The 53,924-nt window shown below is 65.1% G+C and carries 56 protein-coding genes and 3 pseudogenes (2 of these 59 cut by a window edge); 25 read left to right on the forward strand and 34 right to left on the reverse strand.

Going from position 1 to position 53,924, the window contains the following annotated elements; all coding sequences use genetic code 11:
- Positions 1–742: pseudogene (locus ACRAQ3_RS16180) on the forward strand (recombinase family protein); its annotated part reaches 404 nt to the left of the window's first position; the annotation flags it as partial.
- Positions 743–1,264: 522 nt separating this feature from the next.
- On the opposite strand, the pseudogene ACRAQ3_RS16185 reads toward ACRAQ3_RS16180, so the two are convergent.
- Positions 1,265–2,407, reverse strand: a pseudogene (locus ACRAQ3_RS16185) (IS256 family transposase); the annotation flags it as partial.
- A 1,548-nt stretch (positions 2,408–3,955) separates the two neighbouring features.
- Here ACRAQ3_RS16185 and ACRAQ3_RS16190 point away from each other — a divergent pair.
- On the forward strand, positions 3,956–4,213 hold the full coding sequence (locus ACRAQ3_RS16190) for a hypothetical protein (RefSeq protein ID WP_432256526.1): 258 nt from the start codon (positions 3,956–3,958) through the stop codon (positions 4,211–4,213).
- Between the two features lie 150 nt (positions 4,214–4,363).
- Here ACRAQ3_RS16190 and ACRAQ3_RS16195 read toward each other — a convergent pair whose 3' ends face one another.
- The 3 genes from ACRAQ3_RS16195 to ACRAQ3_RS16205 all read right to left on the reverse strand — a co-directional run bounded on the left by ACRAQ3_RS16195 (position 4,364) and on the right by ACRAQ3_RS16205 (position 7,938).
- Positions 4,364–6,754: a bifunctional diguanylate cyclase/phosphodiesterase gene (locus ACRAQ3_RS16195; RefSeq protein WP_432256527.1), complete on the reverse strand. Its 2,391-nt coding sequence runs from the start codon at positions 6,752–6,754 to the stop codon at positions 4,364–4,366.
- A gap of 168 nt (positions 6,755–6,922) precedes the next feature.
- Positions 6,923–7,267: a cupin domain-containing protein gene (locus tag ACRAQ3_RS16200; RefSeq protein ID WP_432256528.1), complete on the reverse strand. Its 345-nt coding sequence runs from the start codon at positions 7,265–7,267 to the stop codon at positions 6,923–6,925.
- Positions 7,268–7,416: 149 nt separating this feature from the next.
- On the reverse strand, positions 7,417–7,938 hold the full coding sequence (locus ACRAQ3_RS16205; RefSeq protein ID WP_432256529.1) for a DUF6647 family protein: 522 nt from the start codon (positions 7,936–7,938) through the stop codon (positions 7,417–7,419).
- A gap of 128 nt (positions 7,939–8,066) precedes the next feature.
- Between ACRAQ3_RS16205 and ACRAQ3_RS16210 the strand changes: the two genes are divergently transcribed.
- Entirely contained in the window at positions 8,067–9,278 is a 1,212-nt protein-coding gene (locus ACRAQ3_RS16210) for a winged helix-turn-helix domain-containing protein (protein ID WP_432256530.1), read from the forward strand.
- A gap of 6 nt (positions 9,279–9,284) precedes the next feature.
- On the opposite strand, the gene ACRAQ3_RS16215 is transcribed toward ACRAQ3_RS16210, so the two are convergent.
- Positions 9,285–10,271, reverse strand: a complete 987-nt coding sequence (locus ACRAQ3_RS16215) for a TRAP transporter substrate-binding protein (RefSeq protein ID WP_432256531.1) — start codon at positions 10,269–10,271, stop codon at positions 9,285–9,287.
- Between the two features lie 132 nt (positions 10,272–10,403).
- Between ACRAQ3_RS16215 and ACRAQ3_RS16220 the strand changes: the two genes are divergently transcribed.
- From ACRAQ3_RS16220 to fnrL, 3 genes are all read left to right on the forward strand, one after another.
- Positions 10,404–10,721 carry a hypothetical protein gene (locus ACRAQ3_RS16220; RefSeq protein ID WP_432256532.1) on the forward strand — a complete coding sequence of 106 codons (318 nt, stop codon included), beginning with the start codon at positions 10,404–10,406 and terminating at the stop codon, positions 10,719–10,721.
- Positions 10,722–10,762: 41 nt separating this feature from the next.
- Positions 10,763–11,197, forward strand: a complete 435-nt coding sequence (locus ACRAQ3_RS16225) for an RrF2 family transcriptional regulator (protein WP_432256533.1) — start codon at positions 10,763–10,765, stop codon at positions 11,195–11,197.
- Positions 11,198–11,292: 95 nt separating this feature from the next.
- Positions 11,293–12,018 carry a transcriptional regulator FnrL gene (gene fnrL / locus ACRAQ3_RS16230; RefSeq protein ID WP_432256568.1) on the forward strand — a complete coding sequence of 242 codons (726 nt, stop codon included), beginning with the start codon at positions 11,293–11,295 and terminating at the stop codon, positions 12,016–12,018.
- 4 nt (positions 12,019–12,022) lie between these two features.
- Here the strand turns inward: fnrL and ACRAQ3_RS16235 are convergent, their stop codons facing one another.
- On the reverse strand, positions 12,023–12,934 hold the full coding sequence (locus tag ACRAQ3_RS16235; protein WP_432256534.1) for a universal stress protein: 912 nt from the start codon (positions 12,932–12,934) through the stop codon (positions 12,023–12,025).
- Between the two features lie 211 nt (positions 12,935–13,145).
- Between ACRAQ3_RS16235 and ACRAQ3_RS16240 the strand changes: the two genes are divergently transcribed.
- From ACRAQ3_RS16240 to ACRAQ3_RS16275, 8 genes are all read left to right on the forward strand, one after another.
- Positions 13,146–15,404 (forward strand): heavy metal translocating P-type ATPase, encoded by a 2,259-nt coding sequence (locus ACRAQ3_RS16240; protein ID WP_432256535.1) that lies wholly within the window; start codon positions 13,146–13,148, stop codon positions 15,402–15,404.
- A complete protein-coding gene (gene ccoS / locus ACRAQ3_RS16245; RefSeq protein WP_432256536.1) occupies positions 15,401–15,607 on the forward strand; it encodes a cbb3-type cytochrome oxidase assembly protein CcoS in 207 nt (68 codons plus the stop codon). Before ACRAQ3_RS16240 ends, ccoS begins: the two co-directional genes overlap by 4 nt.
- Positions 15,604–17,256, forward strand: coding sequence for a cytochrome-c oxidase, cbb3-type subunit I (gene ccoN, locus ACRAQ3_RS16250; RefSeq protein WP_432256537.1), 1,653 nt, complete (start codon positions 15,604–15,606; stop codon positions 17,254–17,256). The genes ccoS and ccoN overlap by 4 nt, the downstream gene beginning before the upstream one ends.
- A gap of 4 nt (positions 17,257–17,260) precedes the next feature.
- On the forward strand, positions 17,261–18,082 hold the full coding sequence (ccoO, locus tag ACRAQ3_RS16255) for a cytochrome-c oxidase, cbb3-type subunit II (protein WP_432256538.1): 822 nt from the start codon (positions 17,261–17,263) through the stop codon (positions 18,080–18,082).
- Positions 18,083–18,084: 2 nt separating this feature from the next.
- Complete coding sequence (locus ACRAQ3_RS16260; RefSeq protein ID WP_432256539.1) at positions 18,085–18,255, forward strand: cbb3-type cytochrome c oxidase subunit 3; 171 nt, start codon at positions 18,085–18,087, stop codon at positions 18,253–18,255.
- Positions 18,246–19,118, forward strand: a complete 873-nt coding sequence (gene ccoP / locus ACRAQ3_RS16265; RefSeq protein WP_432256540.1) for a cytochrome-c oxidase, cbb3-type subunit III — start codon at positions 18,246–18,248, stop codon at positions 19,116–19,118. The genes ACRAQ3_RS16260 and ccoP overlap by 10 nt, the downstream gene beginning before the upstream one ends.
- Positions 19,119–19,296: 178 nt before the next feature.
- On the forward strand, positions 19,297–20,178 hold the full coding sequence (locus tag ACRAQ3_RS16270) for a DUF2189 domain-containing protein (RefSeq protein ID WP_432256541.1): 882 nt from the start codon (positions 19,297–19,299) through the stop codon (positions 20,176–20,178).
- A 156-nt stretch (positions 20,179–20,334) separates the two neighbouring features.
- Entirely contained in the window at positions 20,335–20,967 is a 633-nt protein-coding gene (locus ACRAQ3_RS16275; protein WP_432256542.1) for a flavodoxin domain-containing protein, read from the forward strand.
- 546 nt (positions 20,968–21,513) lie between these two features.
- On the opposite strand, the gene ACRAQ3_RS16280 is transcribed toward ACRAQ3_RS16275, so the two are convergent.
- The 5 genes from ACRAQ3_RS16280 to ACRAQ3_RS16300 form a co-directional block, all read right to left on the reverse strand.
- Entirely contained in the window at positions 21,514–21,798 is a 285-nt protein-coding gene (locus ACRAQ3_RS16280; RefSeq protein ID WP_432256543.1) for a DUF3892 domain-containing protein, read from the reverse strand.
- Between the two features lie 74 nt (positions 21,799–21,872).
- Positions 21,873–22,037, reverse strand: a complete 165-nt coding sequence (locus ACRAQ3_RS16285) for a hypothetical protein (protein WP_432256544.1) — start codon at positions 22,035–22,037, stop codon at positions 21,873–21,875.
- Between the two features lie 241 nt (positions 22,038–22,278).
- Positions 22,279–22,506 (reverse strand): hypothetical protein, encoded by a 228-nt coding sequence (locus tag ACRAQ3_RS16290; protein WP_432256545.1) that lies wholly within the window; start codon positions 22,504–22,506, stop codon positions 22,279–22,281.
- Between the two features lie 181 nt (positions 22,507–22,687).
- Positions 22,688–23,128, reverse strand: coding sequence for a type II toxin-antitoxin system VapC family toxin (locus tag ACRAQ3_RS16295; protein ID WP_432256546.1), 441 nt, complete (start codon positions 23,126–23,128; stop codon positions 22,688–22,690).
- The gene (locus tag ACRAQ3_RS16300; protein ID WP_432256547.1) at positions 23,125–23,364 is read right to left on the reverse strand and encodes a FitA-like ribbon-helix-helix domain-containing protein; all 240 of its coding nucleotides are present in this window, start codon (positions 23,362–23,364) and stop codon (positions 23,125–23,127) included. Before ACRAQ3_RS16300 ends, ACRAQ3_RS16295 begins: the two co-directional genes overlap by 4 nt.
- A gap of 408 nt (positions 23,365–23,772) precedes the next feature.
- Here ACRAQ3_RS16300 and ACRAQ3_RS16305 point away from each other — a divergent pair, with 408 nt between their 5' ends.
- The 3 genes from ACRAQ3_RS16305 to ACRAQ3_RS16315 all read left to right on the forward strand — a co-directional run bounded on the left by ACRAQ3_RS16305 (position 23,773) and on the right by ACRAQ3_RS16315 (position 26,299).
- Complete coding sequence (locus ACRAQ3_RS16305; RefSeq protein ID WP_432256548.1) at positions 23,773–24,027, forward strand: hypothetical protein; 255 nt, start codon at positions 23,773–23,775, stop codon at positions 24,025–24,027.
- Between the two features lie 140 nt (positions 24,028–24,167).
- The gene (locus ACRAQ3_RS16310; RefSeq protein ID WP_432256549.1) at positions 24,168–25,880 is read left to right on the forward strand and encodes a hypothetical protein; all 1,713 of its coding nucleotides are present in this window, start codon (positions 24,168–24,170) and stop codon (positions 25,878–25,880) included.
- The gene (locus ACRAQ3_RS16315) at positions 25,817–26,299 is read left to right on the forward strand and encodes a UPF0149 family protein (protein WP_432256550.1); all 483 of its coding nucleotides are present in this window, start codon (positions 25,817–25,819) and stop codon (positions 26,297–26,299) included. Before ACRAQ3_RS16310 ends, ACRAQ3_RS16315 begins: the two co-directional genes overlap by 64 nt.
- 65 nt (positions 26,300–26,364) lie before the next feature.
- Here ACRAQ3_RS16315 and ACRAQ3_RS16320 read toward each other — a convergent pair whose 3' ends face one another.
- Both ACRAQ3_RS16320 and ACRAQ3_RS16325 read right to left on the reverse strand, forming a co-directional pair.
- On the reverse strand, positions 26,365–26,721 hold the full coding sequence (locus tag ACRAQ3_RS16320; protein WP_432256551.1) for a hypothetical protein: 357 nt from the start codon (positions 26,719–26,721) through the stop codon (positions 26,365–26,367).
- A 410-nt stretch (positions 26,722–27,131) separates the two neighbouring features.
- The gene (locus ACRAQ3_RS16325; RefSeq protein ID WP_432256552.1) at positions 27,132–27,824 is read right to left on the reverse strand and encodes an AAA family ATPase; all 693 of its coding nucleotides are present in this window, start codon (positions 27,822–27,824) and stop codon (positions 27,132–27,134) included.
- A gap of 856 nt (positions 27,825–28,680) precedes the next feature.
- Between ACRAQ3_RS16325 and ACRAQ3_RS16330 the strand changes: the two genes are divergently transcribed.
- Genes ACRAQ3_RS16330 through ACRAQ3_RS16340 form a run of 3 tightly spaced genes read left to right on the forward strand, consistent with a single transcriptional unit; the run spans position 28,681 to position 33,167 of the window.
- Positions 28,681–29,256: a helix-turn-helix domain-containing protein gene (locus ACRAQ3_RS16330; protein WP_432256553.1), complete on the forward strand. Its 576-nt coding sequence runs from the start codon at positions 28,681–28,683 to the stop codon at positions 29,254–29,256.
- Positions 29,243–31,051 (forward strand): relaxase/mobilization nuclease domain-containing protein, encoded by a 1,809-nt coding sequence (locus ACRAQ3_RS16335; RefSeq protein ID WP_432256554.1) that lies wholly within the window; start codon positions 29,243–29,245, stop codon positions 31,049–31,051. Before ACRAQ3_RS16330 ends, ACRAQ3_RS16335 begins: the two co-directional genes overlap by 14 nt.
- Entirely contained in the window at positions 31,044–33,167 is a 2,124-nt protein-coding gene (locus ACRAQ3_RS16340; protein ID WP_432256555.1) for a type IV secretory system conjugative DNA transfer family protein, read from the forward strand. The genes ACRAQ3_RS16335 and ACRAQ3_RS16340 overlap by 8 nt, the downstream gene beginning before the upstream one ends.
- Before the next feature lie 33 nt (positions 33,168–33,200).
- Here the strand turns inward: ACRAQ3_RS16340 and ACRAQ3_RS16345 are convergent, their stop codons facing one another.
- From ACRAQ3_RS16345 to ACRAQ3_RS16425, 17 genes are all read right to left on the reverse strand, one after another.
- Positions 33,201–34,418 (reverse strand): type II toxin-antitoxin system HipA family toxin, encoded by a 1,218-nt coding sequence (locus ACRAQ3_RS16345; protein WP_432256556.1) that lies wholly within the window; start codon positions 34,416–34,418, stop codon positions 33,201–33,203.
- Positions 34,411–34,713, reverse strand: coding sequence for a helix-turn-helix domain-containing protein (locus ACRAQ3_RS16350; protein ID WP_432256557.1), 303 nt, complete (start codon positions 34,711–34,713; stop codon positions 34,411–34,413). The genes ACRAQ3_RS16345 and ACRAQ3_RS16350 overlap by 8 nt, the downstream gene beginning before the upstream one ends.
- Positions 34,714–35,074: 361 nt before the next feature.
- A complete protein-coding gene (locus tag ACRAQ3_RS16355; protein ID WP_432256558.1) occupies positions 35,075–36,082 on the reverse strand; it encodes a type IV secretion system protein in 1,008 nt (335 codons plus the stop codon).
- A 10-nt stretch (positions 36,083–36,092) separates the two neighbouring features.
- A complete protein-coding gene (locus ACRAQ3_RS16360) occupies positions 36,093–36,491 on the reverse strand; it encodes a hypothetical protein (RefSeq protein ID WP_432256559.1) in 399 nt (132 codons plus the stop codon).
- Entirely contained in the window at positions 36,488–36,667 is a 180-nt protein-coding gene (locus ACRAQ3_RS16365) for a hypothetical protein (RefSeq protein ID WP_432256560.1), read from the reverse strand. Before ACRAQ3_RS16365 ends, ACRAQ3_RS16360 begins: the two co-directional genes overlap by 4 nt.
- On the reverse strand, positions 36,654–37,652 hold the full coding sequence (locus ACRAQ3_RS16370) for an ATPase, T2SS/T4P/T4SS family (RefSeq protein WP_432256561.1): 999 nt from the start codon (positions 37,650–37,652) through the stop codon (positions 36,654–36,656). The genes ACRAQ3_RS16365 and ACRAQ3_RS16370 overlap by 14 nt, the downstream gene beginning before the upstream one ends.
- Positions 37,652–39,028 (reverse strand): TrbI/VirB10 family protein, encoded by a 1,377-nt coding sequence (locus tag ACRAQ3_RS16375; RefSeq protein WP_432256562.1) that lies wholly within the window; start codon positions 39,026–39,028, stop codon positions 37,652–37,654. Before ACRAQ3_RS16375 ends, ACRAQ3_RS16370 begins: the two co-directional genes overlap by 1 nt.
- The gene (locus tag ACRAQ3_RS16380) at positions 39,025–39,729 is read right to left on the reverse strand and encodes a TrbG/VirB9 family P-type conjugative transfer protein (RefSeq protein WP_432256563.1); all 705 of its coding nucleotides are present in this window, start codon (positions 39,727–39,729) and stop codon (positions 39,025–39,027) included. The genes ACRAQ3_RS16375 and ACRAQ3_RS16380 overlap by 4 nt, the downstream gene beginning before the upstream one ends.
- Before the next feature lie 4 nt (positions 39,730–39,733).
- Positions 39,734–40,399 carry a virB8 family protein gene (locus ACRAQ3_RS16385; protein WP_432256564.1) on the reverse strand — a complete coding sequence of 222 codons (666 nt, stop codon included), beginning with the start codon at positions 40,397–40,399 and terminating at the stop codon, positions 39,734–39,736.
- Positions 40,396–41,157: a type IV secretion system protein gene (locus ACRAQ3_RS16390; RefSeq protein WP_432256565.1), complete on the reverse strand. Its 762-nt coding sequence runs from the start codon at positions 41,155–41,157 to the stop codon at positions 40,396–40,398. The genes ACRAQ3_RS16385 and ACRAQ3_RS16390 overlap by 4 nt, the downstream gene beginning before the upstream one ends.
- A 38-nt stretch (positions 41,158–41,195) precedes the next feature.
- A complete protein-coding gene (locus ACRAQ3_RS16395) occupies positions 41,196–42,422 on the reverse strand; it encodes a lytic transglycosylase domain-containing protein (protein WP_432256566.1) in 1,227 nt (408 codons plus the stop codon).
- Positions 42,406–42,573, reverse strand: coding sequence for a hypothetical protein (locus ACRAQ3_RS16400; protein WP_432256313.1), 168 nt, complete (start codon positions 42,571–42,573; stop codon positions 42,406–42,408). The genes ACRAQ3_RS16395 and ACRAQ3_RS16400 overlap by 17 nt, the downstream gene beginning before the upstream one ends.
- Positions 42,573–44,918, reverse strand: coding sequence for a type IV secretion system protein B4 (locus ACRAQ3_RS16405; RefSeq protein ID WP_432256314.1), 2,346 nt, complete (start codon positions 44,916–44,918; stop codon positions 42,573–42,575). The genes ACRAQ3_RS16400 and ACRAQ3_RS16405 overlap by 1 nt, the downstream gene beginning before the upstream one ends.
- The gene (locus ACRAQ3_RS16410; protein WP_432256315.1) at positions 44,908–45,186 is read right to left on the reverse strand and encodes a type IV secretion system protein VirB3; all 279 of its coding nucleotides are present in this window, start codon (positions 45,184–45,186) and stop codon (positions 44,908–44,910) included. The genes ACRAQ3_RS16405 and ACRAQ3_RS16410 overlap by 11 nt, the downstream gene beginning before the upstream one ends.
- Before the next feature lie 12 nt (positions 45,187–45,198).
- Entirely contained in the window at positions 45,199–45,489 is a 291-nt protein-coding gene (locus tag ACRAQ3_RS16415; protein ID WP_432256316.1) for a TrbC/VirB2 family protein, read from the reverse strand.
- A complete protein-coding gene (locus ACRAQ3_RS16420; protein WP_432256569.1) occupies positions 45,486–46,103 on the reverse strand; it encodes a lytic transglycosylase domain-containing protein in 618 nt (205 codons plus the stop codon). The genes ACRAQ3_RS16415 and ACRAQ3_RS16420 overlap by 4 nt, the downstream gene beginning before the upstream one ends.
- A 64-nt stretch (positions 46,104–46,167) precedes the next feature.
- Positions 46,168–46,512, reverse strand: a complete 345-nt coding sequence (locus ACRAQ3_RS16425) for a hypothetical protein (RefSeq protein ID WP_432256317.1) — start codon at positions 46,510–46,512, stop codon at positions 46,168–46,170.
- A gap of 207 nt (positions 46,513–46,719) precedes the next feature.
- Between ACRAQ3_RS16425 and ACRAQ3_RS16430 the strand changes: the two genes are divergently transcribed.
- A complete protein-coding gene (locus tag ACRAQ3_RS16430; RefSeq protein WP_432256318.1) occupies positions 46,720–46,983 on the forward strand; it encodes a hypothetical protein in 264 nt (87 codons plus the stop codon).
- A gap of 1,818 nt (positions 46,984–48,801) precedes the next feature.
- Here ACRAQ3_RS16430 and ACRAQ3_RS16435 read toward each other — a convergent pair.
- The 4 genes from ACRAQ3_RS16435 to ACRAQ3_RS16450 form a co-directional block, all read right to left on the reverse strand.
- Positions 48,802–50,007: a type II toxin-antitoxin system HipA family toxin gene (locus ACRAQ3_RS16435; protein ID WP_432256319.1), complete on the reverse strand. Its 1,206-nt coding sequence runs from the start codon at positions 50,005–50,007 to the stop codon at positions 48,802–48,804.
- A gap of 276 nt (positions 50,008–50,283) precedes the next feature.
- Complete coding sequence (locus ACRAQ3_RS16440; protein WP_432256320.1) at positions 50,284–51,330, reverse strand: reverse transcriptase family protein; 1,047 nt, start codon at positions 51,328–51,330, stop codon at positions 50,284–50,286.
- Positions 51,317–51,628 carry a helix-turn-helix domain-containing protein gene (locus ACRAQ3_RS16445; protein ID WP_432256321.1) on the reverse strand — a complete coding sequence of 104 codons (312 nt, stop codon included), beginning with the start codon at positions 51,626–51,628 and terminating at the stop codon, positions 51,317–51,319. The genes ACRAQ3_RS16440 and ACRAQ3_RS16445 overlap by 14 nt, the downstream gene beginning before the upstream one ends.
- Positions 51,629–51,804: 176 nt before the next feature.
- The gene (locus ACRAQ3_RS16450) at positions 51,805–51,963 is read right to left on the reverse strand and encodes a hypothetical protein (protein WP_432256322.1); all 159 of its coding nucleotides are present in this window, start codon (positions 51,961–51,963) and stop codon (positions 51,805–51,807) included.
- Positions 51,964–52,325: 362 nt separating this feature from the next.
- On the opposite strand from ACRAQ3_RS16450, the gene ACRAQ3_RS16455 reads away from it, so the two are divergent.
- The 4 genes and pseudogenes from ACRAQ3_RS16455 to ACRAQ3_RS16470 form a co-directional block, all read left to right on the forward strand.
- A complete protein-coding gene (locus ACRAQ3_RS16455) occupies positions 52,326–52,601 on the forward strand; it encodes a type II toxin-antitoxin system RelE/ParE family toxin (RefSeq protein ID WP_432256323.1) in 276 nt (91 codons plus the stop codon).
- 9 nt (positions 52,602–52,610) lie between these two features.
- Positions 52,611–52,928, forward strand: coding sequence for a HigA family addiction module antitoxin (locus tag ACRAQ3_RS16460; protein ID WP_432256324.1), 318 nt, complete (start codon positions 52,611–52,613; stop codon positions 52,926–52,928).
- A gap of 75 nt (positions 52,929–53,003) precedes the next feature.
- On the forward strand, positions 53,004–53,393 hold the full coding sequence (locus ACRAQ3_RS16465) for a hypothetical protein (RefSeq protein ID WP_432256325.1): 390 nt from the start codon (positions 53,004–53,006) through the stop codon (positions 53,391–53,393).
- A gap of 386 nt (positions 53,394–53,779) precedes the next feature.
- Positions 53,780–53,924, forward strand: a pseudogene (locus ACRAQ3_RS16470) (helix-turn-helix domain-containing protein); its annotated part runs 401 nt beyond the window's last position; the annotation flags it as partial.

The raw sequence follows: 53,924 nt of genomic DNA on the forward strand, positions 1-53,924 counted from the left end.
CAAATTCCTGGAGCGCAGCCGGCGCGGACGTCGGCATGCCGCGCGCTCGGGCCTGATCAGCGCCCTGGGCAAGGTGCCCTTCGGCTACCGCTACATCGCCAAGGACGCCGGCGGTGGGGTGGCGCGCGTCGAGGTCTCGGCCGAGGAGGCCCGCTGGGTCCGCCTGATGTTCGCTTGGATCGGGCTGGAGCGCCTGAGCCTGCGGGAGGTGTCGCGCCGCCTTTCGGAGGCGGAAGTGCCGACGAGCACCGGCAAGGCCCGGTGGGACAGCACCACGATCGCGCTGATGCTGCGCAACACCGCCTATGTGGGACGTGCAGTCTTCGGGCGCTCGCGCCGGATCCAGGCGCCACCGCGCCTGCGACCGTTACGCGGCCACCCGCAGCCGGCCCGGAAGCCGAACTCCCGAGTCCCCGTGCCGCACGAGGAGTGGATCGAGATTCCGGTGCCGGCCCTGATTGATCCAGCGATCTTCGAGGCGGCCCAGGCGCAGCTCGACGAGAACCGCCGTCGTCGTCGGGAACTCCGGCGCCGCCCCGGCTGGCTGTTGCAGGGACTCGTGGTCTGCCAGCGGTGCGGCTACGCGTTCTACGGCAAGATGGCGCGCGGGCGCGTGGGTGGCCGGCAGCCGGCCGAGTACGGCTACTACCGCTGCACGGGCACCGATGCGCACCGCTTCGCTGGGCAGGCGGTTTGCGACAACAGGTCGGTGCGCAGCGATCGTTTGGAGCAGGCCGTGTGGGATGAGATCCGGACCCTCCTGGAGGATCCCGGGCGTGTGGCCGCGGAATACCAGCGCCGGCTCGATCAGGCGCGCGAGGACTCCGGCGAGGCGGAGGACGCCGACCTCGAGCGCCGGATCGCCGCTCTGCGCCGCGGCATCGGGCGGCTCATCGACGGCTATGCCGAGGGGCTGATCGAGCGCGACGAGTTCGAGCCCCGCATCGATGGGATGAGGCGGCGCTTGGCCCACCTGGAGGCGGACCGGCAGAGGCGACTCGCGGACGCAGAGACGGAGCAAAACCTGACACTGCTCGTCGGCCGTCTGGACGAGTTTGTCGAGAGGGTCCGTGGAGGCTTAGATAAGCTGGACTGGAGCGGCACGCGCGAGATCATCCGGGCGATGGTCCGACGCGTCGAGATCGACGGCGACCACGTCAACGTCGTCTTCCGCGTGCCACCACCCTCAACGCCAGGGAGCGACCGGCGTTCTGACGGTCCGACACCGTCGCCAGACGGCGATTGGCAAGATTGTAGAGGCCGTCATAGCCTCGTCGTTGGGAAAGATGCCGATGACGTCGGCCCTTCTTTTGATCTCGCGGTTCACTCGTTCGAGTGGGCTCGTCGACGCGATCTGGGGCCAATGCTCGCGAGGGAAATCCATGTAGGCAAGCACGTCATCGCGGGAGGCGTCCATTAGTGCGCCAAGCGTTGCCTGCTTCTCGCGCAGCGCGTCGGCGACGACGTCCCATTGGGCTTCGGCATCGGCCTTGTTCTCCTGAGCGAAGATCGTTTTCAGCATCGCCGCCACGGCCGTGCGCTGCTTGGCCGGTGCATGGGCCAGTGCGTTCCTCATCCAGTGAACGCGACAGCGCTGATGCGTGGCGTCAAACACCCGCCGCGCGCCCGGCGGGAGTCCCTTGTGATCGTCAGCGATCACCAGCTTCACACCCCGCAGGCCACGGTCGGCAAGACTGCGCAGGAAGCCGCTCCAGAAGGGTAAGCAGGATCGGAAAACAGTCCGGGGGACTGTTTGTCCTGCGCACGCCTCGGAGAGGCCCGTGGCGACGCCCAGCACCTCGCGCTTGCCGTCCCCGTTGACAGCTACGGCCACTATCACGGCACGGCTGACGATCCGCCCGCCGTCTCGGACCTTCACGTAAGTCGCGTCGAGCCAGAGGTAGGGCCAAGCCCCTTCCAGCGGGCGAGCCAGGAATGCGTTCACCCGTTCATCGATCTCGGCGCATAGGCGACTGACCTGGCTCTTCGACATTCCACCGGCGCCCATGGCCTTCACCAGGTTGTCGACCGAGCGGGTGGAAATGCCTTGGACGTAAGCCTCTTGGAGTGAGCCATGAGGTCGCCATGGTTCGAGACCCATGGCGAACGCCACGAGGGCCTTCTCGGCCGTGCGTCGAGGTTCAAGGAAGCTGGGCAGATAGCTGCCCTTGCGCAGCTTCGGGATATCCAACGCGACCCGGCCGGCACGCGTGTCCCAGTCCCGCTCGCGGTAGCCGTTCCGGTGAACCTCGCGCAGCGGCGACCGCTCGCCTTTGGCAGCGCCGGTTCTCGCCTCGACCTCTGCTTCCATGATCCGCTCGGCCGCGAAGGCCAGCATCTCGCGGACCAGATCTCCATCAGCCTGCTTTTCAACCAGCTCGAGCAGAGCCATTCTGTCGTCGGTCATCGTCGTCTCCATCTGGTTCAAGGTTGCCCAACCCGAACCTACTCCGAAGATCGACGGTGACCGCCAGCGTCACACTCGGCCACGCGCTACGCTACGCCGAGGGCTCCGCGCGGGGCCTCTTACACCAAGCGATGGGACACTATCTGTGACGCCGGTCGCTCCCCTTTTGAAGCAACTGTCCCCGTGGTCATCTCCGGTGCGAGCGCAACCTCTCGGCGCTGTCCATGACATCTGAGAGCCGGCCAGGATCAAATGGGGAAGGGCGTAAAATCTGCTGGCTCCCCTTTCGGGGCCGACGTCACTCAAAGGCGCGCGTTCCCGGAACGGATCTCCAAGGGGAGCGGGTTACCGCGGGCGCGGATGCAGGTGATGCCGTCTTGGGCCGGCAATGCCCGGGCCGGCGCGACTTGGCGGACACAGCGCGCCATTACCCTCTCGCACAAGCTTCAACCCCGCCCCGTATCGGTCAAACCTGTGGGTGTTGCCCTTGATGGGCCTCGGGCAGGAGCTTGGCTGTGAAGGGTCTGTGTATCCTTTCTTACATCTTCATCGTCACCGGCTGTGGCATAACCATCTTCGTGATGCTCAATGTCCTGGGCCTGGATATGCTGCGGGAGGGCCCCGTGACATACGGTGAACTCATGACGCCTCACCTGCCGCTTCGTCGATAAGTCGCTTGGCCCGGTGCCTCGTCGGCCTGTGCCGGCCCGGACGGTGAGTTGGCAGATTCACGAAGAAAGCCCTGAGCGAATCCAGGGCGGCGCGCCGGGGACGACCAAAGCCAACTTGCAGAGTGCGGCTGAGCGAGGCCGTCCATAACCCGCGGCCTCGCCCGGCCTCATGAGAACCGCCTGTTTGGCCGGGGGCCGTTCTGACGCAAAGCAGCCCCTTGGAAAGATCGATAGCCGAGCCAATGGTCTTTGCGCCACTGCGCTGCGGCTCCCTGGCCGCCGTGGCGCTGCACTGGGGGGCAGGGGAGTGAATGAAGAACCACCCCGGTCGTTATCGATATATCTCCAGGGCGGAGCTGCCTTTTGTTGGTGTGTAGGGCTTTATGACAGAACTTGCGAAGCATTCGTCTACGAAACGGCGGCGCGAGGTGTTCTGCGGACCTCACGCCGCGGCAAGTTTCTGGTCAAGAGTGTCTCGGTCGGGTATGTCCCTGCGGGCCGTTCGGCTTTGGCCGATACCATCGAGATTGCATAGCTCGATGCGATAGCCGAAGCACGTGCGGATGGCCCGTTTGTCCAGGTGTCGCTCGATGAGTTGTAGTCCTCTCTTTCACGAGAAGGCTCTTTCTGAATGCCGCGAACTGGATCGTACCGTGCACGAGTGCCTCCAGGCCAGGCGGGCCGAGCGTCTCGAGATCCCGCATGTTCGGCGACCGGTTGGACCCTCAGGCACCGGTTCCTGCTGCTGTCCCAGCTCGGCAGGCGAGCGTTTGCCATTCCGCGCGCTTGCACGAGAGGCATATGCCCCTATGTCACGGCGCACCGCCAGCAAGTCGGCATATAATACGCAACCTCTCCCTCTATACGCGAAACACATATGGCGAACGATGCTCCCCGATCCGACCCGATCCCTGCGCCCTTTTCTGGACGGATCGATGCGCATGAAACGCTGGTGCGAAGTGGTGGGGAGCCTTCGGTCCGTGGGCCGGACGATTTAAATGAGCAGTTGCGAGCGGCGCTCCAGGCCCGGGTCACGGAGCTTCGAAGCCGCCTCGAACCTCTTATTCGGACAATCGATGGTGAGGTGGATATCGGCATCAACTCCGACGATGGCAGCGTTTCGGTCGAGGTTTGACCCAAGTGGCACAGGCACGCGCCTGACCTCCGTTGGCGTCCCGACGCTCCAATCGGATCTTATATCGCCCCTGGGTTCACAGTGACTTCGTTCGGCACTCGCACCTCGGGACCGCACTGGCTCTGCCGGTCCAAGGCGCTCATCCCCCGCTCATTCCGCAGCGACACGGTTGCCGACGGCATCGGCGAGCAGCGCCGTGGCGCGGGTCCCATCCATCGGGCGGCCCAGAAAGAAGCCCTGCGCCACGTCGCAGCCGAGTGCCATCAGCCGGGTGATCTGCTCGGAGCTCTCGACCCCTTCGCCGACCGCGCCGACCGACAGCTCGCGCGCCATGTTGGTCACCGCCTGCGCCACCGCCCAGGCCTTGTGATCCTCTTGCGCCACGTTGACGAAGCTGCGGTCGATCTTGATCTGGTCGAGCTCGAAATCGCGCAGATGGGTAAAGGAAGAGTAGCCGGTGCCGAAATCGTCCATCGCGATCTTCACCCCCATCTCGCGCAGCGCGATCAGGTTGCGGGCGAGATGGGCGCCGTCGCGGACCAACGCCGTCTCGGTCAGCTCGAGCGTCAGGCGCTGCGGCGCGAGATCATGCGCGGCCAGCGCCCGGCGCACAACCTCGACGATCGAGGGCAGCCGCATCTGCATCGGCGACACGTTGACCGCGACATGCACATCTTCGGGCCATTCGGCGAGTTGGCGGCAGGCCTCCTCGATCACCCATTCGCCGATCTGAACGATCATGCCGTTCTCCTCGCAAAGCGGGATGAACTCGGCCGGGGAGACCAGCCCGCGCAGCGGGTGGTCCCAGCGGATCAGCGCCTCGAAGCCGAGGATCGCGCGGTCGGAGAGTCGGCAGATCGGCTGGTAGTCGAGCCGGAACTCGCCGCATTTCAGCGCCTGGGCGAGGTCGCTCTCCATCTGCCGGCGGGCCATCGCCTTCTCCATCATCCCGTCCTCGTAGAACTGGATCCGGTTGCGGCCGAGGCTCTTGGCCCGGTAGAGGCCGAGATCGGCGCGCTGCAGCGCCTCGGAGGTGTTGGTCGCGCCGTCGATCAGGCTGGCGCCGATGCTGCAGCCGATGCTGATCTTGTGGCCGTCGATCTCGAAGGGGCGGCCCAGGCTCTCGATGATCGCGCGGCCGGTCTCGGTCGCCTCGACCTCGCCGGCGCCGTCGAGCACCGCCACCATCTCGTCGCCGCCGAGCCGGAACACCGTCGCGCCCTCGCCCGCGGCGTCGAGCAGCCGCCGGGCCACCTGCACCAGCAGCCCGTCGCCGACCGGGTGGCCGAGCGTGTCGTTGACCGTCTTGAAGTGGTCGAGATCGAGCATCAGCAGCGCGCGCGGCGTGGCGTCCTCCATGATCGAGGCCATGTGGTCGCGGAAGCTGCGCCGGTTGGGCAGCCCGGTCAGTGCGTCGTGGAACGCCATGTGGGCGATCTTGGCCTGGGCGGCGCGGTGCTCGGTGAAATCGTCGAAGGTCAGCACCACCTCGCCGGTGGGCACCCGGCGGCTGGAGATGCACAGCACCCGGCCATTGGCGAACTCCTCCTCGCTGCGCAGCATCTCGGTGCCGCGCATCCGCTCGAGATGGGTGTCGATGATCGCCGCGAGGCGGTCTTGCTCCCAGCTCCGCCCGGCCTCGATCGCCGCGACCAGCCGGTCGACGGAGTCGCCGGTGGCGACCGAGTCGGCGGGGATGCCGAACAGCTCGAAGCAGCGCTGGTTGATCGCGGTGATCACCCGCGCCTCGTCGACCATCACCAGCGCGTTCGACATGTTCTGCAGCGCGGCGACGAAGGAGGCCTCCTTGCGCGCGACCTCGCGTTGGGCGCTGCTCAGCCGGCGGCGATGGACCATCGCGGTGATCGCGGCATAGCACAGCGCCAGCGTGGTCACGGCGGTGAAGCTCGACAGCAGCTGCCGGTCCATCCCCTCGCCCGCCGCGCCGCCGATGATCTGCAGCCCCATGCCGGACATGGCGGTGAAATGCAGCGCGACCACCCCGAGCAGCAGGCCCGCGCCCCGCAGCCAGCGCGCGGCGAGGCTGACACCCGAGACCCACATTGCCGGGGCGAAGAACGCCACGCCGAGGACCAGCGCCGTCACCACCATCGCCGGGGCATGGTGCATCGGGCCGTGGATCGCTGCCATGCCGGTGAAATGCATCACCCCGACCCCGGCCCCGGCGAGGCCGCCGAGCCCGGCCCGCAGCCAGCGGTTGCGCTGCAGCGCCGCCACCGCGAGCGGCAGGCCGACCGCGACGATCCCGGCCAGCGCCGACAGGGCGGTGATGCCGGGATCGTAGCTGACGGTCGCCGCGGGCCGATAGCCGACCATGGCGATGAAATGGGTGGTCCAGACACCAGTTCCGGCGACCGCAGCGATCCAGACCAGCGGCACCAGCCGCCGCCGCCCCTCGGAGACCGCCAACTGCCGCATCAGCAGCACCAGCGTCAGCGCCATCCCGGCGCAGACCACCCCGGCCATCGCCAGAAACAGCGGCTGGGTCTGCAGCAGACCCGAGAGAATCGTCGAAAACATTAAGTCGGCCCCCAAATCACTCGGGGCGACGCTGCCGGGCGACTGCGACTGAAACATGGTCAGAACGATTTAATCTTCGACATTTTCTGGGTATTGTCGCTCATCTTGGCCACCTTGCCGCGAAACGTCTCCGGAAGGCATCCAAAGGATACGTGGCTACTCCGCAACCTACTCGACCTTGGCGATGTCGCAGACCAGCGCGGTGGCCGGGGCGTCGGTGCGGTTGTAGACCCAATGCACCGTTTCCTCGGTTTCGCGGAATGTGCCGAGCGAGGCGGCATCGAAGCTGCGCTCGCCCGAGGGCTGGCCCTCGACCCAGCTACCGTCGATCACCGTGACGATGCCTGGGCGATCGGCATGGTCATGCTGGGCGATCTGGCCGCCGGGGGCGATCTCGACGGCACGCATGCGCATGCTGTAGCCCGCCAGGCCAATGGTGGCTTCCATGGTCTGGGGAGACAGCTCGGCCAGCAGGTCGACTGTCAGGCCGGCATGCTCGGTCGGGCCCGACATCTGCGCTAAACTGAAGCCGCCAGAAGCGGCTGCGAGACCAGCGCAGAGACCAAGGGCGAATGTCATCCCGGGATGGGGTTGAAGTCGTGACATGGTGGTTTCCTTTCAACGTTGCAGGTTGCGTTTCACCTCCGGCGAAGCCGGAGCCCTCAATGGGTGCAGACCGTGCCGACCAGCAGCATCGCCGGATCAAGGTCGAAGGCCGTCTCCAGATCCTCGCCGAACAGGGCGAGCCAGGCGTCCTGTGCATCGTAAGCCAGTCGCTCGCGCGCGGCCGGGCAGGCGAAGCGGTGCCCGGCCATGGCCTGCATGTGGTGGACCAATTCGTGGACGAGGATCGACAGCTCCGCCGGGCTGCGGCCGGTCCAACCCTCGGAGAGGTAGATGGTGTTCGTGGCTTCGTCATAGAGCGCAACCACCCGGTCGGGATCGACACCTGCCCCGTCACCATAGCGCATCGCGATCAGTTCCGGGCCGGGCAGTGTGGCGAGATGCGGATCACGAGCGGCGCGCGGCAGGTCGAAATTGGCTTCGAGCCACAGCGCGAGGGTGTCGAGAAGCAGCGGGGCCTCGCGCATCCCGCCCTCCTGCGCGAAGGCGGGCAACGGCGCCGTGGTCATGGTCGAGAGGCACAAGGCAAGCGTTGTGATGTAAGGGGCAGAGCGAAGCATGATGACCCTCCCGAGGCCGTGACGGTGTCCCCGAAGCTTCAGTCGGGGACGGGTCGAAGTCCTGAAAACGGCCTGAAGGAAGCCTGAAATCGTGCTAAAATCGGTATGTCCAGCACCGGGGCATCGTCGTGGAGACATGCGAGACCATCCGGATCGGTGAGATCGTGCTGAACCCCAGGCGCGGCCGGCTCGAAGATGGGACCGGCACCGAGCGGGTTCTGCGCGCCAAATCCTTTCGCGTGCTCGAGCTACTGCTCGCGCGGCGCGGGGAACTGGTGGCCAAGGACGATCTTCTGCGCGACGCATGGCCGGACGTGATCGTGTCGGACGACTCCCTGGCCCGATGCATCAGCGACATCAGGCGCGCGCTGGGGCCGCGCGGCGCCGCACTGCTGCGCACGGTGCCCCGGCGCGGCTACGTGCTCGAGGATGAGGAGTTCCCCGCCAAAGCCCCGCCACGCCGCACGGTCCGGCAAGGCACGGTGGTCGCCGCGGTGGTCGCCATGGCGGGGCTGGGGTGGCTGTGGCTGCCCGCCAAACCGGTCGCCCCGCCCGAGACACCTGGCCAGGCCATGACCGCCAGCGCGCTGCTCGACGGACGGGACTGGCAGAGGCGGGAGGCCAACGAACAGGCGCGCATGCTGCTCGAGGCCGCGGTCGAGGACGACCCCGGCGATGCTGTGGCTTGGGCCGATCTCGGCCTGACCTACTGGCTCGAGGTCCAACATCTCGCCTGGGGCGGGGGACGGCGCGAGATGGCACAGGCGATCGAGATGGTCGAGCGCGCCGTGGCCCTTGGAGGCACGGCCAGCGCGCATCGACTCCTGGCCGAGATGCGGCTGCTGTCGCCTTTTCCCGAAATGCGCTCGCCGGTCGACGCGCTGGCCAATGCGCAGGCCGCGGTCACGATCGCGCCCGACGAGGCCGACAACCTTGCCGTGCTGGCGCACGTGCTCGCACTGACCGGTCGTGGCGCCGAGGCCGTGCGCCATATCGAGCGGGCATTGCATCTCGATCCAACCCCGGCCGACTGGTATCGGCAGGTAGCCGGGCTGAGCTATCTCGTCGCGCAGGAGCCGGCCCGCGCAGCGGAAGCGTTCGGTCCGCTGCATGGCGCGGGCACCTTCACCGGCACGCGCTGGTGGCCCGGCTGGCTGCTGGCATCGAGCCTCGCGCAATCGGGCCGCGCCGACGAGGCGGCGGTGATCATCCGTGCGGCCGAGGGCCGCCGCCCGGAGCGCAGCATCTCGGCCGTGGCGCAGTCGCTCGACGGTTGGTCCGATCGCGACAGCCGGGAGCGGTTCTTCGACGGGCTGCGGCGGGCCGGGCTGCCTGACTGATCAGTTCTAATCGATATAGCCCTGCGCCGAGGCAGCGCCTCGGCTTTCGACATGCTTCAGATAGCTCTCCCAGGCTGCGGCAAGGAGCGGATCACGTGCGGTCTCCTCGGCGATCACCTCAGTCCATGCTTGCCGCAGCGCTGCGAGGATCTCCTCGGGCCAGTCATGGATCTCGATCCCCTCGGCGCGGAACCGATCCAAGGCCATCACCTGCCGCTCCCGTGCCAACTCGAGCGACCAGGACAGCGTCGCCTCGCAGGCCGCCTTGATCGCGGACCGGTGGTCATCCGACAGCGCCGCCCAGCGGCGCTCGGGCAGCAGCAACTCGAGCGAGGTCGCCGGCTGCTGCCAGCCGGGAAGGTAGAGATGTCCGGCTGCTTCGTGCAGGCCGAGGTCGGCGTCGATCGAGGGCAACGAGAACTCTGCCGCCGCGACCAGCCCGGTCTCCAGCGCCGGGCGGATGTCGGCGGCAGGCAACTCGTAGGGCACGACGCCGAGTGCCCTGAGCGTCAGCGCGCCGTATCCGAAGGCCCGCATGGCCAGCCCGTCGAGATCGGCGACGGTCTCGATGGGCGCGCGGAACCAACCGCCGCCCTCGGCCGGTAGCACGCCGCAATAGAGGCTTTTCAGGCCATGGCGCGCATAGATCGCATCGAGCGCTTCTGCTCCGCCGCCCTCGCGCATCCAGGCAGTGAAGCTCTCGGGGTCCGGCCCGAAGGGAAAGCCGCTGAAGATCGCCAGCGCCGGGTCCTCGCGGTGATGATGCCCGGCCGATCCCCAGACCGCGTCGATCAGCCCGGCCTCAAGCGCGCTGAAGCTGTCCTGGTCGAGGACCATCCGGTCCCGCACCTCGATGACGAAGCTTCCCCCCGTTCGGCGCTCCAACTCGGCCGCGAAGTAGGACCCGGCCTCGCCGAAGAGCTTCGGATAGAGCAGGCTGTTCATGCGCCAGCGCAGGGCCTCAGCGTCGGCCGAAGCGGGGGAAGACGACATGCAAAAGGCAAGAGCTGCCAAAGCCAATCGGCTTGATGCAGACAGTGGTAACATGTCTCGATCACCTTCAGGTAGGAACCGAGGGCTCGGCCATCATGCGCGCGTCGCCGAGGCAGATCAAATCCATTAGGCATGAAAGATGTCGAGCAACTGGAACAAATGCCGGCTGTTTGCCAGTCATGCAGCCTGCGCCAGCAGGCCATACCGGAGCGGCCGAACGCGCGCAGCAGCATCTCTCAAAACATGCGCGGAGCGCAGGACGAATATGATGCCGGCCAAGGCCAGACGATCATCGCATCGAAGGCGGCCGCCCTTCGGCCTTGGCCAATTCTTCGGCAGAGGGACGCAATGGTCCTCCACGGATCATCGGATACAAGGGGGCTTGCTCATGGCCCGTCAATGCATGTGCCGCGGTTTTGCCAGGTGCTCTTACGCAATACCATTATCTGAGCATCCTATACATTCAAATGAAATACCTCTAATGTGGCAGCATGAAGCTCAGCCGCCATTCAGACTATGCCCTGCGGATCATGATCCAGCTTGCCACCTCGGGTGATGCGCTGGTTTCGATCCGTCGTATCGCCGAGACCTACGGTATCTCGCACACTCACCTGATGAAGATCGTGCAGAGTCTTGGCCGTGCAGGTTTTATTGAAACGGTGCGAGGCCGGCATGGTGGATTGCGTCTGGCGCGACCGGCCCAGGATATCAGCCTCGGCGCGCTGGTGCGTCACACGGAAGGTGAAGATGGCTTGGTGGATTGCGCTGGCTGTCTCATTGCGCCTGCTTGCGGTTTACCCAGCATACTGGCTGAGGCCCTGGAGGCGTTCCTGAAGGTGCTCGACAGCTATCGGCTGAGCGATATCGCAAGCCGGGGCCGCATGCTGCGCGCCCTGTTCGACATCTCGGTTCCAACGAACCCCTGAACGACGCACCGGGCAGGGTGCGATGCCTGTGAGACCGACCTGTGATGCAGATGCTTCCGAAGGCCAACATGGCCTCGACACGAAAAGAGACGCTCATGCCCCACCGACTGAATCTGCGCTGCGTCGATTGCGGTATCCGTCACCGGGCCGTCTGCGCGCGTTGCGATGAGACCGAGCTGGAGCAGCTGGAGAAGATCAAGGTCTACCGGCGATACGAAGCTGGCCAGAAGATCGCCTGGGCCGGTGATCCGATGAGCTTCGTGGGGTCTGTCGTCTCGGGCGTCGCGACATTGTCACAGACCATGGAGGACGGCCGCATCCAGATGGTCGGTCTGCTTTTGCCATCCGATTTCATCGGCCGGCCCGGCCGTGACAGCACGCCTTACGACGTCACGGCGGCAAGCGCCGTTACCCTGTGCTGCTTTCGTCGCGCGCCATTCGAGCGACTGCTCCGCGACACGCCACATGTTGCAGAGCGGCTTTTGGAGATGACCCTCGATGAACTCGATGCTGCGCGCGACTGGATGCTGGTCCTGGGCCGCAAAACCGCCCGCGAGCGCATCGCCAGCCTGCTCGTGTCGGTCGCCCGCCGCGAGTCCGGCTTCGACATGGCCCCCAAAACCCGCGACATCCGGCTTGACCTGCCGCTGACGCGCGAGGCGATGTCGGAGTATCTGGGTCTGACGCTCGAAACGGTGAGCCGGCAGATCAACCAGCTTGGGCGCGACGGGGTGATCGCCCTGGACGGCAAAAGGCGGATCCACATTCCCGACCTCGCCCGCCTCGACGCTGAAACCGGAGATGGATCAACGCTGACCTGATCTGCTAATGGGCCAGGATCAGCGGGATCTTCGATGTATGCAACATGTCACGGGTGGTGCTGCCCCACTGGGCTTTGCTCAACCGCGAATGGCCGTATGCCCCCATGACCATTGCCTCTGCGCCGGTTTCGAAACAGTGCCGGAACAACACGTCTGAAATACGCGGCCGACTTCGCGAAAGAACATTGATTTCGACTTGTGTCCCGTTTCGCGCCAGGAAAAGCGCAAGATCTCCGCCCGGGTCAGACCGATCGCCGTGGCGGATGTCGGGGTCGACGACGATCACATCGATGATCTGCGCGCGTCGGAGCAACGGCAGCGCACTGCGCACCGCAGCGAGAGCCTCGCGGCTGCCATCCCACGCCACCGCAATGCGAGCCGGAGCAGGGGCGATCTCGGCCCCCTCCTTCGGCACCACGATCAATGGCAATCCACCCACGATGAGCCCGGCTTCCAGAACTGAAATCTGCCAAGGCCGTTCCTGAGGATCGAGGGGTGTTGCGGCGACCATCCAGTCGACAAAACGTATGGTCGAGGCGAGCTGAATGCCGGCCGACCCCTTGCGCATGGCCTGCCGATGAAACGCGATATTCCTTCGGTGTCTGGGGATAACGGGCCGCAGGGCGGCCTCCAGGGCCTCGGCTTCGGCGCGGGCTGCGCCATCGTCCGGCCACCTGACGGGCGCAATCGACTTCATCGCGAAAGCATCGGGGACACGGCTTCCGAACCCGATGCAGTGAATGTCGAGATGCGTATCCTCGCTATCGCTCATGGCGAGTGCGGTGAGGACGGCGCCGTGGTCCAAGGTTGGATCGGTCGCGAGCACAGCGATGGTCCCATGTAGCATGGCAGTCTTTCCTGGAAGTGAGAGCCGCAGTGTAGCGGCGCGATGGGTGGACACCTTGATGTCGATCAAGTCACCCGCTCTGTAGATTTGAGGTCTGCGGGTCTCCTCGTATCGAAGAGAAAACCTGCCCGTCGTTTGATCTGGATCAAATTGCCTCCCTCCGAACGGTGCCACACCGCACGAATACGAGTGCCTGATGGTGCGAGTGGTCGTCGGCCGGGGGAACGGAGCGCAACCTCCACTCCGGCCGGCGGGGGAAATCCGAGGGATCGCAATGAAGATGGACACCAGTGAAAGCCATGGGCCCGAGGTGCCGGTATCGGGCCGATGGAAAACCGACCCCCGTCTGCGCGCCGAGCGGCAGGCGATGATCCGACCAATAACAGCGGGGCAGGGGACCTGCCTGCTTTCGGTGCCGGGGTTGCGGTGCGGCGGTTGCGTGGCCGCAGTCGAACGGTCCCTGGCCGAACTGCCCCAAGTCGTGTCGGCGCGGGCCAACCTGACCCTGAAGCAGGTGCGGGTGATCCTGGCGCGGGTCGATGACGATCCCCTCCCGGTACTCGAGACGCTCGAAGCTCTCGGCCACGAGGTTCACCCTATCGAGGCCGACCAGCACGCGGAGTCGAAAGGCGAGGGGCCGGGGCTGCTGCGCGCCATGGCGGTGGCAGGCTTCGGTGCAATGAACGTCATGCTGCTTTCGGTCGCGGTGTGGTCCGGTGCGGACGGGGTCATGCGCGAGACATTCCACCTGATCTCCGGGCTGATCGCGCTGCCTGTTGTGGCCTATGCCGGACAGCCATTCTTTCGCTCCGCGCTGTCAGCGCTGAGGGTTCGGCGGCTCAACATGGACGTGCCGATTGCGCTCGCAATTCTCCTGGCGGTCGCGCTGAGCTTGTTCGAGACAGCGCGTGGCGGCGACGAGGTGTTCTTCGATGCGGCCGTGACCTTGCTCTTCTTCCTTTTGACGGGGCGCTATCTCGACCAGCTGATGCGCGACCGCGCCCGTAGCGCTGTCACGAGCCTCGCGAAGCTCGCGCCGAAGGGCGCCATGCGCCTGCTGGCGGATGGCGGTCAGGAATGGCTTTCCAAGGAGGCGATCGCGCCGGGCATGCTGTTGATCGTCGCCGCTGGCGAACGGCTTCCGGTCGATGCGCGGATCCGGCACGGCGCGACCGATCTTGATCGATCGATCGTTACCGGCGAAGCGATGCCCGTGTCCGCCCGACCGGGCATGGATATCGAAGCTGGCACGTTGAACCTCACCGGGGAGATCGAGGTCGAGGTGCTGCGCCCCGCCAGCTCCTCCTTCCTTGCCGAAATGATGCGCATGCTGGGCACTGCTGAAGGTGGGCGCGGCAACTATGTACGCATCGCCGATCGGGCGGCGCGGCTCTATGCGCCCGTCGTGCATCTTCTGGCACTCGTGACCTTTGCGGGATGGCTGTGGGCGACGCGCGACTGGCAGGCTTCTGCTTTTGTCGCGATCAGCGTGCTGATCATCACCTGCCCCTGCGCGCTCGGTCTCGCAGTGCCGGTGGCGCATGTCGTGGCAGCCGGTCGGCTGATGCGCGAGGGCGTGTTGATGAAGGATGGCGCGGCCCTGGAGCGCCTGGCCGAGATCGACCGCGCGCTGTTCGACAAGACCGGAACGCTGACCACGGGCATGCCTCGGGTTGCCGGTGGTCCGGACCGCACGGAGGAACAGGCAATCGTCAAGGCTTTGGCCCAGCGATCGCGCCACCCGGCAGCGCGCGCCATTGCCGCCCAGGTCGGCGCGCCCGCAATGACGGTTGTCGACGTGATCGAGCATCCCGGCCTCGGTATCGAGGGGATGGTGCAGGGCCAACGGGCCAGACTGGGCCGCGCATCCTGGGTCGCCGAGATCTCGACAGGGCCTCGGTCCGAGATCGGCCCGGCATTTGCCGTCGAAGGGCAACCGGCCTGCGTGTTCGATCTCGACGAGACGCTGCGACCGGCGGCACGAGACGCCGTGGCAGCTCTCAAGGCAACGGGCCTGCCCGTGGCGCTTCTGTCGGGGGATGGGGAGGACCGCGCGGCCCGGGTGGCGGCGCTTGCCGGGATCGACGAGGTGCATCATGGCGCGACACCCGCGCAGAAGGTGGCGCTGCTCGACGGGCTGCGCGACCGGGGCCATCGCGCGTTGATGGTCGGCGATGGGCTCAACGATGCGGCGGCGCTGGCGGCGGCGCATGTTTCGATGGCGCCGGCAAGCGCGTCTGAAGCGGGCCGCACCGCGGCCGATTTCGTGATCCTGCGCGAGGCGCTCGATGCCGTGCCGGCGACCTTTGCGCTTGCACGCGCCACCGCGCGGATCGTGCAACAGAACTTCGCCCTCGCCATTGCCTACAATTGTATCGCCATTCCGCTGGCCATGGCGGGTCTGGTCACGCCGCTGATCGCCGCGCTGGCGATGTCCGGCTCGTCGATCCTCGTGATCGGCAACGCGCTGAGGCTGAATGGGCGTCTTGCGCCGCCCAAGGCCCGGCCGGAGCCACAAGCCCTGATGATGCCGGCATGAGCGTTCTGGCTTTTCTGATCCCGGTGACCGTCGCCATGGGGGCACTCGGCCTCGCGGCCTTCTTCTGGAGCCTGCGCAACGGTCAGTACGAGGATCTTTCCGGTGATGCCGAGCGCATCCTGTTCGATGCCCAAGACCGGCCACTGACACCCCAACGCGCCACCCCGCGCCGCGACACGACTTCGAAGGAGACGACGACATGATATCGAGCTTGACCCAGGCGGAACGCGGGGCGGCGATGCTGATCACGCTGGCCGGCATGGTGGCGGGTCTCACCATGGCCGCGGCCGGGCAGGGCGATCCAATGGGCGCGCATGGTTGGATCGTGCTGATCTTCTTCGCCCTGTTCTTCGGCCTTCTGGCGCGTGCCGCCCATGGCACCGACGAGCCCGAGGACCGCAGCCTTGCCTATTATGACGACCCCACCAAGGTCGGTATTCTGATTGCGCTTGCCTGGGCGGTGATCGCGATGGGCATGGGGGTATGGGTCGCGGCCCAGCTCGCTTGGCCAGACCTGCGCTTCGACGCGGCGTGGTCGGGCTTTGGACGGTTGCGTCCGGTCCATACCTCCGGGGTGATTTTCGGCTTTGGCGGCAACGCGCTGATCGCCACCTCGTTTCATATCATGCAGCGCACCTCGCGCGCGCGGATGCCGGGACAGGTCGCGCCGTGGTTCGTGCTTTTCGGCTTCAACCTGTTTTGCATCATCGCCGCGAGCGGCTATTTGATGGGCGTTACCCAGTCCAAGGAATACGCCGAGCCGGAATGGTATGCCGACATCTGGCTCGTGGTGGTCTGGGTGGTCTATTTTACCCTCTACATCCGCACGCTGGCACGCCGCAACGAGCCGCATATCTACGTCGCCAACTGGTATTATCTCGCCTTCATCCTCGTCGTGGCGGTGCTGCACATCGTCAACAACCTTGCCATGCCGGCGTCGTGGACCGGGGCCAAGAGCTACTCGGCCTTCTCGGGGGTGCAGGACGCGATGACCCAGTGGTGGTATGGGCACAACGCGGTCGCCTTCTTCCTGACCTCGGGCTTTCTGGGCATGCTCTACTACTTTCTGCCCAAGCGCGCCGAGCGGCCGATCTATTCCTACCGCCTGTCGATCCTGTCTTTCTGGGGGATCACCTTCTTCTACATCTGGGCCGGCTCGCACCATCTGCATTACACCGCCCTGCCGCATTGGGTGCAGACGTTGGGCATGACCTTCTCGGTGATGCTGCTGGTGCCGTCCTGGGCCAGTGCCGGAAACGCGCTGATGACGCTCAACGGCGCGTGGCACAAGGTGCGCGACGACGCGACGCTGCGCTTCATGATGGTGGCAGCGGTGTTCTACGGCCTGTCGACCTTCGAGGGCTCGTTCATGGCCATCCGCCCGGTCAACGGGCTGTCGCACTACACCGACTGGACCGTCGGCCATGTCCATGCGGGCGCGATGGGCTGGGTGGCACTGATCACCTTCGGCTCGATCTATGCCCTCGTGCCAGGCCTGTGGCGGCGTGAGACGATGTATTCGTGGAAGGCGGTCGAGTGGCACTTCTGGCTCGCCCTTGCCGGGACCGTCGTCTACGTCTTCGCGATGTGGAACAGCGGCATCATCCAGGGGCTGATGTGGCGCACCTATGGTGAGAGCGGCACGCTGCGCTACTCCTTCACCGACAGCCTCGTGGCGATGCATCCCTATTACGTGGCGCGCGCCTTCGGCGGCCTGCTTTTCGTCACTGGCGCCGTCATCGGTGCATGGAATGTGGTGATGACGATCCGCCACGTGCCGCGTCAAGTGCCCGCGCGCGACCACCCCACCTCTTCCGAGACCATGGAGCCGGCCCTGCCGGTTGCGGAGTGATCCGATGAAGACCATCTTCAAACCCCTGCTGAAGCCCTTCGCCGCTTTCTTCGAAGGTCATGCCAAGGCGCACTACCGGCTTGAGCGTCACTCGCTCGGCCTGACCGCCGCGATCATCGTCGCGGCCGGCATCGGCGGCTTCATCGAGATCGCGCCGCTGTTCACCATCGACGAGACGGTCGAGGCCGCGCCCGACATGCGGCTTTACACACCGCTCGAACAGGCCGGGCGCGACATCTACATCCGCGAGGGCTGCTACGCCTGCCACAGCCAGATGATCCGCGCCCTGCGCGATGAGGTCGAGCGCTACGGTCCCTATTCGTTGGCCGCGGAGTCGCAATACGATCATCCTATGCTTTGGGGCTCGAAGCGTACCGGACCGGACCTCGCCCGGCTGGGCGAGAAATATTCCGACGACTGGCACGTGCGCCACCTCGTCGATCCACGCGCGCTGGTGCCGGAATCGGTGATGCCGCACTACGCCTTTTTGCTCGATGCCAGCCTGGACATAGAAAGCCTGCCCGGCAGGTTGGCGGCGCTGCGCGCGGTCGGTGTACCCTACAGCGACGAGATGATCGCCGCGGCCTCGGCTGACGCGATCGGCCAGGCACTGCCCGATACCGATCGCGCCGATGGCGTGTTCGACCGCTACGGCGAAGAGACCGCCGTGCGCCTGTTCGATGGCAGCGCCGACAGGGTGAGCGAGATGGATGCGCTGGTGGCCTATCTGCAGGTTCTCGGGCGGCTCACCGATCTGCCCGCGCAGATCCAGCCCGCCACGAATGCCGCGCCGGATGCCGCGCCAAACAGCGCGGCGGAGGGATGAGCATGGAAATCTCGCATGAGCTGTTCGTGGGCTTCTCGAAATCCTTTGGGCTTTTCTACCTGATCGCGCTGTCGGTCGGCATCACCCTCTACGCCTTCTGGCCCTCCCTCAAGGGGCGGTTTGACAAGGCGGCGAAGAGCATTCTGAACGACGAGGACGGACCATGTCGGTAAAGGACCGCGACCCGCTGACGGGTCATCAGACCACCGGGCACGAGTGGGACGGGATCACCGAGTTGAACACCCGCGTGCCTCGCGTCGTCTGGATCGCCATCATCGTCACCCATGTCTGGGCGCTTGTCATCTGGATCCTGCTGCCCACCTGGCCGCTGGTGTCGAGCTACACCAAGGGTATTCTGGGGATCGATCAACAGGAAGAGGTCGAGGAGGACATTCTGCGTGCCGGCCTTGCGAGGAGCGACTGGCTTGCCGCGATCGACGAGATGCCGATCGAGGACATCCGCGCCGACCCCGCACTGATGTCGCGGATTGCGGGCACGGCGCCGGCGCTTTTTGGCGACAACTGCGCGGCCTGCCATGGTGCGGCGGCCACCGGGGGCCCGGGCTTCCCCAGTCTTGTCGACGAGGCCTGGCTTTGGGGCGGCGACGCTGAGGCAGTGATGGAAACCCTGCGGGTCGGCATCAACGCGCAACATCCGGACACCCGATGGGCCCAGATGTTGGCTTTCGGGCGCGACGGGATCCTGTCGCGCGGCGAAATCCGCAGCGTCGCAAGCTATGTGCGGTCGCTGTCGGGCACCGAGATCGCGCCGGAAATCCGCGAGATTGGGGCCACGCTCTTCGCCGAGAACTGTTCGAGCTGTCATGGGGCCGAAGGGCAAGGCAACACCGACATCGGTGCGCCGGACCTGACGGATGACTTCTGGATCTATGGCGGCGATGAGCACGCCATCTACCGGACGATATGGGACGGCCGACAGGGTATCATGCCTGCATGGGAGGAGCGGCTGAGCCTCGCCGATCGCAAGATGCTCACCGTTTACTTGCAAGACCTGGCAGAGGGGGCGGCGCGATGACGGCTTGGTTCGAAACGCCGACCCGGGCGCGTCTCGCAGGCCTTGCCCTTTGCCTTGCGGTGATCGCCACCTTCGCCGCGGCCAATGCCCATCTCATCGCCGTCTCCTTCGCCTCGCAGCCCGACTGTGTCCTGTCATCGTCCCTGGAAGGCGCCGCGTTCCGCGCGGCGAAACCCGCATGCTGAGCAACCGCACCGATCCGCCGCCGCCCGACAACCCGCATGCCGCGGGTGCCATTCCCAAGGTCGTGCCGCCATTGCCAACCCCGAATCTCCGTGCCCGCAACCTGCCCGCGCGCACCGCGTTTGGCTGGCTGCGCGCGGGGTGGGACGACCTGCGCGCCGATCCCGCGCCGAGCCTCGCCTACGGGGTCGGGGTTTTCGCGCTCTCAGTCACTGTCGTCTGGCTGCTGCTCGGATTGGGGCTCGATTACGCGCTGTTCCCGGCGCTCGCGGGCTTCATGGTGATCGGTCCGCTGGTCGCCAATGGCCTTTACGAAAAGAGCCGGCGCCTCGAAGAGGGCAGGAGAACCAGCCTCGGACAAATGCTCTTCGTTCGACCCCGTTCGGGCCACCAGGCGCTGTTCATGGGTGTCCTGCTTCTGGGGCTGTTCCTGCTATGGATGCGCGCCGCAGTGCTGATCTATGCGCTCTTCTTCGGCATCAACCCGTTTCCCGGGATGGACGAGATCGTGTCGATGCTGCTCCTGACGCCGACAGGATGGGCGCTTTTGTTGGTGGGCGGGACGGTGGGGGCCCTGTTTGCAGCCTTTGCCTTCGCGATCAGCGTGTTCGGGGTGCCGATGCTGCTCCAGGAAAGAACGGATGCGCTCTCGGCGCTCGGGATCAGCATGGCGATGGTGTGGAACAACCTGGTTGTCATGCTGGTCTGGGGCGCGATCGTCTTCGTGTTGTTCGTGATCAGTGTGCTGACAGGCTTCGTAGGGCTGATCGTTGTGTTCCCGGTGCTCGGCCATGCCACGTGGCATGCCTACCGGGCGATCCGCGCCGATGATCGACAGAGTGGCGATGCCGAGCGAATGTTCATTCGTCCCGCCTGAGCCGAAAGAGCTTACCGCTTCCTTCTATGAGCCTCCCGTCCGCAGAATGGCGCGATCCGCGCATGGCTTGATCTCGGGCAAGGCGGGGCAAACCCCGAGAGGGCATTATGGGGATGCCGATCAGGAACGGCCCGTACCCGCGACAGGAGATCCGCAATGAAAGTCGTCATCCTCTTTGCAAGCCTTGAAGGGCAAACTCGAAAGATTTCACATTTCGCGCAGGACATGTTGCGCAACGCGGGCCACGATGTTGCCCTGTTCGATGCCGCGGGCAAGACCGCCGGTATCGATCTTGAAAACGCGGACAGGATCATTCTGGCGGGGTCGGTCCATGAAAGGCGCCATCCCATGGCGCTCGAGGTCTTTATTGCCGCACATCGGCACGCCTTGGAGGCGCGTCCGACGCTGCTGATCTCCGTCAGTCTCAGCGCGGCTTTCCCGGAGGGCCTCGAGGAGGCGGAGGATTACCTGGTAGAGATGATGATGCGCACACGCTTCACGCCAAGCCATCGCGCATTGGTCGCAGGCGCTGTCCGCACCAGGGAATACGATTACTTCGCACGGCAGGTGGTGCGGCATGTCGTGTTGCGCGGCCGCGACTATGACCCGAATGAGGAAGAGCACGAATTCACCGACTGGGTCCGTCTCGGGGCGGCCCTGCGGGATTTCATGTCGCCACGACGGGCGGCGCTCAACTCGGCACAAGCCGCCGCCAGCTCGAGCGCGAGCTCATTGAGAGCGGACCGGCGTTTCGAAGCTTCTTCCGGCAGAAGCGGCTCCGTTGCATAGATGGTTTCAGAGCCATGCCATGATCCGGAGGTGAGGCCTCAAAGCCCTGTGGAATGCTGCTTTCTCCCCCACGACCACATGACCGTACAAGGAAGAAAATCCAAACCTAGCAGTACATTATACAATGTTCTCCTGCGGCGTCATCATCGATAGTTCAGCTTCTGGTTCCGTTTTGATGGCCGGAAAGGATGTCCTGGCTTGAAGACCGCACTGGTAGGGTAAAGCCATCCCCCGGCTTTGACGAAGCAGCTTGCACCGCCGCTTCGGGCGAATTCGTCACCATATCTCCTTGCTGGTGAGCTTCGACGGATCAGCCTTTAGCAGACTTCATTCCTAAAGAAGGTATATGACGCCGCCTACATGGAAGATGCGGTCCCACGGACTGTCGCCGTCCCTTGTCCCAATGCAGTCGATCTGTCCCTTGGTGGCCATCCTTATCCCCCAGCGGCGGCTGCGCAGCCTGATGGGGCGCCGCCGCGGTCGATTGCGGCAATCTCTCTCGGCGGCGAAAAGCACCTGCGTGGGAGAAGGTCTTCCCCCTCGTAATCAAGGGCACTCGGGAAGGCTCAAAAGATGCGTCGGGAAATCACCGTCCGCGACCGTCTTGATGTACTTCTTCCCATCGCGATCGACAGCGACTTTGACCGCAACGGGATCGCTATCGACATGGACGAAAAACATGCAGTCTCCGCTCTCGATTTTCTGGATCACCTCGTCGAGGTCCAGTTTCCAGCGGTTCGCAAGCGCGCCGCCGCCCACATGGCTTATACTACCTCTCGGCTTCCAGCGATTGGCGCGGCGAATACACTTGATCTGAATCGTCTTAAGCACGTCTTTTCTCCGCAAAGGGTTGGCGCGATACTATGGTGAACGGTCGCCCGGGGTTTCGATCTTTGGCCGCTCCTCTAGCTCATACGAGGATACAGCTCGCAGCCGTCATGGCCGCTGTCACGTGGTGCTTTCATGGCCTCCGCCATCGCTCGCAGAACCCGGATGACCTCCTCCTCGATCAGGGCGCTGCTGGCCGGCTTGAAGAGAATGTCGTCGGTGGGCAGGCCAAGTTTGGTCATGGCCTCTGGTTGTCACTGCGGGAAGCCATTCGCTTCTGAAAATGTCACCTCGGCCTTCGCGTGGAGCGTCGCGGGTGTGCCAGGCAGAGACGGGTCGTCCTCCCGGGGGGCGGTGTCCCGATGGGCTTTGGCAAAAAGTAGCCGCCGCCCTTGATGGAGATGTGTCCTCCCTCGATGTCGATGTCGATGACCTGATGGTGGAGCACCGCCCGAATGGGGGCTGCCCTCCGGTTACAACGGATCAGTCGACGCGACGCAGGATCGTGCCGCCCTCGAGAACCTGAAATGTCCGTTCGTCGATGTATCCGACAGGACGCCCATCAACCAACCGCAGTTCCTGTGTGCTAGCCAACTCGGCGATCTCGCCGGCTGGGGAACGGCCGGTGTTGAAGTCCTGCCAGAGCTGAACATCGTGGCGCTTGCCGAGGTCGTCCGCGCATTCATAGGTGGCCAGGTGGCGCATTGGCATGATGATCCTCCGTCAATGGTGGCCGGGGGGTGAGAGTGGCCCATCGGGGGATGGTTGGCAAATTGCGACGGTAGCGGAACATTCCTTATGGTTCTCGAGCGATCAATCCGAGCAGTCGTTTTGAAGCGGACGGGGCTTGGTGGAGTGGGGGTTAAATGCGGCTGATGACGACAATAGCCGCCTACCGACGCCTTGGCCCGCCAAGCGCCCAAGGGTCGAGCACATCGGCACCGAGCGCCATGAACGGCCTCGGATTGCGGGTCGCGACCATCGCGCCCAGCCGGGAGAGGGCGATCGCGGCGATCTGCCCATCCGCGATCGAGATCGCGTAGCCCTTCTGGCGCGCGGCCGCGACCTGCGTGCCGTAGATCCGCGCCGCCGCGCCATCGAAGGGCAGGATCCGACCGGAAAAGTCTTCTTCGAGAATGGCCGTGACGGCCCGTATCAATCCGTCGCGCCGCTTGCCGCCCGGCATTGCCTGAACGCCGAAGATCAGTTCCGCAGCCGTGATCGCGCTCAGATAGAGGTTTGTGGGGTCCTGTGCGTTGAGCCAGTCCATGACAGCACCGTCTGGGACTTTCCTCTGGGTCTCGGCGATCACGCTCGTATCAAGGAGGATCAATCGAACAGGCTCAACTGGTTCACAGTCTGGTCCCGCTCGACGGCCAGCTCATCCCCCAGATGGCGCCCGTAGCGCTCCCGGAGCCGGTGGCCGAAGCCGCCGTCGCTGGCGGCAATGACGGCGTGCACGAGGATCGAGCGCACCTCCGCCTCGAGGCTGCGTCCGTTCGATTGGGCTTGCACGCGAAAGCGCTCGTGAACCTCGTCCGGCAGGTTTCTTAACGTCATGTTCGCCATGATCCCTCCGGCACGATGGCAGATCTTCGGGAGTGATGGCCTTGTGACGGGGCATATTCAAGCAAGGGGATGCAGCCGTGCTCGAACCGGGCAAAGAGTGCAGCCCTGATGCTGTCCGCGCACGGGGCCACGGTCCAGTCGGCGCACCGTCCGACGCAGCCGCAGATCCGATGATCCTGTGGTATCGGCCCCCATCTTCCGGGAACGCGCAGGGAGGCTGGGACAAGATAGGCCCATGCCCAGCATCGAGGTCGTCGACCTGCACCGGTGCTGGCCTGCAGCCTGCGTCCCCGTCCGGATGTGACAAGACGTCACGGGCCGGATCAGATGGGCCATCTCGTGGTAAGAGGCCTTTCCCGACAGCTCCTATGGGGCATGGGACACCACGGACAACAGCGGGAGGCTTCCATGTCGATTGATCCGACGTTCACATACTGGACTGCCGTCTTCATCCCTGCCGGCGAGGTCGACCCCACGGCGATGACAGCCGACTTCAGCGAACTCGGCGAAGGCGACCCGGTGGATGCACGGGGCGCGATGGTGCATTTCAGGTCAGCCTTGGGCGCTGACGCCAATGTGCTCGACGTCTATCCGTTTCCCGATCCGGACGAAGCGCTCGAGACCTACCGGGCGACAGAGACGCTCAAGGTCGCCGGCATGTGAGGCCAGATGGACGGTCGAGGCGCGACGACCGGGTCCTGAGACCTGTGCGATCCCGCCTCGCCAGCCGTCTCCCGCTTGCAGCGATGCATTGCCCCATGCAGGCTAACCCCCGAGTTGTTTCCATCTCTCGCGGGATCGCCATGCTGTCTCCTTCGGTCAAGACCATGCTCGCCGCGCTTGCGCAGGCTTCCGACCCCAAAACGCACGCCGCGGAGTTACAGCGGTCCGGTCGTGCGCTTCTGGAAAGGCCGTACGACGCAGCGGGGCTGTTGGCGCAGATGGCTGGCCGCGCGACCGCCGTCGGTGAGGACGAGGAACGCATGAGCCAGCTGCTCAGCACGGTGCTCGACGAGGCCCGGATGGCGCGGGAGAACGGGCAGCGGCGCGGCGCGCTCTTCATCGATGCCCTCGAGGCGCAGCTTGGCGAACTGGTCGCATCGGATGCCTTGACCCTCAAAGGAAGCCTGGCGGTCTCCGGAATCTGGGTGCGCGCCGGCCTGACCCCGCCCGCCATCCTCGCCGCGCGGCAGGATGGATTCACTGCCGCGGTAGAAGAGGATGACGATCCAGCCGCTTTGGAGACCCTGCTCGACGATCTGCTTGGCAGCCTGATGCGGGAGCACGGCGACAACGTCACCGTCCTGCAGACCTTGTTTGCAGAAATGCTGCCCACCGTGCCGCCCGAAGCGCGCCAAGCCCTGGTCCGGCTGGCCGTGGCGCGGCCGCAGGAGATCTTCGCCGAGCTCGGCTGCGCCTGCCTGCTCGATGCCGATGCGGAGGTTCGCTTTGGCGCGCTGGACGGCCTTTCGGACCGCTTAGCGGCGGGGACGGTCTCCTCGGAGACGCTGGCCCGGCTCACCATCCTGCGCAGCTGGCTGGCGGATGCAGCACTGCGCGGCCGGGTGGATGGTCTCGTGCGGGAGGCCATGCGCAAGGGCGTGGGCGGCGTGACCAAGGCGCCCGAGCGCAAGCTGCACCGGATCGTCGCCAGCCCGGTAGACGGCTCCGGCGCGCAGAGCATGGCGGCGGCGGTGCAGACCGGGGGCACCCGCAGCGTGGCGGTGGTGCTGCTGAAGCAGGGCTTCGGTGTGAAAGATGCCTATGTGCTGCCGTGCGACAGCGCCACCGAGCAGCGCCGCATCCTCACCACCCTGACCGACGAGATCGAGGCGCAGGACGTCTCGCGCGCATACCTGGAGCAGGCGCTCGGCATCGCCTTAGGCGAGGGGCTGGAGGCGGGCTTGGCGCCCGTGCCGGGGCTGGTGGACGTGGCGCAGGCTTGCGGCCTCGACGCGCTGCGCCCGCTCTCCGCCTCGGTCGCGGCGATGCTGAAGCTGGCAGACCCCGAGGGCCGGGTTGCCAATCTGACAGTCCAGACCCGAGGCCGGCTGATCATGGCCAGTCAGCACTGGCCGGACAGGTATTCGGTCCTCGAGAGTTGGTTCGAAGACAGCGACGAAACCGTGGCGGCGCTGGAGAGCGCCCGGTCCCCGACCGCGCTGACCCGCGCCATGTGGCGGGTGCTGGAAGGCCGCCGCACGCACTGGGCCGCAGTCATCGCCCGCAATGCGCTGCTCAGTGCTGCCGGATCCACCCACACGGACGAGTTCCTCGCTGTCGCCGCGGCGCTGAAGGACGGGCGCGATCTCAAGAAGACACCGGTGATGGGTTTCATCTGCGAGCAATCGATCATGGTGTGGATGAACCGGCGCGATGCCCCAACGCCCCCTTCGATGCGCCGCCGGATATGCCGTTCGCCTCGTCCCCCATGCCACCTGCGACTGGGGCCATGTCGGCCGCCACCCCCGAGACCGCGGGCGAGCTGGCGAAGCTGTTGCAGCCCGCCGGACTGACCGAGCCTTGGCTCGAGGGCTATCTGACGGGGGTCTGCACCGCGCCGATCTTCGTGACACCGTCGGATTGGCTTACGCCGCTGCTCCAGCTCGTCGGACCCAGTCTCGAAACTGAGAAGGATCTGACCAGCTTCGTCAATCTGCTCATGCCGCGCTACAACGGCACCGTTGCGAAGCTGCGGGCGACTAACGGGGAGCTCGTCCCGGCCGACATGCCGCTGATCCCGATCTGGGCGGACGGCTACCTGACGGCATGGGAAGCGACGAAACCCAACTGGCCTGCCAAGGCGCTGGGGTCGAAGGGCAAGGCGATCCGCAAGGCGCTCGAGCAGGCGACGGAGGGCCGGATCGAACCGACCGTGTTTCGGGGCACGCTGCCGACCTGGCTGCGAGAGCGCTTCGCCGCGCAGGAGATGTAACGGCGGGGCGTGGACACGGCCCCCACGCGCGGCTCTCGAAACCACCTGAGAAAGTACGATCGCTGTTACCCCTTCCGGGCCTGCAGCTCGGCAATGATCGCATCGAGCTCTGCCCAGAACAGGGGCTCGTACTGTCCGCGCAGCATCTCGGTATCCGATTTCAAACCAAGCGGATTCACGGCGCCGTGCAGCTTGGCGAGCACCTGCGCGGGCACGAGCTTCGTCGTGGTGTAGCGGTGGGCCGAGCTCATCCGGGGCACGACCGGCACCGGCTTGAACTCTGGCGTCGGCTCGAACCGCGCCAGCGCACGACGCCCCGCCAGCTTGACCATGTCCTTGATCGAGATCAGCTCCGAAGTGAGGGCATCCAGCGCCGCGCGCTGCTCTGTCTTGGGGCAAGCGGTCAGGGCTACCTTTTTCATCGGCCCGCGGTCCCCGCCCGCCGGGGCACGCGCTTTGCGCGCCTTGGGCTGATCCGGGCCGGACGCGGCCCGACCCGCAGCATCCGCCCGTCTTTTCTCTGACGGGCTTCGTTGCGCCGAGGCCTTGGCCGGCGTGGCCGTCTTCACCGATGACGGCTGCGACGCCCCGGCCCGAGACGGGTCCGGTTCCGCGGACGCAGAGGGCGACGGCGACGGCGACATCGCCGGCGTGCCGTTCGGCCCAGGCTGCCCGGTCGCCTCCGCTGCGGTCGCCTGGTCCGACGCGGTCGCCGCCCCGCCGTGGGGCGCTGCCGGCGCGGTCACCGGTTGCGGGTCGTAATGGCCTCCGAACCCCTGCGCGCGATCAACACCGGGGCGGCGAATGTTCGGCTTCTTGCGACGGTACGCGCTCATCGGGCGGCCTCGATCTGTTCGAGGATGGTGCGGGCCTCGCGCACCGCATCGCGGTAATGCCGCTCATGGGCCCGGCGCAGCGGGTTCTGGTCCTGCCGACGCGCCTCCGCGAGGTCGTGCATGAGTCCCTCGCGATCCACATCCCCGTGCTGGGCGCGCTCGAGAAACATCTCGTCGATGACCGGCAGCGTCTCGAGGGCTTCCTGCGCAGCCAGGACCATGGATTTCGTGGGCCGTGACGGCATCCGGGTCAGCACAACCGAAAAGGGGGGCATCAGGGAGGGATCGTCGGCGGCGTCACAGGCGCGCTTGTAGTAGGCGTAGGTGTCCCGGGTGATCTTGAGATCGGTCTTGCTCGGCATCATCGGGCAGATCAGCACGTCGCTTTGCTCGACCAGCAGGTCCGCCCACATGCCGCCGGCGCCAAGCGTGTCGATGAACACGTAGGCCACCTCGTCCTCCACCGCGTCGAGCATCGCCTCGAGCCCGTTCGGATCGTCGAGCTCCTCGACGCTGAGATCCGGGGTTTCGTGGGCGAGCTCCCTATGCCAGCGCGACAGCGCCTTTTGCGGGTCCGCGTCGATGACCAGGGTGCGGTGGCCGTTGGAGACGGCCGCGTCGGCCAGGGCCCGCATCAGCGTCGTCTTTCCAGAGCCGCCCTTTCGCGAGAGCGCCGTGATGACCTTCATGGGCGAGGGCCTCCATTCGTCTGTTCCCTTGCGACCTGCCAGCTGTGGCGTGCCGCTCGCGGGGCGCAGTCTGAAGATCTCGGTCCGGGGTTTCAACCTTACGGTGTGCGGCGCGACGCTCGTGGTTTGGCGAGGGAGGTTTGTGGTACGCGGTATGCGGCCCGAGGTCTGGCGGCTGCGGTCTGGAACTCATCATCCGAGGTGCGATGCTTGCGGTGCGTCGCATGCGGTATGACGCCCGAGGTGAAGCGTAGGGGGGTGAGCCATCCGGCATGTGCAACGCGGCGTGTGAGGTATGAGGCGCGTGGCCGAGGATATCGCGCCACGCGCTGCACGGCTCGCTCCGGCGTCCCCCTGATCTTGGCCAGTAGACCTGCGGTCTGCCGCGTTGCGTTTTGCGCCGAGGCTGCAAGGTGAAGCCCAAACTCCTGTCCCTGAGGTATGAAGCGTGTCGTACGTCGTGTTCGGTTTGGCGCTCCTGCCGATCGGCCTGATCCCGGCCGTCCGCCTAGACTTCGCCCGGTCCGCGGCCAGCCCGATCCCCCGTCCGGGAGGCGCCGGGCGCCGCAAGAGCGGCTGTACGGCGCGCTGAGGGGGCATCTCGCTTCTGCGCGACCCCAACGGCGCCGTCTAGCCGGATCGGCGCTCTGTGGCCGCTCTCAAAACGGCCGCCCCATCTGCGATGCGGCGGCCGGGCTTGCGTCCGGGGGCGGACGCGCGCCCCACGCGGGCTGTGGGCCCGCTGCAGCGGAATAGGCTCCCCAAGAGGTAGATGGCAGCTGGCGCTGTCATTGTTTCATAGCCTTGGGGATCCTATGGGGGAGAGGTTAGCAAGAAATAGGGCCGTTAACTTCGCATGTCTCGCTCTCGCCGACTTCTCCCCCCGGAACGCTTTTCCATCGCCCGCGACTACGCCAACGGCCTGTCGGCCAAGGCGCTGGCCGCACGCCATGGCGTGTCGACGCGCACGATCCATTACACCATCCGGGCGATGGGCGATGCGCATGTCGCGAACCCTTCGCGCACCCGGACCATCGGCGTGCGGCTGTCCGATGAAGAACTGGCGGCGTTCGACACGGTGCTGAAGGCACATGGCATCGCGCGCCGGGGCGACGGTTTGCGCGCGCTGGTCCACGCCGCCAACGGGCTTTTCGTGACGGATGCGGATCTCAAGGACGGGCTGCACGACAGCCGCGTGGCGCTCAACCGGGTCGGCAACAATGTCAGCCAGATTGCCAAGCGGCTGAACGAGGCCAAGCTGAAAGGGCTGACGCCGCCGCTCGATCCGGACGACATGGCGCAGCTTCGCGGCCTCGCGGGCCTGGTCATGCGCTTTGGCGACCAGCTCCAGCAGATCATTCAGCAGCGCCGCGAGGGACTGGCGCTGCGCGTGTCGACCGCGCTCAAGGCGTTTGCCAATGGCACGGAGTGATGCCGTCTCTGCCGTCAGCGGCGCGCTGTTTCGCGAGGGCTGGAGCAAGATCCGGGGTGGGGCAGGGGCGCAGGCCCGGCGGCACAGGCAGATCACCCGCGCCGCGCGCGGCCATTCGCCGGCCGTGTTCAAGCCGGTGAAGCGCGGCGGGTGCCGTACCCGGCCCCAGCTCGTGGGCCAGCTCAGCTATCTCACCACGAAAGCCTCGCACATCATCGACAGCCGCAGCGTCCATGACGGGGCGGGCCATCTCGATGCCGAACAGATTGGTGATATTGCCGACCGCTTTTCGGAGGCCTGGGACGAGAGGTTCAGCCCGAAGCTCGGGCACACCACCCACATGATCATGGCTTTTCCCATTGGCACCAAGGGCGAGGATGTCCGCGACATGGCCAGCGAGGTGTGCGAGCGGTTCTTCATGCAGGAGGGGCGACAATTTGACTATATTGTCGCGATCCACGAGGATCGGGCGCATCCGCACGCGCATGTGGTCCTGAACCGCCGGTCCGCGGAAGGAGAGCTGTTCTATCTGGGGCGAGACCATCACTTCAACTACGACGATATCCGCCAGGCGATGGTCGAGGCGGGCGAGCGGCATGGCGTGCGGCTCGAAGCCAGCCGGCGCCTCGATCGCGGGGTGGCCAGCTACAGCCCCAGCAAGAGCGAGGTCTACCTTGCCAAGAAGGAAGGGCGCGACCCCATTCCCCGCGAGCGCGTCGGCGCCGACCTCGAGCGCGCCCTGGCCGAGATTGCCCGCACCGCCGAGCTGTATCGCTCATTGGCCACCGAGGCCTCGCGCGAGCGCCGAGAGGATGTCGCCCAAGCGCTCCACCGGGCGAGTACCTTGCTCGGCCGGGGCGAGGCCCTGGAACCTGATGGAGTGATTTACATGACCGAGGCGCAGAGCGTCGACGAGCTACGCAGCACCTTTTCAGATCTGGCCGACCGCGCCGAGACGATGGCGCAAGGGCTGCCGCCCGAGCGGCGCGCGGCCGTCGAGCGCGAGTTGTCGGAGATCTACGCCGGCATTTCACACATGCAGCCCTTGGGCGCAGGCTCCGACAGCTTGACCGCACCGCCGACCAAGACCGGCGTCTACGCCGACAGCAACATCGACAGCGCGGGTCTGGATCGCCTCGCGGCGCCCCAGACCCGGGCGCAGATCGAGCATGCGCTCGAGGGCACCGGCATCTCCGCCGATACCGTGGTGGCGCGCATCGAGACCGGCGCCAACAGCGCCGCGCTCGAGCGCCAGTGGCTGACCGACGACCTGCAGCGCATCGCGGAGCAGGACGGTCTGGAACTGACGCGCGACGCGGACCTGCAATGGGCGGTGGATCGGCTGGATGCCGTGCATGTCCAGCTTGGCGAGACGCTGCACGAGGCGCAGGTGCTGCACGACCCGGGCATTCGCGAGGAGGTCGACGAGGTGATCGAGCCCGGCGACAGCGCCTCGGCCAGCGCCGCCGTGCTCGCCGCCATGCGCCAGGACAGCGCCCGCGATCCCTTCGCCAGCGAAGAGACGCGCGATGCCTTCCGCACCGAGATCGAGGCGCAACTCGACGAGGACCAGATCGATGCTCTCCGGGATGGCGATGCGGCGGCGCTGTCGGGGGTGTTCGACGATCGGCTCGACCGGCTCTATGCCGCGAAGGCCTACCTGCAGGCTGACACGGCGACGGCCGAGGGAGCGGTCCTGCAGGAGATCAACCACGCGATCGCCGATGAAGAGGTCGACGCGGCCCGGCTGCGCCATACCGCCCGCGACAGCGACACGGGGCCGACCCATGGGTAGAGGGGCCTTTGCCGGGGCGGTTCTGAGCCTCACGCTGGTCGGCGCGGCCATCGGCTATGTCATCGCGACAGCCTATCTGACCTTTCGCTATGCCGGCCTCTCGGGCGAGGTGGATTTTCTCATGCTCGCCCGCGACTACGGCGCCATGGCAGCCCGCCGTCCGAACGACGCCACCATCGTCAACCTCATCATCGGCGGCTTCGCGGTCGCCGGTCTGTTGCTGAGCGGCGTGCTGGCTGGCGAGGCGCTGACCCGGTTTGGCGAGACCCGCTGGCAGAGCAGGCGCGACATGAAGCGCAACGGCTTTTTCGGCCCCACCGGCACCGGCTTCATCCTGGGCAAGTTGGGCCGGCCCGGAAGCCGCGCGGCGCTCATCACCTCCAAGGTGTTTCCCCATGCCCTGATCGTGGCCCCCACCGGCCGCGGCAAGACGACCGGCTTCACCATTCCCAACATGCTGACCTTCAAGGGCAGCGCCGTGGTTCTGGACGTGAAGGGCGAGATTTTCGACGCAACCGCCCGGCACCGGGTTGCGGAGGGCGACAAGGTCTTCCGCTTCGCGCCCACCGATTGGCGAACCAACAGGACCCATCGCTACAACCCGCTCCAGCGGATCTTTGACCTCGAAAACCCCAACCAGCAGCAGATGGAGCTGCAGCTGCTGGCCTCGCTTTTCCTGCAAAGCGACAGCGACAGGGTGCAGGGCCTGCTGAAGGGCGGCATCGATCTGTTCGTGGCCGCGGGCCTTCTCGCCTTCGAGCGGGAAGTGCCGACCCTGGGCGAGATCTACCGGATCACGGCCTCGGGCGGCGACAAGCAGAAGGAATACAACGCCCGGCGCCTCGAGGTGCAAAACCCCGCCGCGCGGCTGATCTTCGAGCGCATGGCGTCGACCAACAACGACACGCTCACCTCCTATGTCTCGCTCCTGATGACCTCCGGTCTCGACCAGTGGAGCAACCCGGCGATCGATGACGCCACCGCGACGTCGGACTTCGACTTCCGCACGATCCGCAAGACCCCCTTTACGGTCTATCTCGTGGTGGAGCCGCTGATGGTGAAGCCGCTGGCCTCGCTGATCCGGCTGTTCTTTTCCGACCTCATCGCCTCCTTGCAGGACCATCAGCCCGGCAAGGACGAGCCCTGGCCGGTGATGATCCTGCTCGACGAGTTCAACCGGCTGGGAAAGATGCCGATCGTCGTCGACAGCATCGAGACCCTGCGCTCCTATCGCGGCCACCTCGCGATCGTCACGCAGACCATCCCGGCGCTCGACGAGATCTATGGCGAGAACGCCCGTCGCTCGCTGCAGGGCAACGCCGGCGTGAAGCTCTACCTGACCCCCTCCGACGAGAAGACCGTCGAGGAGTTGAGCAACGCGGTCGGCAAGACCACCAAGCGCGTCGTAACCCGTTCTCGGGCGGTGAGCCGCAACCCGTTCGAGGGCCGCAGCACCTCCGAGCGCACCGAGGAGGCGCCGCTGCTGACCGAGGACCAGGCGCGCCGCATGCCGCTCGATGACATCGTGATGGTGATCGACGCGCAGATGCCGGTGCGCGCCAAGCGGATCCAGTATTTCAAGGACCGCTATTTTCAGCGGCTCTTTGAGGCGCAGACCGGCGCGTATCCCTTGCCGCAAGAGGGGACCGTGCCCACGGCGCGGACGGCCGTCGTCGCGAACGACGAGGCTGCTGAGTGCTCCGGGGCCTCGGCCCGGACCAAAGCGGAGCCGACGACCGAGCCGGACATATCCGAGGATGGGGCCGGCGCCACGCCGCCCGGTCGAGAGACGGCGGAGGCCCCGAGTCCGGCGCCGGCGCCCGCCAATCCGCAACCCGCCTCGGCTCCGTCCGACGAGACCATGAGCATTCGCCAGGCCAGCGAGACCGCCTCTCCGGATGGACGGGCGATCCGGCCGGGACGGCGACGGCGCTCACGGGCCATCAGCGACAGCCAATTGGCCACCGCGTCCCCTGCGAAAGCCGCGCGGCCGCTGAGCGGCGGGCAGGGCGCGCGCATCGAGGACCGCGAGGCCCTGCAGCAGGGGGTGAGCAGCCTCAGCGCCTTGATCGATCGCGAGACGGAGAACGGGGTGTTGAGTGAGGGGGTCGGGTGATGACGTGAAGCTGCCTGTTGATGGCCCGCTCTGCTATCGCGCCAAATCCGCCTCCTCGTGCTCGAAGGCGGTCGCCATCTCTTTTATCTCCCGTTCCGGGGCGCCCAAGTTGCGGGCGACATCCCTCCAAGCTTTTGTGGCCTCGGCTACCTCTGCAATGATGCGATCGGCATCTTCGGCTTCGAGAAGGTAATTCTCGTGCTGAGAGCGGTGCAGTTCGATGCTGGCATCCGGATTGTCGTCATCCACGTAGCTCTTGAGCACGCGCGGTTGGTTGGGAACCGGGTTGATGTCGTAGGCGGGTGACAGGTGCCAGCCGCCCCTTCCGCGCAAAAACCCATGATTGCGCATGTGGTCATCGAGGTTCGTCACGAGGATGGAAAAAGCGACCCGCCTGTAGAGCTCCTCGCGATCCTCGTCCGGGGTCACGCTTTCCGAGGTGATCACGTCCGCCAGATCTAGGTAGCTGTAGCTTTCTCCATCCCGCCCGTTGAGCATGGCCATCGCCGAGATGAAGGGGATCCTGCCTTGATCCTCCCGATCAAATCGGTGGGACAGAAAGACCGGTTTGTCGCCGGCCATTTCAAGGGTGTGATCCGCAACCGTTATTCCCGCACGCCGGGCCAGCTCGAGCGCGATAGCTTCCCATCGTTCGACGCAGTGGGTGTCCGTCTCCTTCGGAAACTTCGCAACGGAAAGGCGCCCATGCTGATCGAGGATACTGGCCTTCGGCCGTGCGCCCCCCAGAGAGCTTCCCGGAGCAAACAGCATTCTGAGGTCTTCGGTGGTCTCATCGCCACGCAGAACACGCTGGGATGCTTGGAGCAGATCTCCGAGACTGAGCAGCGCAGGCACGCCGATCCCCTCGCGCGCCTGGAACTCGCCATCGACCTTGTACCGTAGCGCGCCCAACCGAGTTTCGTCGTTGACGCCCAAAAGGTAGTCGGCCTCTTGCAGCGTCTTCGGGCGTCGTTCCTCCGCCTTGGCCATCCGCCCTTCATAGCGTCGCATGACGGTCCGGCCCCACGTGTCCGGAGAGGAATCCCCGAGCGGGGCGAGCATGTCCTGGCCTGCCTCTGGCACGAATTGCCCCGGACCTAGAGGCATGTTCGGCGAAAGGCCGAAGGCGTTTTCGTCAGCGAGCCATTCTTCATGATACGTGAAGGATACTCGCTCCCGGCCCCGCCCCGCGGTCCGGTGCAGCGTGCCAACCCGGCGCAAGCCTTTCCAATCGATCCAGACCTCAACCATTCTTCAGCCTTGCTCGCTTGGGAAGCGCATCGAGGGACATCTGATCACCGACCGGGTCGTCGAGATGCCCCCATCCTTTCAGGAGGCCAAGGGCCTGTAGCACTGCTGCGTAGGTGCCGATTTTGACTGCTGGATCCCCGCCTTCGATCTTGGCCACGGTCTGCCGGGTTGTTCCAGCGCGCTGCGCGACGATTTCGGCCGTCAGCTTTCGACGTAGACGTGCAACGCGGATGTGTTCCCCGAGAGTCATGAGCTCCTTGCGGGCCGCCCGGGGCGTCTTGATCGCAACCGCCATAATGTAGCCTCCAGTGAACGCAAAGTACATACATGTTATTTTTAGGAAACATTATGGTCAATGGGCGGCCGGAAACGGTCTGCAGGCGTCTTATGCTCTCCTTCTTAATGTTACCTAGATGCAACATTAACGCCCCTTCTGTAGATTTGGACGCACATAGTGAGCATGATTTTAACATTACGCGTCGCCGTGATGGGGGCTAGGCGCGGCAGCTTACGTTAAGAACAGTAGACCGTGCCTGCTGGCGCACACGCATAGAAGCCCGAGAATTTCCTACCTGGCATGCATTTGTACTCTCCGCACGAACGACATGTTCGCGCTGATCCCCGCCGTAACGAAGACCTGCGCCAGCGGGGACTTTCTACATCAGTCGCTTGTTGCGCTGCATGATCCGCTGAACCTGCGCGCCGGCGCCTGTCGCTATATGGCGCGTGGCGGCGCCAGCGAGTTCGGTGTCACTTCGCGCTCCTCTTTCGGCCCGGTTCTGCGAACCTCGCGTGTTGGCGAGCCCGGCCGAAAAGCCGCGGGCTCCGTCCGGACTGACCGCCTGCATCGTCGGCATCACCACGTTGCCCGAGATCGCGCGCACGAGAAACGGCGTGGCCAAGATGAACGCTTTCGACATGAGAATGAGCATGAAGAAGGGAACTAGCGCGCCAATATTATCGGCGGCGTCAGGTGCACCCAATGTCTCCATCAGCTCTCGCCCAACACCGATGATGGTCGCGAATACGCCCGCCACGACCACGGGATAAAGGGCAAAGGAAGCGGTCGAGCTGACCCAGCGGAGGAAGTAGTCCTTCGTCGCGTCGAACAGAGTCAGGAAGATCATGATTGGCGCCAGGGCCAGCATGAGCGTCATCACCACGCGCGCGAAGACCACGATGAAGGCGGCGATGCCGCCCAGGAGGCTGAGAAGGACCAGGCCGATGCCATTGATGACGGCCCCTGTCATCCAGTTCATGCTGTCGGCAATCGCGTCGAGATACTCGGTCATGGTCCCGATCAGGACATCGAACTCTTCGGCGAACGTACCAGAGGGCCCGATTGCTCCACCGCCGACCGAGGCCACCAGCGCTCCTGCGATGGAATCGATGCCATCGAGCAGCGCCGATGAGAAGGTGCTGAACTGCGTCCAGCTTTGCGCGAAGATGGCGATCAGCACCATCTTGACCACCAGCCAAAAGGTCATCCGCCCATCCATGTCGCGAAAGCCGAAGGCCAGGTTCAGAAACACGAAGATTACGACCAGCGTGCAGGTCACGGTCCCAAGGGTGCCTACCGTGGCCGCGACCATGCCGAATTGGGTCTCCGCCGCATTGTCGAGAAACCCGTCTGTCGTTTCGACGAAGAACGTGACAACACCCATACGACCCTCCCTACCAGAGCCCGACCGCTTGACAGATCGGCCGCCCCTCACGCCGGTAGGCCTTTGTCGCCCTCCGAATATCCGGAATGATCTCCAGAAACCTGAAACGCGATATTCCGGCGAACTCCGTCTCCATCGCCGCTGTAACGGTGTCCCAGTCGGGGAAGCGCAGGTCACAGGTGCATTCCCCGGCTTCGACCACGTTGCGGTAGCCCTCTTGCTTATAGAGCTCGGTCGCCAACTCTATTGCGGTCATTCCCTTGATCCGTTCGGGCCGAACAGGCGCATTCGGACAATCCGGGTTTGTGGGTTCTTCCTTCAAATCAGGTAACGTGAAGCTGCCTTGTGCGGAGGAGGCAGAGGCGACAAGAGCTGCCATGAGTACGGCGATGATGCTGTCTCCAGTCATGCTACCTCTGCACCGGAAGTCACCGGCCGCTTGAAGAACAACCGGGTATGGGTCAGGCCGACCGGGACTGCCGAAACAAGCTCCCAACCTTGAGACCCCAGTTGTTCAAGCGCTTGATTTGTTTTCTTCTCATCGCGCGCAGGCACGATCTCCGTCGCATACTCAAACGTCGTCATGGCCGTGGCCCTCCTTGTCGTCCGCGCCTGGCAGGAAGAATTCGGTGATGCCCCGTTGGCCGTTCAGACGGCCGGTCTGGATGACCACGTCGATCGAGCTTTCGATGTAGCGCAGCATGTCGGCATGGGTCATCGGGACGTGGGTTTTCAGCGCCGCGATGGCGAGGCGCTGCATGGCGAGTTGCGGTGTCTCGGCATGAAGCGTCGTCATCGAGCCGCCATGTCCGGTGTTGATCGCCTCGAGAAAGGTCATGGCCTCAGACCCGCGCACCTCGCCCAGAACGATCCGGTCCGGCCGCATCCGCAGCGCCGAGGTCAGCAGCGCATCGGCCGCCTGGGGCTCGACGTCGCGGTTGGCGATGAGCGTGACCGCGTTGGGTTGTGCGGGCAGCAGTTCCGCCGCCTCCTCGATGGTGACGATCCGCTCGTCGGCGGGGACATGGGAGAGGATCTTGCGCGCCACGATCGTCTTGCCGGTCGAGGTGCCGCCGGCCACGACCATGTTGAGCTTGTGATCGACGCAAAACCGCAAGCAAGCGGCGATGTCACCGCGGGCGACGATGGCGCGCAGCGCGCGGCTTCGCTTCTGGCGCAACCGGTCCAGGCTGCGCTCCTCGCCGTAGAGGAAGGAAAGCTCGATCTGCTCGAGCGGCAGGTTGGTGAAAAACCGCAGCGAGATCGAGGCGCCATATGCGACGACAGGCGCCACCATGACCTGCGCCCGGATCGGGCGGCCGCGATAGTCGATGCTGACCGAGACCACGGGCTTGGCTTTGCTCATCGTCGTGTTCGTGGCCGAGGCCACCTGGTTGGCGAGATCGCGCGCCTGGGTCTGCGACAGGACCGTCTCGAGGGGGCGCATGAAATGGTCGCCGTGGAACTCGCCCCACACCCGGCCATCCGGGTTGATGCAGATCTCGATCACGTCCTGCCGCGCGGCCTCGGGAATACGGTCGAGAGAGCTTTCAAGATAGCCCGACCCCATCAGTAGATCTCCAGGTCCCGGTCGACCATGACCGTCACCCTCGCGCCTTGGGCGACATGGATCACCGGCCCGAGCGAGACGGCATCGTTGAGGGCGCCGTCTGCGGCCGTCTCGACATCGCGGCCCAGCCGGTCCGCTGCGCCAGAGGCGGCCTCGTCCTCGATCTGCCCGGCACCGTAACTTGCGCCGGCCGAGATCAGCGTGATCAGAGCCGCGGCGCCTAGCCGTTCCTTGAAGCGCGTGTCGACAACGCCGCCCACGCCGGCGCGGCCAAGCGCGTCGCCGCCGAAGGCGCTGATCTCCACGCTCTGCCCGGAGGGCAGGAGGATCCGGTCCCAGGCAATGGTGATGCGCTTTTGCGCGATCTCCGCGCCGGATTGATAGCGCCCGATCAGCCGCGCGCCGCGCGGGATCAGAACGCGGGCACCGTCATAGGCATAGACGCTCTCCGAGACGAGCGCCCGCACCTGTCCGGGCGTCGAGCTGTCGACGGCCGTCTCGAGCGACGCCTGGATCAGCGTGCCCTGGGGCACCGTGTGCGACGGGTTTGCAATCGCCTCCGCCTGCGTGACGTCCGCCGTGGCCGCGCCATTGCGCACGAACGCGGTGCCCGCATCGAGCCTGCGCTCGGCCGGGTCTTGGCTTGCGCTCTCGTCTTGCCCACCTCCGCCAAAGGCAACGATACCGCTGTCGTTGCGCGCGAGCTGGAAGTCGCGCGCTTCCTGGCGGCGCCGTTCCAGTTCCGCAAGCCGGCGCTGTTCTTCGGCGTTCGGCCCAAGACCCGCCGGCGCCGGCGCGCCGCCGGGTGCCCCCAGCCGCGCGAGATCGAGATCGGCTTGCAGCCGCCGCAGGGCACGATCGCGATCGGCGAGTTGGCGCTCGAGCGCGGCCTGCGCCTCCTCGTTGCTCTCCTGCATCGTGTCGATGCGCGCCAGCAACGCCTCCGTCCGGGCATCCTGCGCCGAGTTGTCGTCCTCCTCGGCCGGCGCGTCGCGCAGGCTTTCGATCTCGGCCTGCAGCCGATCGATGCGTTCGAGCAGGGCGGCGTTCGGCGCGGCCGCCGGCTGCGGCTTTGGGTCGATCTCGGGGGCGGGCGTGGGCTGGACCACGGGCGTCGGGGTGATCTGGCCGAAGCTGTCGCCCTCGGGCTGAAACTCCGCCGGCACGCTGGTCTGCAACTGCTCCTTGGCCTCGGGCTGCGCTGCCACATAGAGAAGGCCGCTCAAGAGGCCCAACCCCGCGAGCCCGCCCAGCACGGCCACCGGCGAGACTTTCGACCAACCACGCCGCCCTCCCGCGCTCTCGCGGCTGTCGAGGGCCTTCAGCCGCGCCTCGAGGCTGCCATCGTCGCGGCCATCGTTGGTCTGCGCGCTCATGGCCGGACACCTTGCGGCGGCAGGGCCTCGACGCAAAGCTCCTGGTCGCCTAGGCGCAGCACCCAGCGGGCGTTGACCCCGGAGACCCGGATCACGTCGCTCTCAATCGCCATGGCGTTGACCGCGCGCTCGCGGCCGTTCGACCATTTGAAGATCGACGGGACCGGCGCGTGTCGCGCAAAGCGGAAATAGGTGAAGGTCCCGTCATCCCAGATCGCGGTCGGGGTGATCTCGGGCGATCCGCTGACCCCGTAATTGGTGTTGGGCGCGCGGCCCGCAACGGCCTCCTGCGGCGCCGCGCGGCGCTCTTGCGGATAGTCGAACCGGACCACGTAATAGGTCGGGCTCTGCGTTTCCGTGACCGAGAAATAGTAGCTGCGGCGGTCGGTGTAGACGGTGATGTTGGTCGAGATCCCGGGCGCCCGGGGCTTGACCGCGAAGGCCTGCCCGCCGGGGACCCCGTCCAGCAAAAAGCCCTCCGTGTCGCCCGCGATGATCGAGCGAATGGTCTCGCCCGGGCCGAACTCGATGCTCGTCACATGGGTCATCGAGACGTTGATCCGGTAGACCTCGCCATCGCGATAGGTGGCGGTGCGGACGCGGCTGTCATGGGCCCCGGGCCGCGGCGCGTATTCCGCCGATGCGGTACTGGCCGCCAGCGCGGCCCAAAGCGTCAAGCTGCAGAGACCTCGTCGTGTCATGCCCTCACTCCTGCCTGTCGGGGACGACCGCGTATTCGGTCACCGTGAAGCCGAACGGATTGCGCCAGACCTCATCGATCTGCCGCATCCGTGCGGGCCGGAACGCATAAAGGAGCGTGGCGGTAAAACGCCCTGTCTGCGTGCCGTCCTGCGAGGTGAGCTGCTTGCGAAACCGCACCTGCGCGCGGTTGTTCGCGATGAGATTGATCGAGTCGACCTGCACCTCGAGCCGCGCCTCTTCGCCGTAATTGTTCGGCGGATAATCGGCATGCCCGCTGGTCCAGAGCTGGCGCAACGAGGCCTGCGCATGGCCGTCCGACAGGGCGAGGACGCGCTTGATGCGCAGGTCGTTGTCGAGCTGGTTGTAGGTCTCCCGCGCGGTCACGTAGCGAAAGATCTCGGCCTGGATGATCGCCGGCCGCTCGGTGAGCGACACCGCCTCCACCGCCGCGTTCGGCACCGCCATTCCGGTGTCGCTGTCGACCGGCACGACAACGGGCGGCGGGTCGACATCGAACACCGCGACGGCCGCGGCCGCCAGGCAGCCCATGACGCCGAACACCGCGCCACCAAGCGCCAGCTTCTGCCACAGCCGCTCGCGCCGCCGCGCGCCGTAGACGAGTTCTTCCTCGAGGATATCTTCGGGCTTCGTCACACCGGCCTCGCTCATTCGAAATCCGGCAGGGTGAAGTCCATGAAGCGCTGCTCCTGCGCGATCGTGGCCGCGTCCACGACGCCGCCCTGGCCAGCACCCACCGTCTGGATGGCCTCGAGCTCCCACATCCGGGTCATGGCGATCGCAAGCTCCGCCGTAACGCGGGTGTTGTGATCGACGCTCGCCTTGAGGGTCTCCATGGCGGGGATCATGCCCACCAGCGCGTCCACCCGCTCGAGGGACTGCGCGGCCTCGCGGTGGCTGTTTTGCGCGGCCGCGGACATGACCGCGCCGGTCGAGGCGCGGGTGGCCACGTTCCCGGCGCCGCGCTGGCCGCTCGCCGCCATCTCCGAGAGCGCGTCCTCGCCAAAGCCCGCCTCCGCGAGCACCCGCTCCATCTGCGTTTGCATCCGCGGCGCCGCGCCGCCGATCAGGCCCGAGAAGTCGCCCTTGGCCACACCCTGGGCCAGGTCGATCATGTTGCCGAACTCCTGGTCGAGAAGGCCGTTGAGATCGCCGTTCTCCATCAGCATCGCCGCCACCTCGGTGGGCCCGGTCAACGCGGCATGGGTGTCTTCGAGCTGCGCGATCTGGCTGTGCAGCAGGTCGACCTGCTCGAGCAGACGATCGAGCTGATCGGTCTGGATGCCGTAATCCTCGAGCATCTGCTGGATCTGGCGGATTTCCTGGGCGATGTTTTGCGTGTCGACCACCGGCATGCCCTGCGCCTGCGCGCCGCTCGCGCAGATCGCGCTCGCGCCCGCCAGGGACATGGCGCGGATCCACCGGCCGATCCTATTCGAGAAAGGCGTCACTCGAAGTCCTCCATGCGCATTGCCTCGAAGCGCCGCTCCTGCGCCTGCGCTGCGGCCATCGCGATTTGCTCGGCAGACAGCGCTCGGGTCCGCGCCGCCTTAAGCCGCGTGCGGATGGCCACCAGCCGCGCCAGCTCGGCTCGGGCGTAGCTGTTGAGGGCGTAGGCCTCCTGGACGTCTTCGGTCTCGCCGATCCGTGCGATGATCGCAGCGATGCGCGTCGCCGCCGCATGCACCGAGGTCAGGGCATAGTCGCCATACACGCCTGCACCATGCGCGGTCATGCTCATGCTCGCATTGGCAAGCATGACCGGATCGATGGTGCCGCGCGCCTCCACGCCGCCGATGCGGCGCAGGTAGTGGTTGTAGCGGGCAGGGACGGCGTGCACGTAGTGCTGCGTTTCCGCGAAAGGGGGCACGCCGCCATAGTCCTGCACGTGGCCGGGGCCCGCATTGTAGGCCGCCAGCGCGTGAATGATGTTGCCCTCGAACATCTCCAGCATCGCGGCGAGATAGCGGGCGCCGCCCTCCACCTGCAGATAGGGGCTGTCGTAATACTCCGGGTGGATGCCGAGGTCGCTGGCCGTGCCGGGCATGATTTGCGTGAGACCGAAGGCGCCGACCGGCGATCTGGCCCCAATCGTGAAACGGCTTTCCTGCCAGATCAGGGCTTGGAGAAGCGCGCGCCATTGCACGACCGAAAGCCCGGCCGCGCTGATCCCGGGGCGGCCATGCGTGGCCTTGGCCACGCGGATGATCAGCGCCTCGATCGAGCCGCTGGCATCACCGAAGCGGTCCGTGACCGCGCCGCCGCCGCTGGCCGGGTCCGGCGCGCCGGTCTTGTCCCGAGTGGGGCCGAACATCTGGGCGGCGCCGGGATTGGTGTCGACCGCGGCGTAGAGCGTTTCCGAGGCCGACGGATCCGAGCCTCCCTCTTCGAGAGCTGTCACCAGGCCGGGCACATCCGTGTCGCCGATGCTGGCCGCCGCCTGGATATCGGCCAGGGCGTCGAGCTGGTCCTGCTCGAGTGCGACCAGTCGCTCTGCCGTCTCCAGAACCTCGCGCTGCACCAGCAGATCGCGCCTGGTCTGCGCAAGAAGGAGCTCAATCTGCGCGCTCTTTTGGGCATCGAACACCGGCAGGCCCTGCGCGTGGCCCAGGCCGGGCGCGAGCACCAACGAGGCGCAGATCCCGAGCACCCCATGCCTAGCCGACCCCGTCATGGGCGACCTCCCACGGCTCGGCGGGCACCGGGGTGAAGCGGCACGGGCCCTTCTCTTGCACGAAGCCAAAGCAGGTCGCGCGCGAAGGCGTGTCGCCGCAGCCGGCAAGGCTCATCGCCATGAGAAGGGCAATCGCAGACACAGCTTTCATCAGATCCTCCAGAAATCAGGGCGGGTGCGGTAATCGGCGCCGACCAGCGCCTCGCCCTTGTCCATCCCGCCCAGCACGGTCAGAAGATCGCCCAGCGGGCTCAAATCGGCGTCGATCAGCACCGCACCCTGATCGTCGCGCACCAGCCCCAGCCGCGACGTGCTGCCCGAGTTGAGCAGCACATCGAGCTCCTTTTCCTGCAGGCCGAGCAGATCGTAATCGCCCCGGCGCGCGCGGATGTTGGGCAGCAGGATCTGGGTCGGGACCGCCTCGACGATGGTCTGGCCGACCGTCGTGCGTTTGAGCTGGCTGACATATTGGGTCATCATCACCACGACCGCGTTTTGCTTGCGGGCCGTGACCAGCCAGTTGCTCAGCCGCTCCGCGAAGTAGGGGTTGTCGAGCGCCTTCCAGGCCTCGTCGATGATGATGATCGTGCGCCGCCGGTCCTCGATCTGGCGCTCCACCCGGCGAAACAGATAGGAGAGCACCGCCATGCGCTCCTTGTCGCTCTCGCTGTCCAGAACCCCGGTCAGATCGAACCCCACCGTCTCGCCCGCGAGCGAGAAGCTGTCCTCCTGGTTGGTCCCGAAGATCCAGCCGTACCGCCCGCCTTCCGTCCACTCGACCAAGCGCTCGTGCAGATCGCCCTCGTCATCGGTCGAGCTGAACAGCGAGGCCAGGTCGGTCCAGTTGCGCAGATCCTCACGCGCCTGCGCGTTCTGGCGCACGATCTCCTGGATGCGGTTGACCTGCGTGGGCGCAAGCGGCCTGTCGGGGCGGTGGATCAGCGCCGACAGCCAGTCCGCCAGCCAGGCCTGGCCGCGCGCATCGGTCTCCGTGCGCAAGGGGTTGAGACCGGTTCGCTCGCCGGCATGGATCGAGGTGTAGCGCCCGCCATTGGCGCGCACCGCCATTTCCATCCCGCGCCGGTAGTCGAAGACGAAAAGCCGCGCCCCGGCGCGCTTGGCCTGGGTCATCAGGAAGGCCGCGAGGACCGACTTGCCGGAGCCGGGGCGCCCCAGGATCAGCGTGTGGCCGCCCGTGGGCTCCTTGTCGGGCCGGCCCTCCTCGTGGAAGTTGAAGCGAAAGCCGCCGCGATCCACGGTCGGAAACAGGGTGACGGGCACGCCCCAGGGCACCCGGTCGCCGGTCTTGCCCATCTGCGGCCGGTGGAAGGCGGCGTAATCGGCAAAATTGTGGTTCGTGACCGTGGCCTTGCGGCTTCGCTTGGCACCGTTGCCGGGGTGTTGGGCAAAGTAATGGGTCTTCGCGGCGAAGCTTTCATTGACCATCGTGATGCCTTGGCTGCTCGCGATGTTGCGCAGCTCGGCGCCAATGCTGTCGAGCTCACCTTCGGTTTCGGCAAAGACCGTCGCCGTCATGTGGTGCAGCCCGAAGCTCAGCCGCCCGGTTTCGAGATCGTCGAGCGCGGTCGGCATTTCCTCCATGAGCGACAGTGCCCCGTCATCGGCGGCGCGCCTGAGCCGCATCTGCCGCTTGATCCGCCCCGACATGAGGTTGGAGTTGATGGCGCTGAAGGACTGCGTGACGACCATATCGACGGGCAGGTTCAGCTCGTCGAACATCGTGCAGTGCGAGGTGCTGTGATAGCTCTTGAGGGCATAGGTGGTCCCCACGCGCCGCCCGAGCGGGCCCTCCGACAGATGGAAGTTTGGCCCCTTGAACGTGACCCGGGTGTTCGCCACGTCCTGGGCCACGTAGCCATAGGACGATCCGCGGTGGATCGGGCTTTCCCGGCCCGTGTTCAGCGCGCCCAGGAACCCCAGCAGCTCTCCGGTCTGCGCCGACAGCAGCCGGGCGTTGAGCGGGGCGAAGGTCGATCGCAGGAAACTCGTGACCTCGTTGAGGCGCCGCAGCGCTTTTGTCGTCTCGGCGCGCAGCGTCGCCATCGACGCCGCCCGGCGCAGCGGCACCTTGGCGCCCAGCGTAGGACGGCGCAGGACCGTGAGGGTCAGGCTCTTGTCGCGCAGCCTGCCTCCGTCGAGATGGGCCCGCCAGCGGGCATCGACCGCCTGCGCGAAGTCGCCCTCGGTCACCGCCGGAAGATCATGCGCGACGGGGCGGGACACCTTGTGGACGTAGAAGGCATAATCCGCGCCGGACTGCGCGACGATATGGGCGAATAGCGCCCGGGTCTTGTCGAGAAGCGCGTCCTCGGTGGTGTAGCTGTTGAGACCATCGAGCCGAATGCATTGCATCAGCGCGTTGCCCCGGGTGCGGATCGTCGTGTCGTCGACCAGCGACACGTAAGGCAGCAGCGCGGCCATGTGCCGCTCCCGGGCGAACCAGCGGGGCAGGAGGCCTTCATCCTCAAGGGGCATAGCTGTCACCCCCGTGCCGGCGGCGGTTTCGCGTCGGCGGCGTCTCCTGGAGGGTGGTGGCGATCACGTCGATGAAATGCGGATCCCAATCCGCCGCCTTCCACAAGACCGGGTAGGCGGCGAGGGCGATCAGCGCGACGAGCAGGCTTTGCACCCACACGAAGACCAGCACGGATCCGAACATCCAGATCATCGCGTACATGATCGGCAGGCCAAGGAGCTTGGGCGGCTGCGTCAGTCCGAGATAGACAGGGGAGCGCTCAGACATCGCGCGTCGGCCTCAGGTGTTCCAGATGGTCGAGACGATGGTTGGCGCGGCGGCGACGCCCGCGATGGCGATCACGGTCCACAGTGCCTGCCGGAAATCGAGGATGCCAAACAGCCAGGTCAGGAAGACGCCGATCAGCGCCAGCGTCCCGATCACCATGCCAAGCGGTCCGGTGATCGCGTCGACGATGCCTTGCAGCAGGTCCTGGACCGGCGACAGGTCCAGCTCCTGCGCCAGCGCCGGTTCGGCCAGGGCGCAGGTCAGCACGACCGCCAGCGCCATATGGGTGAGAGTGAGCTTCATCCTAGATCTCCTTGCAGCCGGGCAACGACCCCCATCACCTTGAGGACGTGGTTTCGGGTTTCTCGGTACGGGGGAATGCCCCCGTTCTGGACCACCGCATCGGGCCCCGCGTTGTAGGCCGCGAGCGCCAGGCGCGGGTCCTGGAACCGGGCCAGCTGCTCCAGCAGGTATCGGGCCGACCCGTCCAGGTTTTGCCGCCAATCATGCGGGTCGACCCCGAGGGTGGTCGCCGTGGCGGGCATGAGCTGTCCCAGCCCGATCGCGCCGACGGGGCTGCGGGCGCGCGGGTCGTAGGCGCTCTCGATTTCGATATTGGCGCGGAACAGGTGGCGCCATTGCGACACCGACATGCCGAGCTGTCGCAGCGCGGGATGCGCGCCATAGCGGATGGCTGTCGCATCGATGGCGTGCAGGACGGCCGGCGCGGGGACAGCCACCCGCCCGTCCGGCGCCGCAGGGTCTGGTTTGCCGGCGTCGGCCTTTACCGAGTCGTCCGCGCGCACCGGGCGCAGGCCGGCGCGGACAGGCCGGCGCGCATCGCCGTAGTGCCGCGAGAACGCGCTTTGCGGGGATTGCGCCTCGAGGCGCCCATCCGCGCGCATGACCATGACCAGGCCCTGCGCATGGGCGGTTGGCGGGACGAGCGCGGCGGCAAGGAGAGCCGCGCCGAGAGCGGCGCTATGGCGTGGCGTCCTGTTTGCATTGCCTGCGTTGCAGGGCCCGCGTGCCCGCTTCCAGCGGGATGTCCACGAACTTGCAGCCTTGATCGTAGAGGAAGCTGATGAGCCCGGGCACCGTGCGGAAGTAGCGCGGCGCCAGATCCTTCTCGCCACGCCCGCGGGCGGTGACCAGCAGGTGTTCTTCTCCGTTCTCGTCCGAAACGGCCCGCAGATACCACCGGCCGTACCAGGTGGCGTGCTGCTTGGTGGCGCTTTCCGCGCAGACGATCTCGGCGCGGTAGCCGCGCGCGAGCAGTTTTCTGAATGTCTCTTCGACGACCACATTTGGCGCTGCTTTGAACATGCGTCCGGCCGTGCCTCCCAACTTCCGCAGCAGCGGCAGCAGGCGCCCAGACAAGATGACGCCACCGCTACAATATTGTTATTTTGTCAGCAACCGTGCAGATTGCGTTTTCTGTCGCTTGCACCCGGTTTTGGAGAAACCGGCCGCCACCCAAATTACCATTTCAAAGCAAGGGCTTCAGCCGTGATAGCACATTTCCGCCGCACAATGGTCACAATAGTTATCCTGTCATGCGGCGCGGCGGCGCCCGCGGTCGCGCAGAGCTGCCTGGCGCCGCAAAAGCCCTATCTGCCCTCCGCGCCGGGCGAAGTGCGGGCCTATGCCGATCTGCTGCGCCAGGACTTCGAGACCTATCTCTCGGCGGTGTCGGACTACCTCCTATGCCTGGACCGGGAACGGGCCCGGGCTTTTCGGGAAGCCCAGGACGTCACGGCGCAGTACGAGCGCTTCGTGGAGATCGTGTCCGACTAGCCCGCCCCGGCAGCTCGGGCATGGACCGATCCTGGACCATGGGGCTGATCCTGACGGGGCCACTGGGACGACGGCGTGCCGCCCGCGGACGAACCGCTCTGCGCGCCTCTCCGGTGAGTGGGCGGACGCAGCGCCAATCGCATCTTCACATAATTTCATTTTACGAGAGCCGTTTACAGATCGAAGCTCACGTGGGCCGGTTCGCGACACTGTCGGAGCGCCTCAGCCCATGCACAGCTGGGCGCGTTCGATGAAAGCCGGACAGCCATCGATCTTCGGGCCCGATTGGCCGCCGCGCGAAGGGTGGCTGCGTCTATCCCGCACAGCCCCCGGCGGCGGCTGGCTTTCGCGCCGCAGCGCCTGTCAGACAGCGGTGGCTGTGGAGCGCGTCGTCTCATTCAGGAGAGCTGTTCTTGAGCGGTCCGTCAGGTCGGCGTCGTCTTCGCCCCCCCTTTGGCTGGCTCTCGGCCCCAGAGCGCCGGGCAGCAAATCGTATCGACCCTGCCATGGTCGCCCATTGGCCGCGCCTGGACCGACATGTGTGCGCGAGATCGCAATGCCGTGCTGTATCGGCGCTGCGCGCCCAAGGCCCACGCGGATGCGGCACGCGTCGGCTGGCGGCGGGATCTTGGTCGCAGACGCCCGAACCCGCGGGAGCAGAGCGGCCGTCAGATACGGAGCCGGGGCCATCCTCGAGTGCCCCCGAACTGCAAGATGACTATATTGCAAACGCAGGTTCCAGGCCCGGTGCCGGCAGGGTCACTTTGCCGGAGGCGCCGCTCGCTCAGAGCGCCGTTCACTGCTGCTATTTCGGCGCAGCAAAACGCCGGGCGCGCAGGTGAGAGGGTCCGCCCCCCTGGCACGAAGCCGGGCGCCACGGATTCCGGATGGACCGTGTTCCGGCCGCCGCGTCATGGGACCTATAATACCGGATGGCCAGGCATGGAGCGTCGCCGGGCCTGCAGATGTCGGGCAGGGGAAACGGCCTGGCCCCGAGGGAGTGGAGCCAGGCCAGCACTCGTTAAGAACCAGAAAGAGCATCAACGATAGACCAAAGCCGTTGACGTATGGTCAGCCTCGTCGAGGCAAGAGGGTAAGGGAAGGGCCATTCGCATTATCGAGCGACAAAATCGCGGAGAGCACACCGTGCAATGGCAGGCGATGAGGGAACGGGCGTCCCGTAAAGGGGTGCCTTTGGCGTGGGCGGGTTCGAGATCCAGCCGGTGTCTCAGCTCGGTCGGCGGCAAGGAGGGTGAGCTTCTGTTTCGCGTCGGGCCCACGACGCCAGCGGCCGCTGTGGTGCAAGCAAGCCCGGATATCGCGACACCCTTCATGACGGGTCTTTCCATCCGCGGTTCGGTGCTACCGCCCTGCTGGAACCTGGTGTGTTACAGAGCCGAGGGGAAGGAAAACAGCCCCTCGGCTCCCGGCACGCGTTCGACGGCGTGCTGCAACCGGCAAGGACGGTTCTGGCCGCCCAGGCCGGCATCGGGACAGCTATGAGGTGTCGTCTGCGCCGGCAAGGACTGATGACGGCGCCTTGTCGGCGTGTCCGCCGGCCCCATGTTGTTTATCGGCTGGACGGGTAGTTCGCTCCTCCCGCTTCCAGCCGGGAGGACCGGAGCGTGGCAGCGCTTCGGTTCTCGCAAAGGACGGGGTGTATGCCACGCATCTTGCGGCAGCCCGCTCGGAGGAGCGCCTGAACGCTATGGGCCGGGGACGTTCCAAGACATCGGCGCTGCCCTCGGGCTTTCCAGGGAGCAGGGAGAGCGCCCTTATCCGACCGAGCGAGTAAGAGAGCGGCGATGGCCATGCCCCTCAGGCAGCGGGTCGGGTCCGGCTCACTTCGGCCTCGGACGCGACCGCCGCGTGATGCTGTCGGATCCCTTCAACAAGACCGCCCAGGATGACGGCGGCCGCGGCGGGGTCCAGGCCAAAGCCCGGCGCCATGTCCAGCACCTGCGTTACGCGCGCGGCCCGGTCCGGCACGCAAAGCGCCGTTGCCCGGTGGACACCGTGAGGAATGCGTTTCGGCAGTTTCAGACCAAACGCGGGTGCGAGATCGACGGTTTGGCCCGTCCAGAATAGGGCATGACTATGAGCGGGGGCTCGGCCCAGAAGAGTGTCGAAAGCCGCTCGGCGGAACAACCCTCGGCAGAGCGCGTCCGGATCGCGCGCCCATGCGGCTGCGGCGCCGAGGACATCGCCATGGCATACTTCGCGGCTCGGAGCATCGACGTGGTCGAGGAGAGTCTGCCCGCTGACCATGGCCCGCCGGGCGCCGCTCTCCCCGCGATCGAAGCGCTCTACGAGCAACACCAGCCGGTCCCCGAGACGCCGCAGCTCAAAACGAGGAACGTCGATGTGGCACAGCTGTGCAAGCCGGAGCCCCATATATTCCGCCCGAAGGCCATCTTGCGGGTCACGGCTCTTGCCGAACTTCGCGATGCAAGACCGACCCTCGATGTTCACGAGCGCCTTGGGGGATGTCCCGCCAACTGCCACGGCATGGACGAGCGGTGCTGCCAGATCCCCCGGCAGGGAGAGCCCCTGTTCGATACGACGGGCAGCTTCGGCCAAGGCTTCCAGTTCTGTCTCGGGCGCGATCCGTGTCTCGAAGCTGGTTGCCGACGCTTGAAAGGACAAAACGCCGATCCCGTCGGTTCCTGCGAGCAACCCGTAGGCGATGTCGCCAATTTCATCCGCGCCCGCATCAGCCTCGTGCTGCCCGAGCTGCAAGGCACGCGTGACGCGCCGGCCCCAGGGGCCGGGCAGGGCGTCACGCAATGTCCCGGTGAGACCGGGGCCTGGAAGGGACCGCATTCCCTGCGCCAAAGGCAGGTCAGGGCCGAGCGCGATGGCATTGGAGCGATCGAGGTAGTCCGACATGTAGCCGAAATCATGCCGACCATCCGTACCACGGTGCAGCCGTCCAGCAGGTACGGGCCGGGCCTCGCCAGGCAGCCAAGTCCAGACAAAGGCCGAGGCGGCTTTGGATAAGACGTGCATGCGCGCGGTGGTCAAAGGCCGGGTTCCGTAAAGCGGCGCTCCGACAGCGCCAGGGGCGGTTATAGCTCAACCGCACCCTAAAGACGATGTCCGTGAACCTAAAACAGCCGGGGCCGCGTAGCCGGTAATTTCAGAGCGTTACAGGCTCGTCTTGCAGGTGCCTAAGAACGCCTTGCAGACAAAGAGCTTTTAATCGCCGATTTGCGTGAGGATTGAGACAGGTGGCGGCACCAAGCCACAGCTCTTCATGAAGACAAGTGGCGCAAAGGCTTCTTCAGGATGTTGTGGAATTTAGAACGGAATGTCCTCGCAATCATCGGAAACAGAAGCGACCTTCTGGACGGGAGAGGTGGTTGTCGATCCTACCTCCATTCTCGTCCGACGCTCGCGTCTTATACCTTCAGCAAGATTTGCAAGCTGCTGGCCTCTCGTGGAGGTGGACCCAACAATCTGCCTGATACTTCCAGCGGCCGACAACACCCGCCGGGATGCCTGCTCCCATTCGTCTTCCCTTTCAGCTTCAGATAGGCTGTCCAGAGCCTCTCGAAGCCGTTGATCATACCCATGATCTGGCTTCAAATCTCTCCCGTAAAGCCAAATGCCGGTAATGCACACGCCCTCGCGTGCACTTCGGATACGGATTTTATGCGTTTTGTGACCGTATTCCCGAACGATCCCCCTAATTTCATCAAGGAGATCTGAGGTAATAAACTTCCCAGAAATAGTTATATCGTCGACCCACACCGACATACGAAGCCCCCGAGATCGACAACACTCATATATCTGATCAAACATTTTTCGAAACACAATAGTCATCAAAACTGGGGTGACTGGTGAACCAAATGATGCCCTGTCATCAATAGTCACTAAGTCAGATATCAGGTTTGCCACATCACGATACATACCGAATTCGTTGATAAGCCCTGACCTAATCATCTCTTTTGTGGTCGAAGGGTAAAACTTTTTAATGTCGATCTGCAGGAAGGCCTTTTGACCCGAGTGGTACTCCGCGTTCGTCCTCGTTGTCCTCCCAACCCTTGGACTGAAGATATAATCAGGCTGCTCAATCCTATTGAGCCACGCAGCGAGCTGTTCGTGGGCACCGTAAAGAGAAGATGACTTAGCCGGATAGACCAAATACCTTTTCTTGGCACGCTTTCCACGCCCCGTTACTTGAGAGCGTCGAACGATAGCTGGCTCTTTGTAGTGTACCTCGCGGTGCAAATCGCCCACCGAGGTGCCAACTAACTCAGCTAGAGCTCGCTGCGTAAGCTTTTGAGAAAAGGGCGACCTATCTGCGGGGTAGAGCTCACGCCGTCTCTTCTTACGGCGCTGCATCTAGCGGTTCACTTGGGGCAATTTTCTCAAGAAGTGCAAGTGTCTTACCCGCAATCAGCAGCTTACCTCTAGTCGCAGGCGGCTCTCCCTCCATTTCTTCAGCGAAGAAAAGAAGTTTTGACATTTTGATACCCAGTGCTTGACTGTACTTCTCAAGCAGTCCGAGTGTCACAGCTTTGTTGTCTCGCTCTACTTCGGATATTAAAGATTGAGACACATCGAGCTTGTGAGCCAGTTCAGACTGACTCATGCCGTAGTACAATCTAAGTATACGAAGAGCGTTGTTTATCATTCTCATGGATTGACCCTTTCTGCTTCAACGAAAAGGGGCTCTTATGGGGTCGCCACTCACCCGAGGCTCATCGCGCCCGGACGCTCCAATATTAACGCGGCGATTGCCGCGCTCCGCATGGAAGCAATCGTAAGATTTGGCTATACCCCATAAAGGAAAGGTGTTCGCACCCATCTTCTCGATCAGTCCAGCCCAAAGATGAACCGGATAGCTTCCCAGATAGCTTTCGCCATCTGATAGATACGGTAGGTCGAAAGCCCGCACGTAGTGATCACGGTCCATACCGCGATCCACGCCGACTTCTTCCGGTGGCGACGCTGCTGATGACGCTTCTTCGACATGTTTATTTCTCCTTAGCAGCCGCGAATTTGCGGCCCCACTTCGCCAGGAGTGATAAACAGCAGCGGGTGACCCCAAGGATGCCGCACCCGGCCCACTTCGGGTGCGGCGCGCGCGCGGCGGCGTGCGTCCCCTCCGGTGAGCACAGGACGATGTCGGAGGCTTTAGGCCCCCACAGGGCTCAAGGCCCCAGTCTTTGAGTGGTTCTCCATGTCTCGTCGTCATGTGAGGAAAGATAAGCAACCACTTCAGGGTTTCAAGTATCGCAAGGAGTAATATCTCATTTTCTTCGGCTTCTCGGGCCACACAGCAGAAAGAGTAAGCTATCACTTTACATCTGTCGTCGATCAGCTTACATATAGTCATGATCAAGACCTTTGCGCACAAGCAGCTGAAAGCCCTTTGGGAAACGGGCAAGTCGAAGATCGACGCACGCATGCACAGCCGCATCCTGCGGCGCTTGGATGCACTCGAGGCGGCCACGGCTCCTGAGGACATGAACCTCCCGGGCTTCGACTTCCACAGCCTGCGGGGGCACACGCCAACGCGCTACACCGTCCACGTGAACGGTCCGTGGTGCATCACTTTCGAGTTCCGCGACGGCGACGCCTATGTGCTGGACTACGAGCAATATCACTAGGAGGCGAGAATGAGCCGCAACCCTAACCGCTGCCCGACGCATCCGGGCGAACTGCTCCGCGAGGATGTGATCCCCGCGACTGGGAAATCGAAAGCCGAAATTGCGCGGATGCTCGGCGTATCGCGCCAGCACCTGCATGATCTTCTGGCCGAACGGAAGCCCGTCAGCCCGGAAGTGGCCGTGCGGCTTGCTAAGCTGTTTGGGAACGCGCCTCTGGTCTGGATCAGGATGCAAGGGGCCTACGATGCCTGGCACGCCACCCGCGAAGTTGATGTGTCGGCTATCCCGACGCTGAGCGCTTCACATGACCACTCGGCTACGGCCTGATCACCTTGCTAGGAGATTTCTTTGAATCGGCACGAAAGACGGAAAGCTAACAAAGGGAAACCCAAGCAGCCCCGCATGCTTCCTCAGAAAAGCGAAGTGTTTAGGTCTCCTAATCTGAGCAATCGTGAAGTGATTTTGGATGTCGTACCTATGCGACTTTGGGCAGAGAAAAATTTGCCCTTAGAGATGGTTCCCTTCAACTTTGATCATATCGAATGGCTCATGCAGGGAGGGACCGTGGATACCTCTGTTCTGATGAACAGAACCCTTCTCCAAGGCCCCAAGCCCATCATCATATGCCAATCGGAAGTCGGTCGGGGCGATGAAATTGTTGATGGAAACCACACCTATGTCATGGCAGCGACCGCCTATCATATCGCAAAATCAGAAGGTATGGCCGTCCCACCAGGAACCCCAGGTTATACGCTTTCTCCAGAACAGTGGCGGAAGTTCGTGGTGATGTGACGTCTTCGTAACTTATTGGAAGATTACATATCGTAGTCATAGCCTATGTCTCGGGAAACCTGGCGTTCTTGCTCTAGATCCTGTTCGAGATCCTTTTCGCGCAGTCGCTCCTAGGCAGCGCTCAGTTCATAATCTCCACTTCCTATCAATAGCGCGAGAGCCTTTCGCTTACCTAGTTCCACAATCAGCCAAGAGCGCGATTGAACGCTGAGATGGAGCGCAAGGAAAAGATTGGCTTTCAGATTGCCCTCGGCCAAATTACTCATATATTACATAATGATGATTACACGTATAAGTTGTGTGCAGCAGCAAAGCTAAAGTGTCACCCATGAGCAATGCAGAAGTGTCACTCTCGCCTGCACCGAACACAGGCAGAGAGAACGGGCATGGGATGGGTTCTGATGAGCGAGCGCGAGTTGCAGCGCGTCGAGGTTCTGGCGCAGATCGATGACGGTCGGATCGATGTCCAGCGCGGCGGGCACCTGTTGGGGCTGACCCGGCGCCAGATCTTCCGGCTGCTGAAGCGGTATC

Source organism: Limimaricola sp. AA108-03 (assembly GCF_050847355.1).
In the GTDB taxonomy this organism is placed as follows: domain Bacteria; phylum Pseudomonadota; class Alphaproteobacteria; order Rhodobacterales; family Rhodobacteraceae; genus Limimaricola.

What these genes read in the sequence shown, in the direction of transcription:
- ACRAQ3_RS16190 (WP_432256526.1), top strand. Translation starts at nt 3,956, where the DNA reads ATGGCGAACGATGCTCCCCGATCCGACCCGATCCCTGCGCCCTTTTCT.
- ACRAQ3_RS16195 (WP_432256527.1), bottom strand. Translation starts at nt 6,754, where the DNA reads ATGTTTTCGACGATTCTCTCGGGTCTGCTGCAGACCCAGCCGCTGTTT.
- ACRAQ3_RS16200 (WP_432256528.1), bottom strand. Translation starts at nt 7,267, where the DNA reads ATGTCGGGCCCGACCGAGCATGCCGGCCTGACAGTCGACCTGCTGGCC.
- ACRAQ3_RS16205 (WP_432256529.1), bottom strand. Translation starts at nt 7,938, where the DNA reads ATGCTTCGCTCTGCCCCTTACATCACAACGCTTGCCTTGTGCCTCTCG.
- ACRAQ3_RS16215 (WP_432256531.1), bottom strand. Translation starts at nt 10,271, where the DNA reads ATGTCGTCTTCCCCCGCTTCGGCCGACGCTGAGGCCCTGCGCTGGCGC.
- ACRAQ3_RS16220 (WP_432256532.1), top strand. Translation starts at nt 10,404, where the DNA reads ATGAAAGATGTCGAGCAACTGGAACAAATGCCGGCTGTTTGCCAGTCA.
- ACRAQ3_RS16225 (WP_432256533.1), top strand. Translation starts at nt 10,763, where the DNA reads ATGAAGCTCAGCCGCCATTCAGACTATGCCCTGCGGATCATGATCCAG.
- fnrL (WP_432256568.1), top strand. Translation starts at nt 11,293, where the DNA reads ATGCCCCACCGACTGAATCTGCGCTGCGTCGATTGCGGTATCCGTCAC.
- ACRAQ3_RS16240 (WP_432256535.1), top strand. Translation starts at nt 13,146, where the DNA reads ATGGACACCAGTGAAAGCCATGGGCCCGAGGTGCCGGTATCGGGCCGA.
- ccoS (WP_432256536.1), top strand. Translation starts at nt 15,401, where the DNA reads ATGAGCGTTCTGGCTTTTCTGATCCCGGTGACCGTCGCCATGGGGGCA.
- ccoN (WP_432256537.1), top strand. Translation starts at nt 15,604, where the DNA reads ATGATATCGAGCTTGACCCAGGCGGAACGCGGGGCGGCGATGCTGATC.
- ccoO (WP_432256538.1), top strand. Translation starts at nt 17,261, where the DNA reads ATGAAGACCATCTTCAAACCCCTGCTGAAGCCCTTCGCCGCTTTCTTC.
- ACRAQ3_RS16260 (WP_432256539.1), top strand. Translation starts at nt 18,085, where the DNA reads ATGGAAATCTCGCATGAGCTGTTCGTGGGCTTCTCGAAATCCTTTGGG.
- ccoP (WP_432256540.1), top strand. Translation starts at nt 18,246, where the DNA reads ATGTCGGTAAAGGACCGCGACCCGCTGACGGGTCATCAGACCACCGGG.
- ACRAQ3_RS16270 (WP_432256541.1), top strand. Translation starts at nt 19,297, where the DNA reads ATGCTGAGCAACCGCACCGATCCGCCGCCGCCCGACAACCCGCATGCC.
- ACRAQ3_RS16275 (WP_432256542.1), top strand. Translation starts at nt 20,335, where the DNA reads ATGAAAGTCGTCATCCTCTTTGCAAGCCTTGAAGGGCAAACTCGAAAG.
- ACRAQ3_RS16285 (WP_432256544.1), bottom strand. Translation starts at nt 22,037, where the DNA reads ATGACCAAACTTGGCCTGCCCACCGACGACATTCTCTTCAAGCCGGCC.
- ACRAQ3_RS16290 (WP_432256545.1), bottom strand. Translation starts at nt 22,506, where the DNA reads ATGCCAATGCGCCACCTGGCCACCTATGAATGCGCGGACGACCTCGGC.
- ACRAQ3_RS16300 (WP_432256547.1), bottom strand. Translation starts at nt 23,364, where the DNA reads ATGGCGAACATGACGTTAAGAAACCTGCCGGACGAGGTTCACGAGCGC.
- ACRAQ3_RS16305 (WP_432256548.1), top strand. Translation starts at nt 23,773, where the DNA reads ATGTCGATTGATCCGACGTTCACATACTGGACTGCCGTCTTCATCCCT.
- ACRAQ3_RS16310 (WP_432256549.1), top strand. Translation starts at nt 24,168, where the DNA reads ATGCTGTCTCCTTCGGTCAAGACCATGCTCGCCGCGCTTGCGCAGGCT.
- ACRAQ3_RS16315 (WP_432256550.1), top strand. Translation starts at nt 25,817, where the DNA reads ATGTCGGCCGCCACCCCCGAGACCGCGGGCGAGCTGGCGAAGCTGTTG.
- ACRAQ3_RS16320 (WP_432256551.1), bottom strand. Translation starts at nt 26,721, where the DNA reads ATGAAAAAGGTAGCCCTGACCGCTTGCCCCAAGACAGAGCAGCGCGCG.
- ACRAQ3_RS16325 (WP_432256552.1), bottom strand. Translation starts at nt 27,824, where the DNA reads ATGAAGGTCATCACGGCGCTCTCGCGAAAGGGCGGCTCTGGAAAGACG.
- ACRAQ3_RS16330 (WP_432256553.1), top strand. Translation starts at nt 28,681, where the DNA reads ATGTCTCGCTCTCGCCGACTTCTCCCCCCGGAACGCTTTTCCATCGCC.
- ACRAQ3_RS16335 (WP_432256554.1), top strand. Translation starts at nt 29,243, where the DNA reads ATGGCACGGAGTGATGCCGTCTCTGCCGTCAGCGGCGCGCTGTTTCGC.
- ACRAQ3_RS16340 (WP_432256555.1), top strand. Translation starts at nt 31,044, where the DNA reads ATGGGTAGAGGGGCCTTTGCCGGGGCGGTTCTGAGCCTCACGCTGGTC.
- ACRAQ3_RS16345 (WP_432256556.1), bottom strand. Translation starts at nt 34,418, where the DNA reads ATGGTTGAGGTCTGGATCGATTGGAAAGGCTTGCGCCGGGTTGGCACG.
- ACRAQ3_RS16350 (WP_432256557.1), bottom strand. Translation starts at nt 34,713, where the DNA reads ATGGCGGTTGCGATCAAGACGCCCCGGGCGGCCCGCAAGGAGCTCATG.
- ACRAQ3_RS16355 (WP_432256558.1), bottom strand. Translation starts at nt 36,082, where the DNA reads ATGGGTGTTGTCACGTTCTTCGTCGAAACGACAGACGGGTTTCTCGAC.
- ACRAQ3_RS16360 (WP_432256559.1), bottom strand. Translation starts at nt 36,491, where the DNA reads ATGACTGGAGACAGCATCATCGCCGTACTCATGGCAGCTCTTGTCGCC.
- ACRAQ3_RS16365 (WP_432256560.1), bottom strand. Translation starts at nt 36,667, where the DNA reads ATGACGACGTTTGAGTATGCGACGGAGATCGTGCCTGCGCGCGATGAG.
- ACRAQ3_RS16370 (WP_432256561.1), bottom strand. Translation starts at nt 37,652, where the DNA reads ATGGGGTCGGGCTATCTTGAAAGCTCTCTCGACCGTATTCCCGAGGCC.
- ACRAQ3_RS16375 (WP_432256562.1), bottom strand. Translation starts at nt 39,028, where the DNA reads ATGAGCGCGCAGACCAACGATGGCCGCGACGATGGCAGCCTCGAGGCG.
- ACRAQ3_RS16380 (WP_432256563.1), bottom strand. Translation starts at nt 39,729, where the DNA reads ATGACACGACGAGGTCTCTGCAGCTTGACGCTTTGGGCCGCGCTGGCG.
- ACRAQ3_RS16385 (WP_432256564.1), bottom strand. Translation starts at nt 40,399, where the DNA reads ATGAGCGAGGCCGGTGTGACGAAGCCCGAAGATATCCTCGAGGAAGAA.
- ACRAQ3_RS16390 (WP_432256565.1), bottom strand. Translation starts at nt 41,157, where the DNA reads ATGTCCCTGGCGGGCGCGAGCGCGATCTGCGCGAGCGGCGCGCAGGCG.
- ACRAQ3_RS16395 (WP_432256566.1), bottom strand. Translation starts at nt 42,422, where the DNA reads ATGACGGGGTCGGCTAGGCATGGGGTGCTCGGGATCTGCGCCTCGTTG.
- ACRAQ3_RS16400 (WP_432256313.1), bottom strand. Translation starts at nt 42,573, where the DNA reads ATGAAAGCTGTGTCTGCGATTGCCCTTCTCATGGCGATGAGCCTTGCC.
- ACRAQ3_RS16405 (WP_432256314.1), bottom strand. Translation starts at nt 44,918, where the DNA reads ATGCCCCTTGAGGATGAAGGCCTCCTGCCCCGCTGGTTCGCCCGGGAG.
- ACRAQ3_RS16410 (WP_432256315.1), bottom strand. Translation starts at nt 45,186, where the DNA reads ATGTCTGAGCGCTCCCCTGTCTATCTCGGACTGACGCAGCCGCCCAAG.
- ACRAQ3_RS16415 (WP_432256316.1), bottom strand. Translation starts at nt 45,489, where the DNA reads ATGAAGCTCACTCTCACCCATATGGCGCTGGCGGTCGTGCTGACCTGC.
- ACRAQ3_RS16425 (WP_432256317.1), bottom strand. Translation starts at nt 46,512, where the DNA reads ATGTTCAAAGCAGCGCCAAATGTGGTCGTCGAAGAGACATTCAGAAAA.
- ACRAQ3_RS16430 (WP_432256318.1), top strand. Translation starts at nt 46,720, where the DNA reads ATGGTCACAATAGTTATCCTGTCATGCGGCGCGGCGGCGCCCGCGGTC.
- ACRAQ3_RS16440 (WP_432256320.1), bottom strand. Translation starts at nt 51,330, where the DNA reads ATGCAGCGCCGTAAGAAGAGACGGCGTGAGCTCTACCCCGCAGATAGG.
- ACRAQ3_RS16445 (WP_432256321.1), bottom strand. Translation starts at nt 51,628, where the DNA reads ATGAGAATGATAAACAACGCTCTTCGTATACTTAGATTGTACTACGGC.
- ACRAQ3_RS16450 (WP_432256322.1), bottom strand. Translation starts at nt 51,963, where the DNA reads ATGTCGAAGAAGCGTCATCAGCAGCGTCGCCACCGGAAGAAGTCGGCG.
- ACRAQ3_RS16455 (WP_432256323.1), top strand. Translation starts at nt 52,326, where the DNA reads ATGATCAAGACCTTTGCGCACAAGCAGCTGAAAGCCCTTTGGGAAACG.
- ACRAQ3_RS16460 (WP_432256324.1), top strand. Translation starts at nt 52,611, where the DNA reads ATGAGCCGCAACCCTAACCGCTGCCCGACGCATCCGGGCGAACTGCTC.
- ACRAQ3_RS16465 (WP_432256325.1), top strand. Translation starts at nt 53,004, where the DNA reads ATGCTTCCTCAGAAAAGCGAAGTGTTTAGGTCTCCTAATCTGAGCAAT.